General features: G+C 61.7%; 56 protein-coding genes and 1 pseudogene (1 of these 57 only partly in view). 27 read left to right on the top strand and 30 right to left on the bottom strand.

Translation table 11 applies throughout. The features are described from left to right. The 4 genes in view from KM295_RS10860 to KM295_RS10845 are tightly spaced (at most 37 nt apart) and all read left to right on the top strand, a layout consistent with a single transcriptional unit that may run on beyond the window. Positions 1–515: the 3' portion of a branched-chain amino acid ABC transporter permease gene (locus tag KM295_RS10860; RefSeq protein WP_256029975.1), read on the top strand. It extends 364 nt beyond the left edge of the window; 515 of the gene's 879 nt are visible here — the last part of the coding sequence; its start codon lies beyond the left edge, outside the window; it ends in the stop codon at positions 513–515. A 37-nt stretch (positions 516–552) separates the two neighbouring features. Continuing rightward, the gene (locus KM295_RS10855; RefSeq protein ID WP_256029974.1) at positions 553–1548 is read left to right on the top strand and encodes a branched-chain amino acid ABC transporter permease; all 996 of its coding nucleotides are present in this window, start codon (positions 553–555) and stop codon (positions 1546–1548) included. Beyond that, the gene (locus KM295_RS10850) at positions 1538–2347 is read left to right on the top strand and encodes an ABC transporter ATP-binding protein (RefSeq protein ID WP_256029973.1); all 810 of its coding nucleotides are present in this window, start codon (positions 1538–1540) and stop codon (positions 2345–2347) included. Before KM295_RS10855 ends, KM295_RS10850 begins: the two co-directional genes overlap by 11 nt. After that, positions 2347–3108 (top strand): ABC transporter ATP-binding protein, encoded by a 762-nt coding sequence (locus KM295_RS10845; RefSeq protein WP_256029972.1) that lies wholly within the window; start codon positions 2347–2349, stop codon positions 3106–3108. The genes KM295_RS10850 and KM295_RS10845 overlap by 1 nt, the downstream gene beginning before the upstream one ends. Before the next feature lie 16 nt (positions 3109–3124). Here KM295_RS10845 and KM295_RS10840 read toward each other — a convergent pair whose 3' ends face one another. After that, positions 3125–4441, bottom strand: coding sequence for a nickel pincer cofactor-dependent isomerase, group 22 (locus tag KM295_RS10840; protein ID WP_256029971.1), 1317 nt, complete (start codon positions 4439–4441; stop codon positions 3125–3127). Between the two features lie 178 nt (positions 4442–4619). On the opposite strand from KM295_RS10840, the gene KM295_RS10835 reads away from it, so the two are divergent. The 3 genes from KM295_RS10835 to KM295_RS10825 all read left to right on the top strand — a co-directional run bounded on the left by KM295_RS10835 (position 4620) and on the right by KM295_RS10825 (position 9213). Next, positions 4620–6809 carry an elongation factor EF-2 gene (locus tag KM295_RS10835; RefSeq protein ID WP_256029970.1) on the top strand — a complete coding sequence of 730 codons (2190 nt, stop codon included), beginning with the start codon at positions 4620–4622 and terminating at the stop codon, positions 6807–6809. Between the two features lie 63 nt (positions 6810–6872). Beyond that, a complete protein-coding gene (locus KM295_RS10830) occupies positions 6873–7622 on the top strand; it encodes an Lrp/AsnC family transcriptional regulator (RefSeq protein ID WP_256029969.1) in 750 nt (249 codons plus the stop codon). A 211-nt stretch (positions 7623–7833) separates the two neighbouring features. Beyond that, positions 7834–9213, top strand: a complete 1380-nt coding sequence (locus KM295_RS10825) for an APC family permease (RefSeq protein ID WP_256029968.1) — start codon at positions 7834–7836, stop codon at positions 9211–9213. 22 nt (positions 9214–9235) lie between these two features. Here the strand turns inward: KM295_RS10825 and KM295_RS10820 are convergent, their stop codons facing one another. Together KM295_RS10820 and KM295_RS10815 are read right to left on the bottom strand one after the other, a co-directional pair. Beyond that, the gene (locus KM295_RS10820) at positions 9236–9943 is read right to left on the bottom strand and encodes a universal stress protein (protein ID WP_256029967.1); all 708 of its coding nucleotides are present in this window, start codon (positions 9941–9943) and stop codon (positions 9236–9238) included. A 122-nt stretch (positions 9944–10065) separates the two neighbouring features. Then, on the bottom strand, positions 10066–10350 hold the full coding sequence (locus KM295_RS10815) for a DUF8081 domain-containing protein (RefSeq protein ID WP_256029966.1): 285 nt from the start codon (positions 10348–10350) through the stop codon (positions 10066–10068). A 59-nt stretch (positions 10351–10409) separates the two neighbouring features. Between KM295_RS10815 and KM295_RS10810 the strand changes: the two genes are divergently transcribed. Beyond that, on the top strand, positions 10410–10877 hold the full coding sequence (locus KM295_RS10810; protein WP_256029965.1) for a bifunctional nuclease family protein: 468 nt from the start codon (positions 10410–10412) through the stop codon (positions 10875–10877). Here the strand turns inward: KM295_RS10810 and KM295_RS10805 are convergent, their stop codons facing one another. After that, on the bottom strand, positions 10878–11045 hold the full coding sequence (locus KM295_RS10805) for a DUF7556 family protein (RefSeq protein WP_256029964.1): 168 nt from the start codon (positions 11043–11045) through the stop codon (positions 10878–10880). A gap of 135 nt (positions 11046–11180) precedes the next feature. Then, positions 11181–11705, bottom strand: coding sequence for a DUF7097 family protein (locus tag KM295_RS10800; RefSeq protein ID WP_256029963.1), 525 nt, complete (start codon positions 11703–11705; stop codon positions 11181–11183). A 643-nt stretch (positions 11706–12348) separates the two neighbouring features. Between KM295_RS10800 and KM295_RS10795 the strand changes: the two genes are divergently transcribed. After that, the gene (locus KM295_RS10795) at positions 12349–13587 is read left to right on the top strand and encodes a Zn-dependent hydrolase (RefSeq protein ID WP_256029962.1); all 1239 of its coding nucleotides are present in this window, start codon (positions 12349–12351) and stop codon (positions 13585–13587) included. Positions 13588–14047: 460 nt separating this feature from the next. Then, a complete protein-coding gene (locus KM295_RS10790) occupies positions 14048–14197 on the top strand; it encodes a hypothetical protein (protein ID WP_256029961.1) in 150 nt (49 codons plus the stop codon). A 201-nt stretch (positions 14198–14398) separates the two neighbouring features. Here the strand turns inward: KM295_RS10790 and KM295_RS10785 are convergent, their stop codons facing one another. Genes KM295_RS10785 through KM295_RS10770 form a run of 4 tightly spaced genes read right to left on the bottom strand, consistent with a single transcriptional unit; the run spans position 14399 to position 18499 of the window. Next, positions 14399–15472 carry an ABC transporter ATP-binding protein gene (locus KM295_RS10785; RefSeq protein ID WP_256029960.1) on the bottom strand — a complete coding sequence of 358 codons (1074 nt, stop codon included), beginning with the start codon at positions 15470–15472 and terminating at the stop codon, positions 14399–14401. A gap of 19 nt (positions 15473–15491) precedes the next feature. Then, the gene (locus KM295_RS10780) at positions 15492–16580 is read right to left on the bottom strand and encodes an ABC transporter ATP-binding protein (RefSeq protein WP_256029959.1); all 1089 of its coding nucleotides are present in this window, start codon (positions 16578–16580) and stop codon (positions 15492–15494) included. Beyond that, positions 16573–17460: an ABC transporter permease gene (locus tag KM295_RS10775; RefSeq protein ID WP_256029958.1), complete on the bottom strand. Its 888-nt coding sequence runs from the start codon at positions 17458–17460 to the stop codon at positions 16573–16575. Before KM295_RS10775 ends, KM295_RS10780 begins: the two co-directional genes overlap by 8 nt. Positions 17461–17485: 25 nt before the next feature. Further along, positions 17486–18499, bottom strand: a complete 1014-nt coding sequence (locus KM295_RS10770; protein WP_256029957.1) for an ABC transporter permease — start codon at positions 18497–18499, stop codon at positions 17486–17488. Positions 18500–18868: 369 nt separating this feature from the next. Here KM295_RS10770 and KM295_RS10765 point away from each other — a divergent pair, with 369 nt between their 5' ends. Further along, positions 18869–20287, top strand: coding sequence for a dihydroorotase (locus KM295_RS10765; RefSeq protein WP_256029956.1), 1419 nt, complete (start codon positions 18869–18871; stop codon positions 20285–20287). Between the two features lie 7 nt (positions 20288–20294). Here KM295_RS10765 and KM295_RS10760 read toward each other — a convergent pair whose 3' ends face one another. From KM295_RS10760 to KM295_RS10745, 4 genes are all read right to left on the bottom strand, one after another. Next, a complete protein-coding gene (locus KM295_RS10760) occupies positions 20295–22364 on the bottom strand; it encodes a hydantoinase/oxoprolinase family protein (RefSeq protein WP_256029955.1) in 2070 nt (689 codons plus the stop codon). Beyond that, positions 22361–24175 (bottom strand): hydantoinase B/oxoprolinase family protein, encoded by a 1815-nt coding sequence (locus KM295_RS10755; protein ID WP_256029954.1) that lies wholly within the window; start codon positions 24173–24175, stop codon positions 22361–22363. Before KM295_RS10755 ends, KM295_RS10760 begins: the two co-directional genes overlap by 4 nt. Positions 24176–24398: 223 nt before the next feature. Then, the gene (locus tag KM295_RS10750) at positions 24399–25142 is read right to left on the bottom strand and encodes an SDR family oxidoreductase (protein ID WP_256029953.1); all 744 of its coding nucleotides are present in this window, start codon (positions 25140–25142) and stop codon (positions 24399–24401) included. A gap of 252 nt (positions 25143–25394) precedes the next feature. Then, entirely contained in the window at positions 25395–27131 is a 1737-nt protein-coding gene (locus tag KM295_RS10745) for an ABC transporter substrate-binding protein (RefSeq protein ID WP_256029952.1), read from the bottom strand. A 290-nt stretch (positions 27132–27421) separates the two neighbouring features. On the opposite strand from KM295_RS10745, the gene KM295_RS10740 reads away from it, so the two are divergent. From KM295_RS10740 to KM295_RS10730, 3 genes are all read left to right on the top strand, one after another. Then, positions 27422–29023, top strand: coding sequence for a TCP-1/cpn60 chaperonin family protein (locus KM295_RS10740; RefSeq protein ID WP_256029951.1), 1602 nt, complete (start codon positions 27422–27424; stop codon positions 29021–29023). 7 nt (positions 29024–29030) lie between these two features. Continuing rightward, complete coding sequence (locus KM295_RS10735; RefSeq protein WP_256029950.1) at positions 29031–30335, top strand: MFS transporter; 1305 nt, start codon at positions 29031–29033, stop codon at positions 30333–30335. 61 nt (positions 30336–30396) lie between these two features. Then, complete coding sequence (locus tag KM295_RS10730) at positions 30397–31170, top strand: SDR family NAD(P)-dependent oxidoreductase (RefSeq protein WP_256029949.1); 774 nt, start codon at positions 30397–30399, stop codon at positions 31168–31170. Positions 31171–31260: 90 nt separating this feature from the next. On the opposite strand, the gene KM295_RS10725 is transcribed toward KM295_RS10730, so the two are convergent. The 7 genes from KM295_RS10725 to KM295_RS10695 are packed head-to-tail and all read right to left on the bottom strand — an operon-like array spanning position 31261 to position 36608. Next, complete coding sequence (locus KM295_RS10725; RefSeq protein WP_256029948.1) at positions 31261–31971, bottom strand: urease accessory protein UreF; 711 nt, start codon at positions 31969–31971, stop codon at positions 31261–31263. Beyond that, positions 31964–32584: an urease accessory protein UreE gene (locus KM295_RS10720; RefSeq protein ID WP_256029947.1), complete on the bottom strand. Its 621-nt coding sequence runs from the start codon at positions 32582–32584 to the stop codon at positions 31964–31966. The genes KM295_RS10725 and KM295_RS10720 overlap by 8 nt, the downstream gene beginning before the upstream one ends. After that, complete coding sequence (gene ureD, locus KM295_RS10715; RefSeq protein ID WP_256029946.1) at positions 32584–33492, bottom strand: urease accessory protein UreD; 909 nt, start codon at positions 33490–33492, stop codon at positions 32584–32586. The genes KM295_RS10720 and ureD overlap by 1 nt, the downstream gene beginning before the upstream one ends. Next, on the bottom strand, positions 33492–34115 hold the full coding sequence (gene ureG / locus KM295_RS10710) for an urease accessory protein UreG (RefSeq protein ID WP_256029945.1): 624 nt from the start codon (positions 34113–34115) through the stop codon (positions 33492–33494). Before ureG ends, ureD begins: the two co-directional genes overlap by 1 nt. Continuing rightward, complete coding sequence (locus KM295_RS10705) at positions 34112–34492, bottom strand: urease subunit gamma (RefSeq protein WP_256029944.1); 381 nt, start codon at positions 34490–34492, stop codon at positions 34112–34114. The genes ureG and KM295_RS10705 overlap by 4 nt, the downstream gene beginning before the upstream one ends. Further along, positions 34489–36195 carry an urease subunit alpha gene (gene ureC / locus KM295_RS10700; RefSeq protein ID WP_256029943.1) on the bottom strand — a complete coding sequence of 569 codons (1707 nt, stop codon included), beginning with the start codon at positions 36193–36195 and terminating at the stop codon, positions 34489–34491. Before ureC ends, KM295_RS10705 begins: the two co-directional genes overlap by 4 nt. Beyond that, the gene (locus KM295_RS10695) at positions 36192–36608 is read right to left on the bottom strand and encodes an urease subunit beta (RefSeq protein ID WP_256029942.1); all 417 of its coding nucleotides are present in this window, start codon (positions 36606–36608) and stop codon (positions 36192–36194) included. Before KM295_RS10695 ends, ureC begins: the two co-directional genes overlap by 4 nt. Positions 36609–37116: 508 nt before the next feature. On the opposite strand from KM295_RS10695, the gene KM295_RS10690 reads away from it, so the two are divergent. From KM295_RS10690 to KM295_RS10675, 4 genes are all read left to right on the top strand, one after another. Next, the gene (locus KM295_RS10690) at positions 37117–37467 is read left to right on the top strand and encodes a DUF192 domain-containing protein (protein WP_256029941.1); all 351 of its coding nucleotides are present in this window, start codon (positions 37117–37119) and stop codon (positions 37465–37467) included. A 66-nt stretch (positions 37468–37533) separates the two neighbouring features. Beyond that, complete coding sequence (locus KM295_RS10685) at positions 37534–38091, top strand: GMP synthase subunit A (RefSeq protein WP_256029940.1); 558 nt, start codon at positions 37534–37536, stop codon at positions 38089–38091. 11 nt (positions 38092–38102) lie between these two features. Then, positions 38103–38804, top strand: a complete 702-nt coding sequence (locus tag KM295_RS10680) for an AzlC family ABC transporter permease (RefSeq protein ID WP_256029939.1) — start codon at positions 38103–38105, stop codon at positions 38802–38804. After that, positions 38801–39148, top strand: coding sequence for an AzlD domain-containing protein (locus tag KM295_RS10675; RefSeq protein WP_256029938.1), 348 nt, complete (start codon positions 38801–38803; stop codon positions 39146–39148). Before KM295_RS10680 ends, KM295_RS10675 begins: the two co-directional genes overlap by 4 nt. A 9-nt stretch (positions 39149–39157) precedes the next feature. Here the strand turns inward: KM295_RS10675 and KM295_RS10670 are convergent, their stop codons facing one another. Continuing rightward, the gene (locus KM295_RS10670; RefSeq protein ID WP_256029937.1) at positions 39158–39757 is read right to left on the bottom strand and encodes a hypothetical protein; all 600 of its coding nucleotides are present in this window, start codon (positions 39755–39757) and stop codon (positions 39158–39160) included. Positions 39758–39968: 211 nt separating this feature from the next. Here KM295_RS10670 and KM295_RS10665 point away from each other — a divergent pair, with 211 nt between their 5' ends. Continuing rightward, on the top strand, positions 39969–42587 hold the full coding sequence (locus KM295_RS10665) for a valine--tRNA ligase (RefSeq protein WP_256029936.1): 2619 nt from the start codon (positions 39969–39971) through the stop codon (positions 42585–42587). Positions 42588–42600: 13 nt separating this feature from the next. On the opposite strand, the gene KM295_RS10660 is transcribed toward KM295_RS10665, so the two are convergent. The 3 genes from KM295_RS10660 to tnpA all read right to left on the bottom strand — a co-directional run bounded on the left by KM295_RS10660 (position 42601) and on the right by tnpA (position 44434). Then, positions 42601–42804: a hypothetical protein gene (locus KM295_RS10660; protein ID WP_256029935.1), complete on the bottom strand. Its 204-nt coding sequence runs from the start codon at positions 42802–42804 to the stop codon at positions 42601–42603. Between the two features lie 47 nt (positions 42805–42851). Beyond that, positions 42852–43901: a hypothetical protein gene (locus KM295_RS10655; RefSeq protein WP_256029934.1), complete on the bottom strand. Its 1050-nt coding sequence runs from the start codon at positions 43899–43901 to the stop codon at positions 42852–42854. A 134-nt stretch (positions 43902–44035) separates the two neighbouring features. Then, complete coding sequence (gene tnpA, locus KM295_RS10650) at positions 44036–44434, bottom strand: IS200/IS605 family transposase (protein WP_256029933.1); 399 nt, start codon at positions 44432–44434, stop codon at positions 44036–44038. 53 nt (positions 44435–44487) lie between these two features. Between tnpA and KM295_RS10645 the strand changes: the two genes are divergently transcribed. Beyond that, a complete protein-coding gene (locus tag KM295_RS10645; protein ID WP_256029932.1) occupies positions 44488–44643 on the top strand; it encodes a DUF2080 family transposase-associated protein in 156 nt (51 codons plus the stop codon). Further along, a pseudogene (locus KM295_RS10640) lies at positions 44640–45911 on the top strand (RNA-guided endonuclease InsQ/TnpB family protein); the annotation flags it as partial. The gene KM295_RS10645 and the pseudogene KM295_RS10640, both read left to right, overlap by 4 nt. Positions 45912–46176: 265 nt before the next feature. Here KM295_RS10640 and azf read toward each other — a convergent pair. Beyond that, complete coding sequence (gene azf, locus KM295_RS10635; RefSeq protein WP_256029930.1) at positions 46177–46935, bottom strand: NAD-dependent glucose-6-phosphate dehydrogenase Azf; 759 nt, start codon at positions 46933–46935, stop codon at positions 46177–46179. Between the two features lie 173 nt (positions 46936–47108). Here azf and KM295_RS10630 point away from each other — a divergent pair, with 173 nt between their 5' ends. After that, positions 47109–48263: a CBS domain-containing protein gene (locus tag KM295_RS10630; protein WP_256029929.1), complete on the top strand. Its 1155-nt coding sequence runs from the start codon at positions 47109–47111 to the stop codon at positions 48261–48263. Between the two features lie 23 nt (positions 48264–48286). Here the strand turns inward: KM295_RS10630 and KM295_RS10625 are convergent, their stop codons facing one another. Then, positions 48287–48931: a helix-hairpin-helix domain-containing protein gene (locus KM295_RS10625; protein ID WP_256029928.1), complete on the bottom strand. Its 645-nt coding sequence runs from the start codon at positions 48929–48931 to the stop codon at positions 48287–48289. Positions 48932–49011: 80 nt separating this feature from the next. Between KM295_RS10625 and KM295_RS10620 the strand changes: the two genes are divergently transcribed. Continuing rightward, complete coding sequence (locus KM295_RS10620) at positions 49012–49257, top strand: hypothetical protein (protein ID WP_256029927.1); 246 nt, start codon at positions 49012–49014, stop codon at positions 49255–49257. A gap of 9 nt (positions 49258–49266) precedes the next feature. On the opposite strand, the gene KM295_RS10615 is transcribed toward KM295_RS10620, so the two are convergent. Both KM295_RS10615 and KM295_RS10610 read right to left on the bottom strand, forming a co-directional pair. Beyond that, the gene (locus tag KM295_RS10615) at positions 49267–49695 is read right to left on the bottom strand and encodes a universal stress protein (protein ID WP_256029926.1); all 429 of its coding nucleotides are present in this window, start codon (positions 49693–49695) and stop codon (positions 49267–49269) included. A 93-nt stretch (positions 49696–49788) separates the two neighbouring features. After that, the gene (locus KM295_RS10610) at positions 49789–50325 is read right to left on the bottom strand and encodes a hypothetical protein (RefSeq protein WP_256029925.1); all 537 of its coding nucleotides are present in this window, start codon (positions 50323–50325) and stop codon (positions 49789–49791) included. A gap of 150 nt (positions 50326–50475) precedes the next feature. Here KM295_RS10610 and msrA point away from each other — a divergent pair, with 150 nt between their 5' ends. The 3 genes from msrA (at position 50476) to KM295_RS10595 (ending at position 53224) form a co-directional block, all read left to right on the top strand. Beyond that, the gene (gene msrA, locus KM295_RS10605; protein ID WP_256029924.1) at positions 50476–51012 is read left to right on the top strand and encodes a peptide-methionine (S)-S-oxide reductase MsrA; all 537 of its coding nucleotides are present in this window, start codon (positions 50476–50478) and stop codon (positions 51010–51012) included. A gap of 213 nt (positions 51013–51225) precedes the next feature. Then, complete coding sequence (locus KM295_RS10600) at positions 51226–52542, top strand: RNA-guided endonuclease InsQ/TnpB family protein (RefSeq protein WP_256029923.1); 1317 nt, start codon at positions 51226–51228, stop codon at positions 52540–52542. A gap of 184 nt (positions 52543–52726) precedes the next feature. Then, positions 52727–53224, top strand: a complete 498-nt coding sequence (locus KM295_RS10595) for a hypothetical protein (protein ID WP_256029922.1) — start codon at positions 52727–52729, stop codon at positions 53222–53224. A gap of 543 nt (positions 53225–53767) precedes the next feature. On the opposite strand, the gene KM295_RS10585 is transcribed toward KM295_RS10595, so the two are convergent. Together KM295_RS10585 and KM295_RS10580 are read right to left on the bottom strand one after the other, a co-directional pair. Further along, positions 53768–53953, bottom strand: a complete 186-nt coding sequence (locus KM295_RS10585) for a hypothetical protein (protein ID WP_256029921.1) — start codon at positions 53951–53953, stop codon at positions 53768–53770. A gap of 147 nt (positions 53954–54100) precedes the next feature. Further along, positions 54101–54745 (bottom strand): helix-turn-helix domain-containing protein, encoded by a 645-nt coding sequence (locus tag KM295_RS10580; RefSeq protein WP_418904785.1) that lies wholly within the window; start codon positions 54743–54745, stop codon positions 54101–54103. Between the two features lie 84 nt (positions 54746–54829). Here KM295_RS10580 and KM295_RS10575 point away from each other — a divergent pair. Next, a partial coding sequence (locus tag KM295_RS10575; protein ID WP_256029919.1) for a Y-family DNA polymerase occupies positions 54830–55595 on the top strand: 766 nt, incomplete at its 3' end.

The raw sequence follows: 55595 nt of genomic DNA, 5'->3' as shown, positions 1-55595 counted from the left end.
ACTACGCCGGCGACTGGCAGCGGGCCCAGGAGATCCTGCCCGGCGTCGAGATGACGGGCCAGCAGATCACGCTCGTCGTCGTCGCGTTCACCCTGATGTTCGCCGTCCACCTGCTTTTGTCCCGGACGCGGCTCGGAAAGTCCATGCGCGCGATGTCCGACAACCGTCGGCTGGCGCGCGCCTCCGGCATCTACGCCGAGCGGACGCTCATGTGGACGTGGATAATCGGGGCCGCCCTCGCCGCCGCGGCGGGAATCTTGCTCGGGATGAACTCGAGTCTCGCGCCGTACCGCGGGTTCATGATCCTTCTGGCGATCTTCGCGGCCGTGATCCTCGGCGGGATCGGCAGCCCCTACGGCGCGATGGTCGGTGGGCTCATCATCGGGATCGCCTACGAGGCCACGCCGTATATCCCCGGCCTGGACGCCGGATACAAGTTCGCTACGACGTTCGTAATCATGATCGGAATACTGTTGATCAAACCACAGGGTATCTTCGGCGGTGCAGTAGAATGACGTGCCGAGTTCGTCTCCGTCCCCGGGGTGATCGCCCGTGATCGGAGCGCCGCTACAGATCGCGAACGTCGAGGGCTATCTGTTGACCGTCCTGATCTGGGTCGGCATCTACGGCCTGATGGCGCTCGGGTTGAATATCCAGTGGGGCCAGACCGGACTGTTCAACATCGGTGTGATCGGGTTCGTCGCCGTCGGCGGATACACGAGCGCGACCCTGACCATCCCCCCGTCGAGTTCGTACTTCGGCGGGTTCGGGTTCCCCTTCCCGGTCGGTTTGGTCGGCGGGATGCTCGCGGCCGGGTTCGTCGCGTTCCTGATCGCGATCCCGGTGCTCCGGTTGCGCGAGGACTATCTGGCCATCGCCACGATCGGGTTCCAGGAGATCATCCGACTCGTGTACCTCAACGAGGAGTGGTACGCCGGCGGTCCGCGCGGCCTCCGGGTAGAGGCCCCCTACAGGGATCTCTGGGAGTCGGCGCTGCCGGGCGTGAACTTCAATTGGATGTGGATAATCATGCTGGTGCTCCTGCTCGTGATCTTCTATGTGGTGTTAGAACGGCTCAACAACTCCCCGTTCGGCCGGGTGTTAAAGAGCATCCGCGAGGACGAGGACGTCGCGCTGGCGGCCGGGAAGTACGTCTACGGGTACAAGATGCGCTCGTTCGTCTTCGGCTGTATGATCATGGGCGCCGCCGGAAGCATCCAGGCCCACTACATCGGGTACATCAACCCCGACTTCTTCTGGCCGCTCATCACCTTCTACGTGTGGATCGCGCTCCTCCTCGGCGGATCGGGGAACAACAAGGGGGCGATCCTCGGCGCTGGGATATTGATGCTGTTCCTCGAGGGGACGAACCTCCTGAAGGCCGACCTCGCTTTGGTCAGTTCGACCCAACTCGACGCGATGCGGTTCGCGCTCGTCGGACTCTTGCTGGTCGGGCTGATGCAGTATCGACCCGAGGGCGTACTCGGCGAGCGGAGGTCGCTCTTCGAAGGCGGAGGAGACTCAGGAGGGTCGGCCGATGCAGACTGAGCAGACCGAGTCGGAGGCCTCCGAGGGAGTGACCGAGCCGATACTCGCCGTCGAGGAGGTCACGAAAACCTTCGGCGAGCTACTGGCCGTCGACAACTGTTCGTTCGAGATCGAAGACGGGTCCATCACCGGTCTCATCGGACCGAACGGGGCCGGCAAATCGACGATGTTCAACGTGATAAGCGGGTTCTACCAGCCCGATTCGGGCACAGTCCGCTTCAACGACGAGGACATCACCGGACTGCCGCCGAACGAGATCGCACACAAGGGACTGGTTCGGACGTTCCAGATCACCCGCGATCTGACGGAGATGACGGTCATGGAGAACATGATGTTGACACCGAAAAACCAGACCGGCGAGTCGATGTTCCGTGCGGTCTTCGATCGCGGCACGATCGATCGGGAAAACGACGCGATCGCCGAGCGGGCGGACGAGCTGTTGGAGCTGTTCCAGCTCGATCACCTCCGCGACGAGTTCTCCGGAAACCTCTCGGGGGGCCAGCGAAAGCTCCTCGAGATGGCGCGAATGCTGATGCTCGAGCCGGACGTGATGTTGCTTGACGAGCCCATGGCGGGGGTCAACCCCACGCTCGAAAACGACATCGTCGAACGGATCGAGGCACTCAATCGGGAGGAGGACGTCACGTTCATGATAGTCGAACACGACATGGGCCTCGTGATGGATCTGTGTGATCGGATCGTCGTGATGAACGAAGGGACCGATCTCGCCGCCGGACCGCCGTCGACCATCCAGAACGACGAGCGTGTTCTCGAGGCGTACCTCGGGGGTGGCTCGTAATGTCCGCCAACGCCGGCGCTGAAACCGAAGCTGAAGCCGAAGTCAGCGGCGAACCGCCCGTCCTCGAGGTGTCAAACCTCACGACAGGCTACGGCGACGTCCAGGTCGTCGACGATTTCAGCGCGGAAGTCCACCGCAACGAGATCGTGACGCTCATCGGGCCCAACGGGGCCGGCAAATCGACCGTGATCAAGTCCATCTTCGGGTTCGTCAAACCCTGGAGCGGGAACATCCTCTTCAACGGCAACGACCTCGCCGGCGAGGAGCCCGAGGACATCGTCCGGGAGGGGATCAGCTGGGTCCCCCAGCGGCAGAACATCTTCGGGACGATGACCGTCCGGGAAAACCTCGAGATGGGCGGATTCATCCGGGACAGCGGCATCAACGAACGGATCGAGGAGATATACGATATCTTCCCGGCGCTGGGCCGAAGCGACGGCTCGAAGGCCGCGACGCTCAGCGGCGGCCAACGGCAGATGCTCGCGATGGGTCGGGCGCTGATGCTCGATCCGGAGCTTCTGTTGATCGACGAACCCAGCGCGGGTCTCGCGCCCGAGCTGGTCGATACCGCCTTCGACAACATCGAGAAGGTCCGCGATCGGGAGACCGCCGTACTGATGGTCGAGCAGAACGCCACGAAGGCGCTCCAACGCTCCGATCGCGGATACGTGCTCGATCAGGGTCAAGACCGATTCGAAGGAACCGGCGAAGAACTCCTCGATAACGAGGAAGTCGCGAAACTGTATCTCGGCGCGACCTGATCGGCGGCCGGCGGACTCACTCCGCCCCGAGCCCGAGCGGGGAAAGCGTCTCCCCCTCGAACTCGAGGGATCGGAGTTCGCCGACCGAAACCGACGGGGCGTCACGTAGTTCGTCGGCGACCGGCTCCGAGACGAGGGCCCGGTCGACCTCCATCGTGTTCTCGATGCGGGCGACCCGGAGATCGCCTGGATCCCGGACGCCCGTCGCGGCGACCACGAGCTGGAGGGCGAGTTCGTCGGAGGGCGCGATAAGCGGGATGTCGGCCCGTGCGGGCTCCCCGCCGGTCAGCGCGTTGATGTACATATCAGTCAACTCGAGTTCGTCGATCACCGCCTGGCTAACCATGTCCGCAATCCCCATACCGACCCCGTTTCCGTGCGAGGCGTCGGTGATCGAGCGCACGTAGATCCGATCGTAGGACGGCGTGTCGGGTTCCTCCTCGCCGAACATTCGGAACCGGCCGACGACGTTCGTGTCCATCCCGGTTCCGCTGATGTTCTTTCCGATCTCGTCGATGATCAACACGTCGAGGTCCTCGGCCGGCAACATCGGGAGGTACTGCTTTGCGCGCTCCTGTAGTTCGGGCTCGCGCTCGAAGATCCGATCGACGGGGACCGCCTCGACGTGTGCGGCGTGATCGTGTGCGTTCTCGATCATGCCCACGCCGCCGATCACGGGGGCGTTCTCGAAGATGATGTCGGCCCGCTCGAGGATCGCCTCCTCGTAGCTTCTGTCCAGTGCGGATTTGTGCATGGTCTCGGCGCCCCGCTGTTTGCCGAGCCCCACGACGGCGATCTTACAGAGCCCGCTCTCGATCTCCCCGTTGAAGTCGGTGTGTGGTTTGATCCGGTTGGCGAGGATGACGGCGTCGGCCGCGAGCGCGTCGGTCGAGACGTACACCGTTCGGCCGTCGGTCGTCGTGCCGACCGGCTCGACCGCCATCGACGACCGGACCTCACAGCCCATCGATTCCGGCGTGACGTCGAGCGATTCCAGCATCTCGCGTTGGCCCTCGGCGGTCGCGCCGCCGTGGCTCCCCATCGCCGGGAAGACGAACGGCTCGAACCCGCGGTCGTCGAGGTACTCGACGATCGCCGCGAGCATCGTCGGCATGTCCTGTACGCCCCGGCTGCCGGCCGTGATCCCGATCTCCGCGCCGGGATCGAGACCCCCGAGGTCGATGTTCTCCGCCAGGGTCTCTTCGGTCGCTTGGGGGAGGTCCTCGATCTCCGGGTGGTCGTAGTCGACCTCGATCGGCGCGAATTCGGGGTACTGATCGACCGACACGTCGTTTATCTGTCGTAACGCGTCCGCGTCCGCCGGCTCAAGCATGGGAGACACCGCTGTGATCGGCCGTGTTCGGGATCGGTTCCGCGCTGTGTCGGGTCGCTCGGAGCATGTGTAGAGTATGCGTGTCTGCCGGATATATAACGTTATGTACGTTCGGCGAAACCGCGGATCGGGGCGAAACACTACCCTTTTCACGCTGCTGTCGAAATTAGGCAGTATAATGGGCCGACGCAAGAAGATCGTACAGGAGTGTGAACGGCTGATGGACGCTCCGGAGAACATCCGGAACATCGCCATCGCCGCACACGTCGATCACGGAAAGACGACACTGACGGACAACCTGCTGGCCGGGGCCGGCATGATCGCCGAGGAGAGCGCCGGACAACAGCTCGCGATGGACACCGAGGAGGACGAACAGGAACGCGGGATCACCATCGACGCGGCCAACGTGTCGATGACCCACGAGTACGAGGACCGGAACCACCTCATCAATCTCATCGACACGCCCGGCCACGTCGACTTCGGCGGCGACGTGACGCGGGCGATGCGTGCCGTCGACGGCGCGTTGGTGGTCGTCGACGCCGTCGAGGGCGCGATGCCCCAGACCGAGACCGTTCTCCGGCAGGCGCTCCGCGAGGGCGTCAAGCCGGCGCTTTTCATCAACAAGGTCGACCGTCTCATCTCCGAACTGCAGGAGGGCCCCCAGGAGATGCAAGAGCGGCTGATGGGTGTCATCGGCGACGTCAACGAGCTCATCCGCGGGATGACCGAGGAGATGGACGACATCGACGAGGACTGGACGGTCTCCGTCGAGGAGGGCACCGTCGGCTTCGGTTCCGCGCTGTACAAATGGGGCGTCTCGATGCCGTCGATGCAGCGGACCGGTATGGACTTCGGCGACATCATCGACCTAGAGCGGGCCGACAAGCGGCAGGAACTCCACGAGCGGACGCCGCTTTCGGACGTCGTCCTCGATATGGTCTGTGAGCACTTCCCGAACCCGATCGACGCCCAGCCCCACCGGATCCCCCGGATCTGGCGCGGCGACGCCGACTCGGATCTGGCGGGGACCATGCGGATGGTCGACGAGGACGGCGAACTCGTCCTCATGGTTACGGATATCGGCGTCGATCCCCACGCCGGCGAAATCGCGGCCGGACGGGTCTTCTCGGGTACTATCGAGAAGGGCCAGGAGCTGTACGTCTCCGGGACCGCCGGCAAGAACCGCGTCCAGAGCGTCGGTATCTACATGGGCGGCGAGCGCGAGGAGGTCGATCACGTCCCCGCGGGCAACATCGCCGCCGTCACCGGCCTCCGGGACGCCATCGCCGGCTCGACGGTCTCGTCCGTCGAGATGACGCCCTTCGAGTCCATCGAACACATCTCCGAGCCGGTCATCACGAAAAGCGTCGAGGCAAAGAGCATGGACGATCTGCCGAAGCTCATCGAGACGCTTCAACAGGTGGCAAAGGAGGATCCGACGATCCAAATCGAGATCAACGAGGACACCGGCGAACACCTCATCTCCGGACAGGGCGAGCTCCACCTCGAGGTCATCACCCAGCGCATCGAGCGCAACCAGGGGATCCCGGTCAACACCGGCGAACCGATCGTCGTCTACCGGGAGGCACCCCAGAGCGGGTCCCGGGAGGTCGAAGGTCGGTCCCCGAACAACCACAACCGGTTCTACATCACCGTCGAACCGCTCGGAGACGACGTCGTCGAATCGATCAAACTCGGCGATGCTTCGATGGACATGCCCGAACTCGAGCGCCGCGAGGCGCTACAGGAGGCCGGCATGGACAAAGACACCGCCCAGAACGTCGAGCACATCCACCGGACCAACATCCTCATCGACGACACGAAGGGGATTCAGCACCTCAACGAGACGATGGAGCTCGTCATCGAGGGCCTCGAGGAAGCCCTCGAGGACGGACCCCTCGCGGCCGAACCCGTCGAGGGCGCCTTGGTCCGGCTGCACGACGCCCGGCTACACGAGGACGCGATCCACCGCGGGCCGGCACAGGTCATCCCGGCGGTCCGTCGGGCGGTCCACAACGCGCTGATGGACGCCGAGATCAAGCTGCTCGAGCCGATCCAGGAGGTCCGGATCGACGTTCCCAACGAGCACATGGGCGCCGCTTCCGGCGAGATCCAGGGTCGCCGTGGCCGCGTCGACGACATGTACCAGGAGGGCGATCTGATGGTCGTCGAGGGGATCGCACCCGTCGACGAGATGATCGGCTTCTCCTCGGACATCCGCTCGGCCACGGAGGGACGGGCGTCGTGGAACACCGAAAACGCCGGCTTCCGCGTGATGGCCGACAACCTCCAGCCGGAGATCATAGAGGAGATCCGCGAGCGGAAGGGCATGAAACTCGAGTTGCCCGAGATGGTCGATTACTTCTAACCGGTTCTCCCTCGTCGGCGTTCGACGCCAAACTGATAAGACGCGCGTGACCGGAGAGACGGCATGGCCCATCGTCTCGACGAGATCGATAGGCGGATCATCCATGCACTGATGGACGACGCCCGGAACACCTCGGCGCCGATGATCGCCGATGACCTGAACGTCTCGGCCGGGACGGTTCGAAACCGGATCGATCGGCTCGAGGAGGAAGGCGTCATCCAGGGATACGCCGCGACGATCGACTTCGAGCGGGCGGACGGACGGTTGACCTCGCTGTATATGTGTACGGTTCCAGCAGCGGATCGGGAGCGACTCGCGCTCGCGGCACGGTCGATCCCCGGAGTCATAAACGTCCGGATCCTGATGGCCGGACGGCGGGATCTCCACGTCGTCGCCGTCGGCGAGGATACGGAGGATCTGCGGTCGATCGCTCGGTCGCTATCCGAACTGGACATCCGGATCGAGGACGAGGAACTTCTCCAGACCGAGATCCGGAGCCCCTACGCCCCTTTCGGACCGGACGGGTCCGAACGAGCCTCGGGGGCGACGGATGTCGTCACGCTCGCCGACGGAGCCGAAGTGATCGAGGTCGGAGTCGCCGAAAACGCACCGATCGTCGGCTACTCGGTTCCGGACGCCAGACGCGACGGACTGCTTCCCGAAACGTCGGTCGTCGTCTCGATAGAGCGGGATGGCGGGATAATCCAGCCCGACGAGGAAACGACAATCGAGGGCGAAGACGTGGTGACGCTTCTCCCCCGCGATTCGTCGCGGAGCGATGTCATAGAGGCCTTTATCGGCCGAGAGCAGTAATCCACCCGTGATGAGTGCGAACCTGCGGCCGCGGCGGGGGCGGATATCGAGCAGGGACGAACCGATCGTCGGTCCGCTGGACTGAGAGCGGGCGAACCGAATCGACGCGTACGCCCGGGAGAAACGGAGTGATATTCTGAATGCTTATTTTTTGCCACCCCAAATTACTGATTGCGAAATTTATTCATTATACATGTACTATATACCGGTGATGGTCGGACAGGACCTCGATCGGAGTCTCGGGCTCTACCCGGTGATGATGATAAGTATGGGCGCGATGATCGGAAGCGGGATTTTCGTTCTACCGGCGCTTGGGTACAAAAAGGCGGGGCTGACAGTGATTCTCGCTTATCTTTTGGCCGCGATCGTCGTCTTGCCCGCGGCGCTCTCGAAGGCGGAGATGGCGACGGCGATGCCCGAATCCGGCGGTACGTACCTCTATATAGATCGAGCGCTGGGACCGCTCTTCGGGACGATCGCCGGAATCGGCGCCTGGTTTTCGCTCACATTTAAGAGTTCCTTCGCGCTCGTCGGCCTCGGGGCGTACCTGTTGCTTTTGATCCCGATCTCACAGGGGACGATCACGTTCGTCGCGCTCGGGCTCGGGACGTTGGTCGTCGGGTTGAACGTTTCGGGGACGAAGCTCAGCGGTCAGATACAGGCAGTCATCGTTTCGATCGTACTGGTCGGACTCTTCGCCTACACGCTCGATGCCACCCGTACGATCGAGACCGGACAGTTCACACCGTTTTTCACCGGCGAAGAGATCGATATCGTCACCGCGGCCGCGTTCGTGTTCGTTTCGTACGCGGGCGTTACAAAGATCGCAAGCATCGCCGAGGAAGTAAAAAACCCCGGCCGGAACCTCCCGCGTGCGATGATCGGTTCGCTCGTGGTCATGGCCGTCATCTATATCGCCGTCGTGGGTGCCGTCATCGGACTGAGCGATCCCGAAACGCTCACCCACGGCGGCCCGGAGGGCACCGCATCACTCACGCCGATGGCCGACGGGGCCGAAGCGCTGTTCGGCGGTTTCGGCGTCGCTATCGTTTCGATACTCGCGATCGTCGCGCTCACCAGCATGGGTAACGCCGGCGTGATGTCCTCGTCACGGTTCCCGCTCGCGATGAGTCGTGACGATCTCCTCCCGCCGGTGCTCGGGCGGATCGACGATCGCTTCACGACGCCCCGGAACTCGATCCTGCTCACCGGCGTCGTTCTACTCGGGTTGATCGTGTTCGTCCCCGTGATCGAGCTGGCAAAGCTCGCCAGCGCGTTCCAGATACTCGTTTTTTCGATCATCAACCTCGCGTTGATCGCCTTCCGCGAGGCGGGGGACTCCTCCTACGATCCGGAGTTCGTGGCCCCGGGCTACCCGTACGTTCAGATCTTCGGCTTCCTCGCCGGCGTCGGATTGCTCACACAGATGGGGACAGTTCCGATGGTCGGCGCCGTCGGGATCATCACGGGCAGCGCGGCGATCTACCTGCTCTATGGGCGCCCCAGAACCGACAGGACCGGCGCGATCGGGACGATCCGTTCCCGGGGCGACGAACGCGCCGAGGACGCGCCACCGACAGAGACCGACTGAGAGGGTGGCGTCGATCGCGCCTCTAGTAGTCCCGCCGGACGACGATGACTGGGTCGCCGGTCTCGGCGCGGATACGGTCCGGGAGCGTTCCGAAGATCCGGTCGGCGAGACGGGACTCCGCCTCGTACATCACCACCGCATCGTAATCGGAGGCGGCCCGGAGAATCTCGTCGTCGTGGCTGCCGCCATCGCTCAAACGCGTCTCGATCCGTTCGGAATCAAATCCCGAGGAGACGATCCCCTCGCGCGTTTTCTCGAGGATCGTCCGACCCCGTTCGTGGTCTTCGCCGCCCTCGACGACGTGAAATAGCGTAATCCCGCTCGCTGCATCTTCACAGAGGACATCGACGAATCGGGGGAGCCGATCGAACTCCGCGATGTCCGGAAGCGGGACCAGAATCCGGTCGATGCGCTCGGTCGGGGCCGGAGTCAACTCCGCGGTACAGTCCTGTTCTCTCATTACTCGATCGATGGTTCCGGCTCGGTCCTTGCCGAACACCAATCGGGTCTGAACCGACGCTCCGGCATCGACGAACGGCTGCCGGAGTGTCTCGAGTTGTTCTGTCGCTTCCGCTTCGAACTGCTCGCGGGCCGTCGAAGCCGGCGTCTGCTCGGGAACTTCGTAGTGGCCGAGCAGTACGATATCCAGCGATGCCAGCTTCTCGACGAGAACCGGCGAGATCGTTTCTGGATCCGGAAGTGCGAACGAAACCAGGAGTCGCTCGGTCATATATACCATTTAGACCCGGTGTAAAAAAGCGTGAGCCCCGTAGCAAACTCTCTCGGGTAAATTCCGTGAGTTCGTCGTTATGTGTGCGGTTCACAACATCAAGCAGTCTCTAACACCGTGAGTCAGACGTCGAAGACGCCGACCTGCTCGCCCGGGAGCTCCGTTTCGTTGCCCCGTATCCGGCTCGAGCGGGCCAGCAGGTATCCATCGGCGGGGCTCTCGTCCTCCGGGTGGGCGTCCTGGACCCACAGGGTGTACCCCTGTGGGCTCGCGCTCCGGGCCCACTCGCGGGCCAGCGCTTTCGACTCGAAGGTGCGGTGTCGCCCTTCGGCGACGATCCACGCGCCGACCGCCCGGCTGACCCGGCGCGCGGAGGGTTTCGCGGCGACCACGTATCCCTCGTCCATACCGACTCCAGAACCGTCGAGGCGAAAAGCTTTGGTTCTGCTCGGCCGTTCTACGATCGATGCCACACGAGGCGACCGTCCACGGCCTCGGGATCAGCGTCGAGGAGGAACGCATCGAGGGAACACCCGACGAGGGGACGCCTACCGACGGGACTCCGGTCGTCGTTTTGCGCGCCGACGACCGGGCCGTACCGATCTTCATCAGCGCCGATCAGGCGAAATCGATCTCTCACGCCATGGAGGGCGAACCCTTCGAGCGCCCGCTCACCCACGATCTCCTCGTCGAGATGCTCACCGAGTTCGGCGGCGCGGTCGATCGAGTCCGGATCGACGGGCTCGCGAATAACACCTTCCTGGCGAAGATCGACGCCGAACAGTACGTCGCCGGGGAGCGCTCGAAGATAACGTTCGACGCCCGTCCGAGCGACGCGATCGCGATCGCCCTCCGGGTCGAGTGCCCCATCCTCCTCGAAGATGCCGTCCTCGAGATGGCCGGGCGGTCACCCGACGCCTTCGAACTCCGGTAGCTACCGGTGGGTCTCGACCGACGCCGCCGCGTCGCGTTCGATCGCGACCCAGGCGTCGTCGGTCGTCACGTCGGCGATGATGAACGCCGACTCCCCGTCACAGTAATCGTAGGCCCCCTGGACCCGTTCCGATCCGTCCCACGTCCCGCCGCGAGGATCGTCGCCCATACGTAACTGTAGGATCGCGTGCGTAAATACTCTTTCGAATCTGTGTTCTATTTGGTCAATTATGGAATCAAACGTTTGGATATATCCTTGTTTGGGTTGGATACGTCGGTCTATATAGATATAATTATCCAAACGTCACTCTTCGTACCGCTCCTTTGCCGACTCGAACCCGAACTCGGCCCGCTCCTTCGATCGCCGCCCCTCCGCGGTCGCGATCGCCTCCGGGTCCGGCGAGGCGTCGTCGTCGATCCGGGCCCACGAGTCGTGTACCTTCGCGTGACACCACCGACAAAGCGAGACCGTGATCTCGTGGGACAGTTCCTTCCGGCCGTCGTCGGCGTACTCGAGGTGGTGTTCCTCTAACAGCGGGCGCGTCTCCTCGGTCGCGAGCCGTCGCTCCTCGAGCCCACACCGGCGGCACTCCCGCGAGTGTCCCCGATCGCGGAAGTGCGGACAGTCGGCCCACGTCCACTCGCCTTCGGGATCGGCCGCCGGACACCGGAGCCCGTCCTCGCGGCGTTCCCGGGCGAACTCGGGGTCGTGGGATCCGTGTTCGGCCGCATACCGGCACCGACCGTCGTCGGTGAGGTGATCGCACCGCTCGACGACGGCGTAGGGGTCCTCGACGCCGACCGACGTTCCACGTGGCGTCTTCTCCATGCCCGACGTTGGTGTTCGGGGCCCCTCATCCTGTCGGCTGTCGCCCCGGTCGGTCACCCCGACCCGACAAATATCAGATAAAAAGGATTTACCGTGAATGGTATTATTATAGAAATAAATAAGTACGAGCATAAAAGAGCAATAAATCGTTCCCGACGGATTATCGGGATATCGGGCCCGACACGCGGCGGTTGTTCGGAGGCACGACGATCCGTCGCCGTCGTACGTTTTTGTTCGATCCGATCTGATCGTCTGAGCCAGTCGAACGCCGTGGAACCGGGATTTCGAGCGTCGCCATCGTTGTCGGCCGGTCCATCTTCGGCGGCGGTCCCGACGGTCGTGCGGTTCGTCTCGCTTTCCCGTCGAAACGCCTGTCTACGCTCTGTGAACGGGCCTTTGGCGGTCGGACGTTCGGACGGAGTCGTCCCCCGGGAGGCGATACCGCGATCTGTATCGGCGTTCGCGCCTGCTGTGTAAATATATCGTTTATATGTACTATATACAAAATTGACATAACTGTCTCAGGCGGGACCAACCCACCTTCCTTTCGGCCCGGACGGCAGTCCACACCGAGCCCGGCCTTTGGGGTCTGTCGCTCCACGGCGGGGCCGTTGTTTATTAGCTCTCGGTCTGAACCGCCGGTATGAACGTCGAACTGGACCGGGATCGGTTCGTGGAGACGATGCGGTATCAGGCACAGATCGGTGCGACCGAAGACGGCGGCCTTCACCGCCTGACGCTCTCGGATGCGGACAGGGAGATACGCGATTGGTTCGCCGAACAGATGGAGGCCGAGGGACTCGGTATCACGATCGACGAGTTCGGCAACATGTTCGGATACCGCGAGGGGACCGATCCGGACGCGGGGACCGTCCTCGTGGGTTCACACCTCGATTCACAGCCCTACGGGGGCATCTACGACGGACAGCTCGGGACGGTCGCGGCTCTCGAGCTCGTTCGGACGCTGAACGAGGCGGACATCGAGACGAAACACCCAATCGAGATCGTCAACTGGACCAACGAGGAGGGATCGCGATTCCAGCCCGCGATGCAGGGTTCCGGGGTGTGGGCGGGCGAACACGAACTCGCCGAGGAGTACGCCAGGACCGACGCGGACGGGAACGTCTTCGAGGACGAACTCGAACGGATCGGCTACAAGGGCGACACGCCGGCGGAGCCACAGAGAGAGTACGAAGCCGGCCTCGAACTCCACATCGAGCAGGGGCCGTACCTCGAGGAGAACGGCAAGGACGTCGGCGTCGTGACCGGCGTCGTCGGCTTCACGTGGGGCGAGATCACGTTCCGCGGGGAGGCCGATCACTCCGGCCCGACGCCGATGCACCACCGCCGGGACGCGCTGGTCGCCGCGGCGGACGTCATCACCCAGATCCGCCGGCTCCCGGACGCGCTCGGCGAGCGCACCGTCGGGACGACCGGCCACATCGACGCCGGGCCCAACTCGATCAACATTATCCCCGAGACGGTCTCGTTCACCTGGGATCTGCGCGACCCCGAGACCGCGGTCATCGACGAAGCCCGCGAACGCGTCCTCGCGGAGGCCGAGCGGGCGGCAACGCGGGAAGGGATCGAGTGGGAGTACACCGACCGCCACCGGACGGACCCGGTCCAGTTTTCCGAACAGTGTATCGACGCCGTCCGGGACGCGGCCGACAGCCTCGGCTACGACAGCATGGAGATGGTCAGCGGCGCGGGCCACGACGCCGTCCACGTGGCGAAAGAGATGGACACGTCGATGGTGTTTGCGGTTTCGGAAGGCGGCAAAAGCCACAACGAATCGGAGTTCACGAGCTGGGACGACTGCTATGCGGCCGCGAACACGCTGACGAACGCCGCGGTGAGCCTCGCGACTGCCGATCGGTGACGGACGTCCTCCGAGTTGCTCTCCCGACGTCTCTCGCATCGAACGGCTCCGGGAGTCGAGGCTGTCCGGGTTGACTGGCCGTCTCCGGTCCGATGTCGCCACGGCGGGGGCGGTTCGCTATACCATCGTAATCGACACGTCTGCGAGCGCTGTTTTATCGAGCGGTACGATTTTATTTAAGAATCGACTATCAGATCAGAATAAATGATGATACATGTACTTACAATACGTATTTAAGATTATATATGCAATTCTTGCGACATAGTGCGTCGTTGTGCTATTATCGAGTGGGAAAATACACAAACAGTGGTAACACTGTTTGATTAAATCTGCTGGCGCGGCTGATCGGACGATACCAACGGTTGCCGCTTCCGAGGTTTGAATCCCGATCGGCTGCCACATATGCTGTTATAATCCATTTAGAAATACATTTATATACTTTCGAACGCTTTTGCTGGATATGTTCGAAGTACTGCTGCATACAGGCACAGAACATTCAAACCTCACGCTGACCGTCCTTTCGAGTCTCCTCGCTTTGGTTGTAGGCGTCGGTATCGGAACCTACAGCGGGACGTTCCGCAAGCTGGTGCGTACTGTTACTGACGAATAGAACGGGTACTCAGGCCGTTTTTCGTGCTACGAAGGCAGGATACATCCTAATATTGCGGCCCGATGCTCTCCGAGATTCATCGAAACGTTCGCCGCGGCGACGGGTGCAGAGAGCGATCAAAACGACCACTGTAACGTGGATCCCGCTTTTGAGACGATCCGACCGCAGTACTTCCCGGATGGACTTCCGACTACAGGCGTGTCAGTCCCCGAAATCGTTTCTGAAGGAATACTCCTCGTTAAGCAAACACCGAGAGTAGTGGCCCTCCTCAATCTCGTAGAACTCCGGATCCGTTCTGCTGCACTCATCGAACGCCTTTGGACACCGCGTTCGGAAGGCACACCCGGACGGTACGTTTTCGGGATCCGGTATCTCGCCTTCGAGATCGATCCGATCCGGTTTGAGGTCGTCGTCCTCGCTCTTTATTATAGGTATCGAGGAGAGTAACGCGCGGGTATATGGGTGCTGGGGATCGGAGAAAATCGCGTCGACATCGCCGACTTCGACCAGTTTACCCAGATACATGATCCCGATCCAATCGGCAACGTCCTTTATGACCGAGAGGTTATGTGTGATGTGGAAGTACGTGATGTTCTCCTCTTCCTGTAGATCTTTCAGTAGTGTCAGGACTCTCGCCTGAACGCTGGCGTCTAGCGCACTGGTCGGTTCGTCCAGAATGATCAGTTCGGGATCGACGGACAGCGCCCGTGCGATACTGACCCGCTGTTTCTGCCCTCCCGACAGTTCGTTCGGGTACTTGTATTTGTATTCCAGCGGTAGCCCGACCGCCTCCAGAAGGGTATCGACCCGCTCGGTCCTCTCTTTTTTTGTCCCGATCGAGTGAATATTCAGCGGCTTCGCGATTATCTTTCTGATCTTTTTGCGGGGATTGAGACTCGATCCCGGATCCTGATACACTATCTGTACCTTCTGCCGGAACTTCCGGAGTTCGTCTGCGGGTAGATCCAGGACGTCGGTCCCGTCGATCCTGATCTCACCACTGGTTGGTTCTTCTATTCGGGAGAGGCACTTGCCGGTCGTTGACTTCCCGCACCCCGATTCCCCGACGAGCCCGAAGGTACTTCCCTCCGGGATGGCGAAGCTTATCCCGTCCACCGCTTTTATTTTCTTCTTGTCGAATATACCACCTGCACTATAGTGCTTTTTCAGGTGTCTGACCCGCACTAGAGGATCCTTCCGCAGCAGATATTCGTGCGGGTCGCCAGACGGGTGTTTCTCGTGTGCTACGTCCGCGTGAGTGATCTCGTTAACCATTTTTGTGTTCCTTGTGCGTTTAATCCGCTCGTTTCTGTTCCGTTCTCCAGGGTGGTGGACCGATGTACGGCTCGTCGGTATCGTCGGCCGAACGGCCGCCTGTGTCCTGTTTGTATAGATGGCATGCGACGGATTGACCCTGATCGAGGGTCCGCTCGCCCGGATGGACTCCCCTGCATGCCGCTTCCGAAAACTCACACCGATCCGCGAATCTGCACTCCGCCTCGACGTCGACATAACTCGGTATAGATCCCTCCGACCCTTCCCCGATTCCCGTCGAGAGCGACGGAACGCTCTCCAGAAGTGTCCTCGTGTACGGATGCATGGGAGTATCGAATATCACGTCGGTCGGGGATCGTTCTACGACCTGGCCGGCGTACATCACGGTCACCCTGTCGCTCACTTCGTGTGCCACACCCAGGTCGTGTGTGATGTATATCACGCTAGTGTCCCGGTTATCGACGATATCTTTCAGTATCTCCAGTATCTTCTTTTCAGTCGTCACGTCGAGTGCCGTTCCCGGTTCGTCGGCGATGAGAAGATCGGGATCGGCGAGCAACGCCATCCCGATCAGGATTCGCTGTCTCATACCGCCGGAGAGTTCGCTCGGATAGCTCGATAGGACACGTTCAGGCGATGAAATCTGGACTTCGTTCAGTACTTCTCTTGCACGTTCCCTCGCCTTCTTCCGTTCCGCACCGTTCCTCGTGAGCTTGTGCTTTAGATAATCGATGGGGCTCTTCTCACCCCCTCCGAACAGGAGTATATCGGTCATCTGCTCCCCTATCGTGAAGACGGGATTCAGGGAACTCATCGGATCTTGCATAATTATGCTTATGTTTTCTCCCCGGAGCGTGCTCCGCTCGTCGACGCTTGGAGAATACACGACCTCGTCTTTGAATTTCATTTCGCCGCTCGTTCGAGCGGCCGGAACCAGATCCAAGATGAGCTCGGTTGTCAGACTCTTTCCACAGCCGGTCTCTCCGACCAGTGCCATCGCCTCCCCTTCATGAATGGTCAGATCGATACCATCGAGTACGTTAGCGGTCCCCTCGTACGTCTTGAAGCTTGCTTTCAGGTCGTTGATCTCGAGGATTGGATTACTCATTTACATCTACCTCCACGTCGAACACGTCACGCAATCCGTCACCCAACAGATTGAACCCGTACACCGTGTATGCGATCGCGAGGCCGGGGAGCGTCGAGACCCACCACGACGTGAGTACGAAGTCTCTACCCTGGGCAACCATCACGCCCCAATCCGGCGTCGGGGGTTGGGTTCCCAGACCGAGAAAGCCCAGACCGGCTGCCAGCAGAATAATGAACCCTGCATCGATGGTGGCCTTGACGAGTACCGGCGTGATGATGTTTGGGAGAATCTCTTTGACTGCCGTATTGTACCAGGGTGACCCCAGCGCGCGATCGGCCTCTACGAACTCCTCCTCTTTGATCGAGTTCACCTCCCCTTGCACCAGTCGACAGTACAGCGTCCACCAATACACGGAGACCGCAACCATCGATATGTACAGGTTCGGCTCGAGTAACCCCGCGACCACCATCGCCAGCACCAGCGCCGGGATCGACATGAAGGTGTCCGCCGTCCTCATTATGATAACCTTCGTGATCCCACCCTTCATTCCGGCTACCAGTCCCAGTGTCCCGCCTACCGAAATAGAGAGTGTGAGCGCGATGGTCATCATCTGCAACGAGATTCGTGCGCCGTAGAGGACTCTCGAGAAGATGTCCCGTCCGCTATCGTCGGTCCCCATGAGGTGCTCCGTGCTGGGTTCGGCGAGCCGGTTATCGTTGTCGACCGAGCCTACTCCCCCCTCGGCGTGCTGTGGATACGGGGCTATGTATGGCGCGAATATCGCGGCGAAAATCACGGACACCACGATGAGCGTCCCGACCACGGTTAGCGTGTTTGCCGTGAACCTCGACCAAAGCCGTTTGAGATTGTCTATCTGTTCTTCTCGTTCGCTTGACATTTCTGAGTTCAGTATCCCGGACATATTACGCCTCCAACCGTATCCTCGGGTCCAGATACCCGTACAGCATATCGACGATAGCGCTCGAAATGAGGTACGTAACTCCCAGTACCAACACGACGCCGACGATCGCGTTGTAATCGAGACGGACGATAGACGCCAGCGTGTATCTCCCGATCCCGTCGATGTTGAAGATCAACTCGACGAACGTTGCCCCCGAAAGCATCCCGCCGATCCTGAATCCCAGGACGGTCAACGTGCTACTGAACGCGTTCTTCAACATGTATTTATACGCGATCATCCATTCGGGTATCCCCTGAGATCGCCCGGTCATTATGTAATCTGCCCGTGAGATTTCGATCATCTCCGAACGGACTAATCTTGTCACCTGCGAGAACGTGGAGAATCCCAGGGCTGTCGCAGGGAGGATGAGATGCCAGACCGCGTCAGTAAACTTATCAAAGTTTCCTGCGATCAAACTGTCGATGGTGTAAAACCCGGTCACATGTGCGGGAGCAGCACCCGAGATTCTCCCCGTCAGTGGGAACAACCCGAGCCAGGAGACCAAGACCACCTGAAAGGTGATGGCGAGCCAGAACCTCGGAAACGCGATGCCCGACAGCGCCACGAACCGAGAGAAGTGATCCGGGAGCCGATCCTTGTTCAACCCCGCGACGATCCCGAACGGGATCCCGAGCAGTACCGCCACGGTAAAGCCCAACGCGATCAGTTCCAGCGTCGCGGGGAGTTTCTCTATGATATCGACGGCGACATCGTTGCCGGTTCGCGTTGATTCCCCCAGTGATCCGTTGAAGATGTCCTGAACGAAACCGATATACTGCATATGGAGCGGCTCATCCAGCCGTAGCTCCTCACGATACTCCTGGTACACCTCCTCCGACGCCCCCGGGCCGATAGCTGTCCGGGCTGGATCCGACGGGATGAAACGTACCAGTGTGAAAATCAGGATGCTCAACCCAACGAGTGTCAGGACGACCTGCGGGATTCGCAAGAGTACGAATTTTTTATACGAGGCCATTATCTAATACGTTCCTCCATTTGTACGTGCAACCCGTTCTCATTCGTACAGTAAGTCGTTTGAGTACATTGTTATATAAATCGAACGGATGCCACAATACCGGACCGATACTTCGCGGTATATTACCTCTCTTTTCTGTCGGGTCTGGCTTCGGGGACCGTGACCGGTGGAGTTCGTAGATCAGTCCCGAGTCGCAGTTCTATCTCTCTCCCGTTTTGTCGTCCGCTTTCTCCGTGAAAACGTGGAAACACGCATCCGTATACCGTTCCGGTTCGGTTCTGAAATTGATAATTTGGATATATTTGGGTCTTGTTCTGGAATATGACCACTTACAATAAATTTAAGTACAAATATGTAGACGGTTCAACCGTGTCATCGAACGTAGTAGATACGATAATCGCCGGCGGTACGCTCGTCCATCCTGACCGAACGGTACGTTCCTCGATCGCGATCGACGACGGGACGATCGTATCGATCGGGAACGAGGGATCGTTGCCCGATACGGAGAGACGGATCGATGCGACCGACAAACTCGTGATGCCCGGTATGGTCGACCCACACGTTCACGCACACGATGAAACCCGGGCGCTCGACTCGTACGAAACAGCCACCAAAGCCGCCGCACTCGGTGGTATCACGACCTTCATTAATTTCGCCTGGGAGGGTTGGGAAGGCGAGGATAGCCCATACGACCCCGATACGACAATACTCACCGGGATCGAACGACAACGAACCGCCGGAGAGGAGGAGGCGGTCATCGATTTCGGCGTCCACGCAGTACTCGTCAACGAGACGCAATCAAACCTAGACCACATCGAAGACGCCGTACATACCGGTGTCTCGTCATTCAAAGTGTTCACCGCCTACGAGATCGGCCTCTCGAACGGGTTTATCGATCAGGTGTTGGGACGCATCGGCGAACTCGGCGCGGTCGGGGTCTTTCACACCGAGGATCAGTCGGTCTGTGATCAGCTGACGGAGAAACTACGGAGGGAAAACCGGGGTGCTCCCGAGGACTATCCGGATTCCCGACCCGACTACACGGAGGCGATGGCTGCCGACGACATCGCGCGCATGGCTCAAGAGGCGGGCGCTCAGTATTACGGCGTCCACACGACCAGCCGAATGGCGGCCGACGTACTCGAACGGTACCAGGAGGACGGAAGCGAAATACGTGCGGAAACCTGTACTCACTACACGGTACATGACGACTCCATCTACGGATCGCTGGGGAACCTCCCGCTGATGGCTCCTCCGATACGCAGTCCCGACGACGTCGAGGCCATGTTCGAACACCTCCGAGGGGGAGCATTAAGCGTCGTCTCGACCGATCACAGTTCGTATAAAAAAGAGAGCAAGCAGGTCGATAACTGGTGGGACTGTGATACCTTCGGCGTCAATTCGCTCCAGAGGAGCCTCCCCGTGTTTCACGATGAGGCCGTCGTCGAACGCGGGTTCTCCTATCCCGACCTCGTCCGCGTCATGTCGACGAACCCCGCCCGGACGTTCGGGCTGTCGAACAAGGGCTCTCTCGATCCGGGTACGGACGCGGATATCATCGTTTTCGACCCCTCACGCACCCACACGATCTCCGCCGCTGACAACGCCGCTGTGTCCGACTTTTCGATCTACGAGGGTGCCGACGTGACCGGTTGGGTCGAAAAGACGTTCGTTCGAGGGCGACTCGTCGCCGACGACGGTGAGATCGTCGCCGATCCCGGACACGGTGAGTTCATAGAGCGCGAACTCCCCGAGTGGGAGAACTCCCAACAGCCCCTTCGTGGATAACGACGAGCTAGCGGTTCAGGATCCGGTAGTTCCCACGGTCAGTGATCTCGAGACGGCTGTCTTGCGGCAAGACGATGGTCGTGTTCTTCGCCTCGATGACGGCCGCTCCCTCGATCGAACGACCGACGGCGAGTGACGGACCGTGGTAACGCGGAACGTCGATCCGTTCGGTGCCGAAGTACGCCGGACTTCGGCCACGGAGGGCGTCACTCTCCGGCGCTGTCGTATCTCTGGCAGGCGCACCCGTCTGCTGGTCGTCGGTTCGGGCGCTCGCCTCGACCCGCCAGTGGATGAACCTGATATCCTGATCCTCCATCCGGTATCCGTAGGTCGCTTCGTGGCTCTCGTGAAACCGGTCGACCAGCTTCTCCACGTCGGCCGGATCGAACGGTGGTGAGGGGATGGCAACCTCTACCTCCCAGGCTTGCTGTGTGTATCTGGCCTCGGTGTAGTACGTGAGTTCACGGTCCCTTTCGTCCGCCCCGACACTATCGAGGAACCGGCGTGATTTGTCCGTCAACGAGCCGAGCGTCTCGTTTACCGCATCGAGGTCGAACGTGTCGCTTTTCGTCTGCTGGGTCGCCGAGAAGTCGTGTCGGATATCGGAGTACGACCCCCCGATCGCGCTGATAACGCCGGCCTCCCGCGGTAGTATGATCTCCTCGACACCCAGTTCGCGAGCCAAGGGAACGACGTGCAACCCGAGAGCGCCGCCGCCACCACAGACGACGTACTCTCGGGGATCGATCCCCCGTTCGATCGTGACCTCCCGCATACCGGTGACCATGTCCTGGTTCGCGGTGGCGTAGATCGTGTGGGCGGCCTCTATCGTCGATACGCCGAGTTCGTCGGCGATCCGTTCGTCGATCGCCTCTTCGGCCGCCTCGAAGTCGATCGACATCTCGCCGCCGAGCTGTTGGTCCTTCGACAGGTAACCCAAGACCAGCGCAGCATCGGTGATCGTCGGTCGCTCCCCGCCCTGCCCGTAACAGACCGGGCCGGGCGAGGAGCCCGCACTCTCGGGACCGACGTGGAGGAGTCCCCCCTCGTCGACCCACGCGATGCTTCCGCCGCCGGATCCGATACTTCTGACGTCCACTTTTTCGATGCCGAGGATGCTGTCGGCCACCTCGGCGTCCCTCGTCCGCGAAACGTTACCCCCCCGGATAAGGCTCATATCGAGGCTCGTCCCGCCCATATCGAGGGCGATCACGTTCGGCGTCTCCGTTTCCAACTCCAGCCGTGTGGTCTGCAGTCCCGCCGACGGAAGCATCGTCGGTCCGGAGTCGACGGACCAGATCGGTAACTCGACGACATCGTCGAACTGCATCACGCCACCGTTTGCGGTGATGAGAAGCGGCTCTTTCGTGTACCCGTTCTCTTCGAGCCGGTCGCGGAGCCGGGACAGGTAACTCGCGATCGGCTCCTTGAGCGACGCATCGATCGCCGTCGCCGACGTCCGGCGATACTCGCGGATGATCGGGTTCACGCGGTGGCTGAGCGAGTAGTTCAGTCCGGGCGCGTGTTCGTCGATGAGCGACGCGATACGCCGTTCGTGGGCCGGATTCACGTGTGCCCAGAGAAGCGAGACCGCGACGGCGTTACAGTCTCGCTCGACCGCCCGATCGATGGCATCGATCACGCTTTCCTCGTTTAGTGGGGTGACGACCTCGCCCTCGGCGTTCACCCGTTCCCCGACGCCGTAGGTGAGCGATCGCGGGATGTACGGATCCGGGTAGTCGACGTGTACCTCGAAGGCGTTCTCCCGGCCGCCATTACGGAACATCAGCGTGTCACGGAAGCCGTCCGTACAGAGCAAGGCTGTCTTTGCCGTCTCGCCTTCGAGGATAGCGTTCGTCGCGATAGTCGTCCCGTGGACGATTTGCCCTGTCCGATCCAGGAGCGTCCCACGAGTGATCCCCTCGGTATCGGCCGCCTTGTCCAGGGCGTTTATTACGCCGTCCGTCAGATCCCCGTGAGTGCTCGGGACTTTCACCGATAGCGATCCCCCCTCTGAATCCCGAAGGAAGAGATCCGTGAACGTCCCGCCGATGTCGATGCTGAGGTGATAACTCATCGTTCCTCCGTGCGTTCTTCCCGCAGTGTCCGTGTTTTCTCCTCGTCGAGAGAGATCCCACTCTCGGCCGGTTCGATGACGACGCCATAGCTATCCCTGGCGGCTTTCGGGGAGACGAGTCCCGCCTCGACGTCCCGTTTCACCGCCTCCGGATCCCGCTCGGTCGGATCCCCGTATCCACCGCCACCGCACATCGTGCTGACGAGCGTCTCGCCGGCTTCGAAGACGGGATACCCCATGCCCGGCAGTTCCTTGAGTTCGCCGTCCTGCGTTCGTTTGTGTACCTCGGTCGTCGTCCCGTCGTCGCCGCCGACGATCCCTTGGGGAGGATACGCCGTCTGCATGTTGCAGTACGCCGCCGTCATCTCGTCTTCGCGGGGACCCAGTTCGATTCTGACGCCCGGTCCCCCGCGCCACCGACCGGCCCCGCCCGTGTCAGTGGCGAGTTCGTACTGGTGTACGAGTATCGGATAGTTCTGCTCGGCGTTTTCGATGCTCTCTAACGTCACGACGCCGTTGTTGTTGGACTGCCCGTAGGTGATCCACCCGTCGTGGCCGTAACAGGAAGCCCCCCCGCCGGCGTTGAAGATGAGCTGATTGATGTAGAACTCGTCGTCCCGTCGAAAGTCGGTGCCCGAGACGACCGAACAGTGGGGCTGAGTGCCGCCGGTCCCTTCGCTTACGCCGTACGGTTCGCCCAGATCCCCGAACACGGCCTGCATCGCGTTGAACAGGGCATCACACACGTTCGTCGTCGCCACGGACGTCCCGACGGGCGGCTCCGGCTCCCCGACGATCTTTCCCTCGTCCATCTCGATCGAGACACGTTTTATCGCGCCGTGATTCTGGGGTAGGTCAGAGTCGATATTATAGAAGATCCCGCCGTACACTCCTGCGATGGTGGTCGCCTCCGAGAGGTTGAAGCCGGCGGGGATGTTCTCGCCGTTGTCGGTCAGATCGACCGAAATCCGGCCCTCGTCCGGATGTGTCTTCACTTTGACCGTGACCGGAATACCCTCCGGGGCGGCGTCGTTGAACGGCACGGGATCGTGGCGTGTCGTGTGCTGTATCTCGGCCTCGGGGAGCTTCTCCAGTTCGGCTTCCATCATCCGTTCGCCGTAGTCGATCCACTCTTCGGTGAACTGTCGCACTAACTCGACCCCGTACTCGGCACAGATCTCCTGAATCATCTCTTCGCCTTTCCTGACGGCTGCAACCTGTGCCCGATAGTCCCCGTACCACTGCCAGTCCCCGGCCCGAATGTTAAGCTTCAGCGTTCGGATGAGGTCCTCTTTGTCCTCGTAGTCCTCCTGAATGCGGACCGCCGGGAGGTGGGGTCCCTCCTCGTAGATGTCCTTCGCGTCGGCCACGTACGTCGTGGGCTGGGGGGCACCGACGTCTGCCTGGTGTGCCCGGTTGAGTACCCAAAACAGCGGCTCACCCTCGTAGAACACCGGGACGTGGAGCGTGTAATCCGCGTGGTGGGTGTTCCCGGCATACGTCGAGTTCGTCAGAAAACAGTCGCCGGCCGAGATGTCGTCGAATTTGTCCAGCGTGTATTCCGGAATCAGGTGGACGTTTGCCGCGTGAACTGGCAGACCTTTGTCGTACATGAACTGCCGGCTGTCGTATAGTGTAAACGCCGAGGTGAAATCCCGAGCGCTGTTTATGACCCCCGATCTGGCCGAACTCATCAGTGACTGTGACATCACCGTGATCGCTTCTTCGAACTTCTTCGACAACACGGTCATCTGAAACGGCTCGAGATCCCCGTCCCCGATGCTAACGTTCGGGCTGGTCCCATCTGCCATGCTACGTACTGACATCTCCTATTATATATCCATTTTGATACTGAATAAAGGAGTATATGTGATCAAAATACTCTGTACACTGAACGAACATGATTTTTATGTGGGGGACGGAACCTCACATGTCTGAGTGCCCCGCTGCCAATCAGGCCTGCGGATCGGCTCCCCAGATAGCTCGACCGAGTCGGGCGTCACACGATCGAATACCGATCTTTCCGTTGCCGGGTTACGTATTCGATAATGAATCCCGCATCGTAACCGCGAGTTCGGAAATCGTTGTCGGGGCCTCCTGTTTCGCGGCGAAAGCGATCGTCTCGGCGACGTCTTTCGGATCGAGCGCTTCCCCAGCGTCGTATTTTTCCGTGTTCGACGCTCGGAACGACGAGCCGAAGTCGGTGCGAGTCGTGCCGGGATTTATTAACGTCACCGCCACGCCGTCTTCACCGGCTTGTCCGGCGATACTGAGCGCGAACCCTCGGGTCCACCACTTCGAAGCGGCATATATCGGATAATCGGGCCGGGGATACCGGCCGGACGTGCTGCCGACGAAGAGCAGGGCTCCTTCGGAATCCAGAAGGTGTGGCATGGTCTCGCGTGTAACGAAGAACATCCCGTCGACGTTGACCGACATCACGGACCGGTACTCCTCCGTCGAAACCTGTGTGATCGGTCCCCCACAACCGATACCCGCGTTGTTCACGACGATATCGAGTCCCCCGAACGCATCGACGATACTCGATACCCCGCGAGCGACTTGGGTTTCATCGGTCACGTCCATCTCTACGGCTAATGCCTCGATGTCCGCTTCGTTTTCGAGTGTCTCGGCCAGCTCTTTGAGAACGTCCTCCCGCCGGGAAGCCACCGCGACGTCCGCTCCCCTGGCAGCGAATTCCTCCGCCGTTTTCCTTCCAATTCCCGAACTCGCGCCGGTAATGAGTGCTCGTCTCCCTCGCAGGTCTTTTTCGACCATCGTATGTTGTATGAATATGCTATTATATAGGTTCTTACGTGGACGAATATGAACTCATCCGGGTTAAATATTTAATATAACGATTGCAGGTCCGGGCCCCCGTTTTTATTCTACGACTAACGAATCGGGGACCGATGTCGTGTAACGGTGATCAAATAAGACGTCTGTTCGTTGGTGCACCGAAAACAAGACCGCTCCGGGCTTACGAACGTAGCCGGAGCGAGCGATCCTTACCGACGTGTGCCAGCCGATTCACTCGGGGTTCCACGACCACTCGTAGGGATACCACCGCTGGCCCGTCGTCGCTCTGTAATTGAACCCGTCTATTTCCTCTCGCATCATCACGAAGTGCCTCGGATTGGACACCCACATCAGCGGCTTCGCGTCATTAATGATCCGCTGTGCTTCGTTGTAGGGTTCACGGGCCTCCTCTAACGATTCCGACGCCCGTGCGTCCTCCATCAGTTCGTCGACTTCCTCGTCTTCCCACCAGTGGACGGTGTAGAAATTCGAGCCGAGGACCGACGAGTGGTGCGACAGGTACGTGTAGGGATCCACGGTCACCGGCGCGCCGCCGCCGCCCCGCCAGTTGGCACCGTACCCGGAGATCGCGTCCTCGGGGGACGCCGTGGAGTCGGAGATCTCGCCGAACGTCACGTTCCGGATCGAAGACTCGATGTCGATCTGTGCGAGGTTTTCCTGCCAGAGGAGCGGGACCCGATCCACCGGTCCGGTATCGCGGTACTTCGCGAACTGCATTCCCCCCGCTTCGTTGACCTCATCGAGCGTGTAATCCGCCTGATCGAGCAGATCCTGCGCGGCCTCGGGGTCGGCGGCACCCTCCGGCTCGATATCATCGTTGTGACCCGCCATCGGTCTCGGGACCGGACCCGCTCCCGGTCTCGACCCCGGGATTATGAGATCCTGTGCGGCCTCGTAGTCCACCGCCTCCGAGATCGCGTTCCGGACGTTGACGTCGTCGTACGGGGCTTTGGTGGTGTTGAACGTCATGATCCAGACCTGGATCGTGTCGATCTCGTTGATCACCGTATCGTCCCGCTGCTCGAGTTGGTCGTAGGTTTCCTGAGCCAGGTTGTGTCCGGTGTAGTGGGCCTCGTTTTGATCCCACATCTGGATTATCGTCGAGTTCTCCTCGATGTTCTGCCCCTGGATGTTCTCGATCGGGTTCTCGACGTGATCCCAGCCCCCGTGGTAGTCCTCGAACCGCTCCCACCGGACGCGGGCGCTGTTGTCCCACTCCGTCATCACGTACGGGCCACAGCCCGCAGTGTTGCTTTGCATCCACTCGTGACCCCAGTCCCCGTCCTGTTCGTTCTCCTGGACCAGTTGTGAATCGACGATCGAAAAGTTCGCGAGTGCGCCAAGGAAGTGTACCCACGGCTCCTCGAGTTCTATCCTGACGGTATAATCGTCGGGAGCGCTCAACCCTTCGGGGGTTACGAACCCTCTGAACGTCGAGAACGCGGGACCTTCCATGTTATACGCCCGCTCGAACGAGTAGATAACGTCCTCCGCGGTGAGTTCGTTCCCCGAGTGGAACATGACTCCTTCCTTGAGCGTGAACTCGAACGTCCGGTTGTCGATGACTTCCCACTCCGTCGCCAGCCGCGGGACGAGTTCGTGATCCGGGGCGGGGGACTCCGCGACGAGGAAATCGTAGCTCGCCTGATACACGTTACCGGTCGAGTCGATAGACGGGGCGGAAAAGCCGGGGTCTAGCGTTACCGTGATGATCTGTTGGCTACTTCCCAGCTCGGGCCGGTTGACATAGTCCGGTTGGGAACTCCCGCCACCGCCACCGCCGCCGTTGCCGTTGCCGTTGCCGCCGTTACCGTTGCCGCCGTTGCCGTTGCCGCCGTTACCGTTACCGCCGTTACCGGAGCATCCGGCTAACCCGCCTCCGATAACGACGCCACCGGTTGTTTTTAGGATATCTCTACGCCCGACACGCTGGTCTTCTGAGACCATACCTATGATGTGATATCGTGTATCATAAAGCTACTGGTGATATTTCTGGATATTCGTTATTGTATATTGGATTGTACTGAATGCCTTTGTGATCTTTACATTGTTTCTTGAATACTGTATATCACTATCTCCCCGGCTAGCCCTCGGTGAACGGGTTGCTCCGGACTTCAGAACGGAGATCAGTCGTTCTGCGTGGACTGGATGGTCATATGTAATTTTTATTTGGATATAACAGGACTTACAATCACTAAATCAAAACATTCATTAGGATTTGTATAGAGAAATGGCCTATGGGAAGTAAACCAGAGAGGGTAGACGGGGCCGATCTGACCTCTCCCTTCGCGGTCTGTAAAGCCATCTCCGATGTTGTCGGGTCCACGCTCGGGCCCAAGGGATTGTACAAAATGGTCGTCAGGAGTTCCGGAACGCCCGTCGTTTCGAAGGATAGCGAGACGATACTGGACGAGATGGATATCGAACACCCCGCCTACGATATCATCCGAAGCTACATCTCGGACAACAGTTCGGTGTATACGACCCTGGAGCTCCTCTTGCTGGGAGAACTGGTCGAGAACGCCCTCGAACTGGTCGACGAGGGGATCCACCCGACGCTCATCGCCGACGCGTACGATATGGCTGCCCGGGAGGCCACGGCTTCGATGGCGGCCGCATCGACGAACAGAGCGAGGGACCGACAGTCCCTCGAGGAACTGATCGCCACGCATCTGGAATCGAAGACTATCTTCGACGACAGCAGCTCCCTGGCCAACACCGTGTTAGATGCACTCTGTGACGATCTGGGGAATCGAGAAATCGATGTCGACGACGTCGAAATATACACTGTAAGCCGGAAACAGGTCACCGATTCGGTCACTATCCCCGGAGTATGCGTCAAAAAACGCCGACCGGTGAACCACACGCGAGTGTCGCTTCCGCTGCGCGACGTGAACGTCCTGTTGACGAGTGATTCGCTGCAGCTGAACGAGTCAAACCACGATATCGAGAGGAACGTACGGAACGGGACAGGGTTCACCGACGGGGAGGCGAACAAGAAAGACGAGTTCGTCCGGATGCTGGCCGCCACCGGTTGTGACGTCGTCTTCTCGGCGAGTCGGGACAACGCGGACCACGAGATCCAACAGCGCCTCTCGGAAAGAGATATCGCGGTGTTCCACCAGATCGACAACGACGTAATGGAGAAGCTGGCTCGAGTGACCGGCGCCACCGAGGTGTTGCATCTTCAGGACGTCTCCGGGACCGACCTCGGCCACGCCGAACGGATCCGAAAGAGGGGAATCGGGGACGAGACGTACGCCTTCGTCGAAAACGACGAGCGGTCCTCGGCCAGAACCGTCCTGTTGCAGGCCGGGACCGAACAGGCACTAGACACGTACGAGACCGCGGTTGAGGAGTGTTTACACGTCGTCGATGGTTTCCTCGAAGACGGGAAGGTCGTTCCCGGTGGTGGCGCTTCGGAACTACACGCCTCTATGGCGCTGCGGGAGCGGGCAAACGGCATCGAGGACCGAAAACAACTCGCCGTCCAGGCATATGCGGACGCACTGGAATCCATCCCCGAAACCCTCGCTGTGAACGCGGGGATGGATCCGGTCGATACGGTCGTCGAACTGCGTAACAAACACGACGCGGGGATGACCGGGTTCGGCGTCAACGGCGCCGACAGCGACGTCGTCGATATGTACTCGAACGGCCGCGTTGAACCGCTTTCGCCCAAGGCTTCGTCGATTCGGCTGGCCACGGAAACCGCCATCCTGTTGTTACGGATCGACGGTATCCTCCTTACCGACGACGGGGAGCCGTCGACGGATGCGGTTTCCCCCGAAGGTCCGGCCCAGCACTCGATTCAGCCCGAAAGCGCGACCCAGGACTAGAGCTATCGTGTCCACGGTTGCGCGGCTGTTCTTCGGTAACGACGCCGATATCCTCGCCGAAACGCGTTTCCAACTCCTGCTCGCGGCGGAGCTGGTCATCGTTCTCGGGACGAGTCTCGTGTCGCCGATTCTCGATACGCTCGCCACAGTGTACGCGGTTTCCCCCGCAGTTATCGGTCTCATGGTCACCGCCATTACTGCCCCGGCGATAGTGCTGATCCCGATCGGAGGGAGCCTGGCCGATTGGTACGGTCGGCGCCCGGTGTTGATCGTCGGGCTACTGCTGTTCGGCGGTGGCGGGAGCGCACTAGCCTTCACAACGGACTTTCGGGTCGTGCTTGCGCTCCGGACTATACAGGGGGCGGGCTTTGCGTTCACGCTACCGACGCTCATTACCACCATTCGTGACCTCTATGGCGGACAGCGGGAATCGACCGGACAGGGGCTCCGGAACGCGACGGGGGGCGTCTCGAACGCGCTGTTTCCGATCCTCGCTGGCGGCCTGGTCGTGGTCGCCTGGCAGCTCCCGTTTCTGCTGTACGGGCTCGCCTTGCCAGTCGCCGTCACCCTGTACGTGTGGTTCGACGAACCGGCCGATCTGCACACGAACGACGCTCGGATGGACGGTAACGGAGGGGAGCCGTCGACGGGTGGGGACGGCGGACGGCTACGCTACACGAAACAGGTGTTGAAGGCTGCCCTCCGGCGTCGGGTCGCCGCGATCCTCGTCGCCCGGGCGTTTTATTCCGTCGCGATGTTCGCTTTCCTCACCTACATCTCCCTCGTCGTTGCGAACATCTTCGACGGATCCCCCGGTCTCACGGCGCTTTTGATCTCCGTTTGGGCCGGCATCTACTCGATCGTCTCGACACAGGCCGGTCGGGTGACCGGCCGGTGGGGGTATACCGGCCCGCTGATCGTGCTACACGCGGGACTGGGGATCGGGTTGATCCTGACCGTGGTCGGCCCGTCGATATACGTCGCCGGCCTCGGGGTCGTCTGTATCGCAGTCGGAGTCGGCACCGGTGGGGCACTCTACCGGAGTCTGGTCACCGGGTTTGCATCCAAACGGTTGCGGGCGGGGCTCGTCAGCATCAGTGAGGTTCTCGGACGGGTCGGGGCGAGCGTCACTCCGGTCGTTTTGGGCCTGGGCATCTCCGTTCTCGAGCCCGACCTCGGTATCGCGCTCGCGCTCCAGTACGTCCTCGGTGGGACCGGACTGGTGACCATGGTCGTCGGTATCGGCTGTGCCGTCGTCTATTGGCTGGACTCGCCCTCGAACGAGCGACCGACCGCCAGTTCGCAGATGTAAGAAAGATGAGCGACAAAGAAAAGAAAGATTAATTTTCTGCGAGATAGACTGGTCAAATGTCATGGGAAATGACCGATTACAGGGTGATGTTGCTGTCGTTACTGGAGCGGGACGAAACATCGGTGAAGCGATCGCAAAGCTGTTCGCCGAGGAGGGCGCCTCCGTCGTCGTCGCGGATATCGACGAGGAGCGGGCCGACTCCACGCGGGACGAAATACTGGAGGCGGGAAACGATGCGATATCGGTTACCACCGACGTTTCCGACGAAGAACAGGTGCGAGCGATGGTCGATCGCGCCGAGGACGCGTTCGGCCCTATCAGCATACTGGTGAACAACGCGGCGATAAAGGAGGTCTGTGACTTCCTGGAGATGTCGACCGAGATCTACGACAAGACGATGGATGTCAATCTGCGCGGAATGTTCCTCTGCACCCGGGAGTGTGGCAAGTCGATGAGGGACGCCGATTCTGGCCGGATCATAAACATGTGCTCTACGTCGGGGCACAACCCGGAGCCAAACTCGGTCGCCTACGGAACTTCGAAGGGCGGTGTGATCAACTTCACCAGATCCGCCGCCGCGGCGCTTGCGGAGTACGACGTCCGGGTCAACGCGCTCACGCCGACCAGAACGGGGAAACGGACGCTACCGGGTGACGGATCCGGGGAGGCGCCGGTAATGGAGGACGATCTGACGGACGACGAGATCCGCGATCAGATCCTCCTCGACCGTATCGCGACGCCTCGCGATCAGGCGAACGCTGCCCTGTTCTTGGTCTCCGAGGAAGGCGGATTCGTCAACGGAACCGAACTCAAGGTAACCGGCGGCAAGCATTGATCAGTCCCGGGGGGTGATCCACGGTTCGCCGCCATCGAGTCGCCTTCGCGCCGTTCTGTGCCGCCGATATCCGATCCCAGCACGACAGTCTCAACTCACGAACAGCCGTCGGTCGGCCCGCTCGTGGTCGGCCGCCAGCACGTCCACCAGCGGCGTGAACTGCGACAGTTCCTCCAGCGAGCGGTCGGCGCTGTCGTCGACGACGTCGGTTATCACCGGCTGGAGCGAATCGAGGACGCGCTGGGCCTCGGTGTGGCCCAACGACAGCAACCGCTGGGCCGCGCCGAGCAGTCCCGTCACGAAGCTGTGACAGCACAGCAGACAGGCCTCACGTTCGTCGATGCCGGCCAGCGCCGTCGAGGCGCCGAGCACCACCGGATAGTTCCCCGGGGCGTCGCCGGAATCGACCCGTTCGGCGTAGCGATCGAACAGGTCCGCCTCGCGTAACGTCCGCTGGAGCGACAACAGCCGATCGCCGGATCGCTCGGCGCTGTCACGGAACTCCGCGGCCAGCGTCACCGCGGTCAGCCGTCGGTCCGCCGCACAGACGGTCTCGCAGTCCCCGGCCAGCGCCGCCGCGTGGGCCGCCCGCAGTGCCACTAGCTCGGCGGATCCGACCTGCCGCCGGAGGTACGTCTCCAGCAGGGCTTCCAGATCCGTCCCGTCCGTGACGCGGTCGTCCTGGACGAACTGCTCGAGAGCGTAGGACGCGGTATAGGCCCCGACCGGCAGGAACGAGTCGGCCAGCCGGAACGCCGAGAGGGTCGCCCCGTCGGCCGTCGGCGGATTACCGTCAGCCATCGTGTCCCCCGTCTACGCTCCGGACGCCGCCGGGTGGGTCGCCGTGGCTGTGGGAGTGCCCCTCGTCCGTGTGTGTGTGTCCGTGGTCGTGGTCATGTCCGGAGCCGTGGTCATGCTCGTGGTCGTGATCGCCATGGCCGCCGTGGCCGCCGTCGTCGAACGTCGTCGGCGGGACGGCCTCGAAGCGCGTCTCGACGCCCGCCGGCAGGTGATCGGCGATGGCCTCGAGCATCCGTTCGCGGGTGTCCGGGACCGGAAACAGCGCGTTGCCGTCCCGCAGGGCGAGGTCCCAGTGGCGGTTCCCCAGCGCATGGCCTAGCTCTACCCCTTCGAGCGCCGATACGTCGGCTCCGCCGAACTCCAAGACCAGGGCGTCGACGGCGTCGAGTTCGACCACGACGAGGTCGCCGCCGTCCGTTTCGAGTACGTCGCCGTCCCCGAGGTCGTCGGCGACGACGATGCCGATATCGGTCCCGTCGGTCGTCTCGGTGCGGACGCGTGAGCGCCGACGCTCCGTATCAGAGAGGACAACGCGGTGTGCGTCCGCCTCGGCGAGCAGTGCCGCGATTTCGGCATCCCTCCGGCGGCCGAGGCGGGTCTTCGCCACTAACATTAGTACTTCCTCCCGGACGGCGCGGCGGCCGCCAGCAACTCTTGGCGTGCGCGATCCCACGCGGTCCGTAGCGCGGCTTGTACCGTCTCGGCCCGCTCGCCTAGTGCCCGTACCACGACACCGGCGTCGTTCGGCAACGCCGTCGCGCCCGTCCGCGCCTCGCGGTCGGCGACCGCCGCATGGAGCATGTCGCTCAACCCCGCCGTCTCCCGGTCCGGGGCGACGACGAACGCCGTCCCGTAGACGGTGAATTCTCCGAGAACGCCCGGAGCCGTCGGATCGCGCTCTTCGGGCACGAGGTGGGTGGTGTCCTCGAACAGCGGCCCGTCCGGTCCGCGTGCCCGGACCCGCGAGCGGTATCGCTCGAAGGCGAACCGCTCGCCGCGGGCCAGCCGCCCCGGGACCACCACGTCCGCGAGGATAGCCGTCGAATCCGGTTCCAACTCGAGCGTCAGGTCCTGTGCATACCGGGCGTCCGCGTACAGGATAGTCGGCTCAGGCACGTAGTCGAGGTGGCCGCCGCGCTCGACGGACAGCGTCGTCTCGGCGGACGCGTAGTTGCGGTTCATCGACTGGATTTTCGTCGAGCTCTGCGTCGAGACGTGGGCGACGGCGTCCTTTCCGACCGCGATGTTCACCTCGTGGCGGTCCCCCTGTGCGACGCCGCCGGTCGGGGACTGGATGAATACTGTCGTTCCGTCGGGGTGCGGATCGTGATCCAGCGTCCCGGAGACATGGAACGGCACCGTCGTGTAATCGTGGACAAGCGCCGTCCCGGCGTCCGTCCGTCCGAACCGCAGATCCAGTACGCCGTCCTTCCCCGGGGCACCGACGGCGGCCTGCGGGATCGGTTCGGCGGCGTACTCCGCGAACGACGGGTGTGGCGCGTCCGTGCCGTCGGCGGCCATCAGGCGAACAACACCCCTTCCCGGACGTGTGACAACACCGTCTCGATACCGTCTTTAGCCTTGCAGTCGGTGAAGACGAACGGCCCCTCACGGACCGCCCCGGCGTCCCGCTCTATCACGTCGAGGTCGGCCCCCACGTGCGGCGCGAGGTCCGTCTTGTTGATCACCAGAAGATCGCAGTCGACGACGCCCGGGCCGCGTTTGCGCGGGATGTCCTCGCCCTCGGCGACGCTTATGACGTACAGCGAGTAGTCGGCCAGTTCGGGATTGAACGTCGCCGCGAGGTTGTCGCCGCCGCTCTCGATCAGGACCAAATCGAGGTCGGGATGTTCGTCGAGGAAGGCGTCTATCTGCTGGAGGTTCATCGAGGGGTCCTCGCGGATGCCGGTGTGGGGACACGCCCCCGTTTCGACCCCGGCGACGAGATCCTCCGGGACGACGCCGGCGAACCGCTCGCGCAGGCGCTCTGCGTCCTCCTGTGTGAGGATGTCGTTGGCGATGACGCCGACGTCCAGTCCGGCGTCCCGGAGACGCGGGACGAGTTCGGCCAAAAGCGTCGTCTTCCCGGATCCGACCGGCCCGCCGATCCCGACCGTCGCCACGTCCCGATGTGTCAGGCTCATTCGCTTTCCTCTCCCTCGCTTTCGGCTTCGTTTCGGTTTTCCCTCCCGCCCCCGTCGGCGCCGCCGACGCTGTCCGACCGGATCGGGTCGTGGACCGTCACCAGCTTCGTTCCGTCGGGGAAGACCGGTTCGACCTGTATCATCTCGACCATCTCGGGGACGCCGTCCATCACGTCATCGCGGCCCAAAAGCTGTGAAGCCCCCGCCCGTATCTCGGCGACGGACTGGCCCTCCCGGGCCCGTTCGATACACCAGTCGCTGATGTAGGCGACGGCTTCGGGATGGTTCAGCAGGACGCCGCGCTCCTTGCGGCGCCGTGCGACCTCCGCGGCGGTAAATACCGTGAGCCGTTCCTCCTCTTTCGGTGTCAGTTTCATATCATGTACCGTTGTGCGAGCGGCAGTTCCGTGGACGGTTCGCAGGTGACGTGTTCGCCGTCGACGGTCACTTCGAACGTCTCGGGGTCGACGTCGATGTCGTCCGGACAGTACTCGTTGTACACCATGTCGTCCTTGCCGGGGGTACGGGTCCCCTCGACGGGGATGACCCGCGATTCTAGCCCGTATTCCTCCCCGACGCCGCGTTCCGCCGCCGCCGGCGAGACGAACGAAAGCGAAAGGCCCTGTTTGGCCTTGCCGACGGCGCCGGCCCGCTCGCGCTGGCGGATGGGTTCGCAGGTCATCAGCGATCCGTTCGCTTCTCCCATCTCCGAGTGGACCGGGAACCCGCCTTTGAACGTCATCGCGGGTTTGATGCCGAAGAACGCGGGGTCCCACAGGCAGACGTCCGCTATCTTGCCGGGTTCCAGCGTCCCGACGTACCCGTCGATCCCCGCCGAGATCGCGGGGTTGATGGTGTACTTTGCGATGTAGCGTTTGATACGGAAGTTGTCCGCGCCGGTCCCCTCGTCCTCGGGGAGCGGGCCGCGCTGGGACTTCATCTTCGAGGCGGTCTGCCAGGTGCGGCTGATGACTTCGGCCATCCGCCCCATCGCCTGGGAATCCGATGTCATCATCGAGATGGCCCCCATGTCGTGGAGGACATCCTCGGCGGCGATCGTCTCCGCCCGAACCCGGGATTCGGCGAAAGCGACGTCCTCGGGCACGTCCGGGTTGAGGTGGTGACACACCATCACCATATCGAGGTGCTCGTCGAACGTGTTGTCGGTGTAGGGCATCGACGGGTTCGTCGAGGAGGGCAGCATGTTCGGCTCCCCGACCATCTCCATGATGTCCGGCGCGTGGCCGCCGCCCGCGCCCTCGATGTGAAACAGGTGCATCGTCCGACCATCGACGGCGTCGAAGGTGTTCTCGACGAACCCGGCCTCGTTGAGCGTGTCCGTGTGCATACACACCTGGACGTCCTCCTCCTCGGCCACTTCCAGCGCGGTGTCGATGGCCCGCGGCATCGACCCCCAGTCCTCATGGAGTTTCAGCGTGCAGGCGCCCGCTTCGATCTGCTCGCGGAGCGGTTCGGGGTCGGACGCGTTGCCCTTCGCGTAGAAGCCGACGTTGACCGGCCACGCCTCGGCCGCTTGCAGGTGGCGTTTGACGTTCTCCGGGCCGGTCGTACACGTCGTCGCCCCGCCGCCGTAGCCGCCGCCCAGCATCGTCGTGATGCCGGACGCGAGCGCGTGCTCGTGTAACTGTGCGGAGTTCCAGTGGACGTGGATGTCCAGCCCGCCGGCGGTCGCGATCTTCCCCTCGGCGGGGTATACGTCCGTCGACGGGCCCACGACCATATCGACGCCGTCCATCGTGTCCGGGTTGCCGGCCTTGCCGATGCCGGTTATTTCGCCGTTCCGGATGCCGATGTCGCCGGCGACGATGCCCAACACAGGATCGATGACCGTCGCGTTGGTGAGGACCCAATCGAGCGCGCCCTCCGTTTGGGTGACGCCGGGTGCCATCCCCAGCCCGTCCCGCAGGGTCTTCCCGCCGCCGAAGACGGCCTCGTCGCCGTGGGTCCGGTAGTCCGTCTCGATCTCGGCGAACAGTTCGGTGTCGCCGAGCCGGACCTTGTCGCCCTCCGTGGGGCCGTACAGCTCCGTGTAGGCCTCGCGGTCGATCTCGCGGGTCATTCCTCGGTCCCCGCCGCCCCGTCGCCGTCACCGCCGACGCCGGCATCCGCGAACCCGGCCGCGCGCAGTCGCTCGAGCGCCTCGTCGGGGGAGCCGTCGACGCTCCCGTCGACCATGCCGTTCATCCCGTGGGCGACCCGCTTGCCGCCGATATCGACCAGTTCGACGGTCTGTCGGTCGCCGGGTTCGAACCGGACTGCCGTCCCCGCCGGGATGTTCAGCCGCTTCCCGTAGGCCGCCTTACGATCGAACGAGAGGGCGGCGTTGGCCTCGAAAAAATGGAAGTGTGAGCCGACCTGAACCGGCCGGTCACCGGTGTTGCCGACGGTGACCTCCGCCGTTTCGCGGCCTTCGTTGAGCGCCACTGTCCCCTCGCCCGGGACGATCTCTCCTGGGTGGATGCCGTCGCTCATCGCGTCGGTACACCTCCACGATCGACCGAACTATTGTCTCTTTTCTCCATCGATATCACATATATTGCGGCTATCGTTTTAAATTGGTGCTGGAGTAACAATATTTGCACAGTTACTGTACGTATCGCCTTCTATCTGTTTCGAAACAGGCCGAAAAAAATATAAAATATGTTATATTTAAAAGGAAAAGTAGGAAAAATGACTTGTATACGAGACAGCGATACCGAAACCGGATCGAGTGAACTGAGGACGGTTTCTCCAACCCGATAACGCGTAGATAGCATACTGTAAATTATAAAAGGATTTCAACCGATAAGATAACCGCCTCGGTCGAACCTCCGACGGATGTGGACCGCCTTTCGATTTCTTTTTGATACTAAATATAAAATTATTGTCTTGTACTTTAAAATGATATATCAGTGTGACTGTGTCTGATCTATCGGAGTGTGTGTTTCCGGTTCGAACGCACGGGGCGACGTTTTTTGTTCGGCCGCGCCGGAGGACGACCGTGCGCGTCGTTCACGAAACTGACGGGGCCGAACGGGTGTTGGCGACGGACGTCGAGGTGGCCGACGGAATCGTCTCACAGGGGCTGGGCTTGATGTTCCGGCGATCGGTGCCGGAGGGGTACGCGCTCGTTTTTCCCTTTTCAGGGGTCTCGACCCGGCGTCTCCATATGGTGTTCGTCCCGTTCGATATCGACGCCCTGTGGCTCGTCGACGGGCGCGTGAGGGCGACGAAGCGGCTGTCGGCGTGGACCGGCCGCGGCCACGCCGAGGCCGACACCGTCGTCGAACTCCCTGCTGGGGCGGCTGACGACGTCTCGGTCGGCGACCGCGTCCGGATCGAGGGGCTGTGACCGAGGGCTTTCCGGCCGCCGTCCGTTTCAGACCCTTTTTACGCCCCGGTCCGGTACAGACCGATAATGACCCGGATCGTCGTGGTTGACAACCACGGACAGTTCACCCATCTCGAACAGCGCGCGCTGCGCGATCTCGACATCGAGACGGAGATAATCGACAACGAAACGCCGCCGGCGGCGATCGAGGCCGACGGGATCGTCCTCTCTGGCGGCCCCGACATGGACCGGATCGGCTCGGCGCCCGAGTACCTCGATCTCGACGTCCCGGTCCTCGGCATCTGTCTCGGCATGCAGCTCATCGCCGCCGAACTGGGTGGCCGCGTCGACTCGGGCGACTACGGCGGCTACGCCGACGTCACCGTCGATATCGAAGACGAGACGGACCCGCTCGTCGGCTCGCTTTTCCCCGAGACGCGGGTGTGGGCCAGCCACGCCGACGAGGTCAAAACGCTCCCCGAAGGCTTTACCCGGACGGGGAAAAGCGACGTCTGTGAGATCGAGGCGATGAGCGACCCCGATCGGGACCTCTACGGCGTCCAGTGGCACCCCGAAGTCGCCCACACCGAGGAGGGGGAGGCGGTCTTCGAGAACTTCCTCGAGATCTGCGAGCGGCGCGGGTGAGACGGGTCCGAATGAAAGGGCTACTCGATGGATTCCCGGACGATGAGAACCGTTCGTCTTTTCTGGCCGGGGTCAGGGACTCGATCCCCGTCGCGACGGGGATCGCCCCGTTCTCCGTACTCGTCGGTATAACGGCCGTCGAATTCGGCTTTACCACCGCCGAAATCACGATCATGTCGGCGATCACCTACGCGGGAGCCTCACAGCTCGCCGCCATCTTTCTCATGGCGGACGACGGCCACCTGCTCCTCGTCGTGCTGACTGCCGTCCTGATAAACGTGCGTTTTTCGATGTACAGCGCCTATCTGGCGCCGAAGTTCCAGTCGCTCTCCCGCATGCGGAAGGCCGCATACTCGTTTCTCATCGTCGATACCATCTACGCGCTTTCGATCCCGTACTTCCGCAGCCGCGACGGTCCCAGTTCACACTGGTATTATTTCGGCGGCGGGATCGTCATCTGGGTGTTCTGGACCCTCGGAACTCTCGCCGGGGCGGGGCTGGGTGTCGGGGTGCCGGACGTGTTCCCCGTCGAGTTGGTCCTCCCGCTTGTGTTCATCGCCCTGCTGTTTCCGGTCCTCGAGGACCGGCCGAGCGTGGCGACCGCGGTCGTCGCGGGCGGCGTAGCCGTCGCGGCGGCCCCGCTCGATTACAACCTCGGCCTGCTTTTGGGCGTCTGTTGTGGGCTCGTCGTGGGGGTGTTCTTCAACCGATGAACGCCATCGAAACCATGCCGGCGGTCTGGCTCTGGATACACATCGTCGCGATCGCCATCGCCACGTACGCGCTCCGGATATCGTTCATCAGCCTGTTCAGCTACTACGAGATGCCCGATGGGATCGAAAAGCACCTGAACCTCGTTCCGCCGGCCGTCCTGGCGGCTTTGGCCGTGCCGCCGATCTTCTATCGGGACGGCGGCTTCTATCTGTCCCCGCTCAACCCGTTTCTCATCGCCGGACTCGCCGCGGCTATCGTCGCCTGGCGGACGGAGAGTCTCATCGGAACGCTCGTCACGGGGTTTCTCATCTACTTCGTGGTCGTCTCCGTTCCGGTGTTTTGATCCGAACGGTCACTCCGGATCTCCGAGGTCGATCGTCGTCCGGTCCCGAGCAACGAACCTCCCATCGAGGTATCCGTCCCCCGATAGGATGAGTTCGTAGGCGGCGAGGACCGGGGTGGAGCCGCTGTCGCCTTCCCCATCGCTGTAGACGAACACTTCGAATCCCGTCCCGACAGTCGTCCCGTCGTCGTATTCAGCCTCGACTACCGTCCAGTCGCTATCGCGGTACGTATCGAACGTATCCTCGTGGCCGAGTTCGGGCGGATGCAAATAGATGTTGGCACCCCTGTCCCCGGCAGGCTCGAATCGGAAACGGTAGCTATCGAGGGTAACGTTGCCCGGCTGTTCGATCCCGATCCGGAGCCGGTGAAACCCCGGCGCGTCCGGTATCCTGTCGACGCTTTTCCATGGAGTGTCCGGCCGCCCGTCGAAATAGACTCCGAGGAGTTCCCCGTCTTCGTCTTCCTCTTCGTACACGAAACGGACGGAATGGCCCTCCCTGGATTCGGTCGGTTCGGTAAGCTCCGTTTCCCCCGCGAGTGCTGTACATCCGGCGAGGGTACCACCGACGATCCCCATACTCGCCGCCACGTATCGTCGTCGATCCATCGATACTCCGGATAGACACAAAATCCAGGTAAGTCTTCGGTACGCCCAACGACTCACTGACCCTGCGACGTAAGCGAAGCTTTTTATCGGGAACGACCGACCGAAGAGGTATGAGCGCGACCCGGTCTGTAGTACGCGGGCTGTAACCGCGCGCCTTCTCCGTCGCGCGCACGTGTTCGCCCCCTACCGACCGGTCTACGCGAGAAAAACCATGAGTGACGTTCCAGACAGCTACGACCCAGAGGAGGCCGAACAGAGATGGCGCGAGGAGTGGCTCGACTCCGAGGTCTACAGCTACGACGACGACCCCGAGCGCCCCGACTACATCATCGATACGCCGCCACCGTACCCGACCGGCAACCTCCATATCGGCAACGCCCTGGGGTGGTGTTACATGGACTACGCCGCCCGGTATCACCGGCTCAAGGGCGACGACGTCCTCTTCCCGCAGGGATGGGACTGTCACGGCCTGCCGACCGAGGTGAAAGTCGAGGAGAACCGCGACATCCACCGGACGGACGTCTCCCGAGAGCAGTTCCGCGAGTGGTGTGTCGAACACACCGAGTCCCAGATCGGCGCGATGAAGGAGACGATGCTCACGCTTGGGTTCTCTCAGGACTGGAACCACGAGTTCCGGACGATGAACGACGACTACTGGGAGGAGACCCAGCGGTCGTTCGTCGAGATGGCCGAATCGGACTACGTCTATCAGGACGAACACCCGGTCAACTGGTGTCCCCGCTGTGAGACCGCTATCGCCGACGCCGAGGTCGAAAACGAGGACCGCGAGGGGACGCTGTACTACATCACCTTCGAGGGCGTCGGCAACGACGATATCGAGATCGCGACGACCCGCCCGGAGTTGCTTCCGGCCTGCGTCTCGATGGCCGTCGATCCCGACGACGAACGCTACGAGGACCGTATCGGCGACACGTTCGAGGTGCCGCTTTTCGGCCAGGAAGTCGAACTCATCGCCGACGAGGAGGTCGACGGCGAGTTCGGGACTGGGGCGGTGATGATCTGTACGTTCGGCGACAAACAGGACGCCGACTGGTGGGCCGAGTACGACCTCGAACTCCGGGCGGTCGTCACCGAGGACGGCCACCTCGACGAACTGGCCGGCGAGTTCGAGGGCCTCCCGATCGAGGAGGCCAAAACCGAGATCGCCGACGCCCTTGAGAGGCAGGGGTACCTCGAGGACGCCGAACCGACCGAGCAGTCGGTCGGCTGCTGTTGGCGGTGTGACACGCCGATCGAGATCCTCTCGAAGGAACAGTGGTTCGTGAAGGTCGATCAGGAGGAGATACTCGACACGGCCCAAAAGATCGAGTGGTTCCCCGATCACATGTACACCCGCCTGGAGGAGTGGACCGAAGGGATGGAGTGGGACTGGGTGATCTCCCGCCAGCGCGTCTTCGCGACGCCGATCCCCGCCTGGGAGTGTGCCGACTGTGGCCACGTCGAGACCGCCACGGGTGCGGAGGTCCCCGTCGACCCGACGACCGAGGATCCGGCGGTCGGGAGCTGTCCCGAATGCGGCGGCGAGAACTGGGCCGGCGAAACCGACGTGATGGACACTTGGATGGATTCGTCGATCTCGCCGCTGTACGTCGCCGGCTGGCCCGAGGAAGCCTTCGAGCCGGTTCAACTGCGCGAGCAGGGCCACGACATCATCCGGACGTGGGCCTTCTATACGATCCTCCGGACCGCCGCGGTCACCGGCGAGATCCCCTGGGAGGACGCTCTGATAAACGGGATGGTGTTCGGCGACGACGGCAACAAGATGTCCAAATCCCGCGGCAACTTCGTCCAGCCCGAGGAGGTCGTCGAGGAACACTCCGCGGACGCCTTCCGGCAGGCGATGGCGCTGGGCGGCCAGCCCGGTACCGACATCCAGTTCCAGTGGAAGGAGGTCACTTCGGCCTCGCGGTTCCAGACGAAGCTGTGGAACATCGTGAAGTTTTCCGCGGGCCACCTCGAGGGATCGACCCCCGAGACCGCCGACGCGGCCTACCGTGACGTCGACGCGTGGATCCTCGAGGAGTGTGCCGGGGTCGCCGAATCCGTCGCCGACGACATGGACGAGTATCGCTTCGACAGCGCCCTCCGGGCGGTCCGGGACTTCGTCTGGCACGACCTGGCCGACGACTACCTCGAGTTGATCAAGGGTCGGCTCTACGAGGGTCGACCCGGCGAGCGCCGCGCCGCCGAGAATGCGCTGTATACCGCGTTGAGCGCTTCTCTCCGGATGCTCTCGCCGTTCGCCCCCTTCATCACAGAGGAGGCCTGGAGCCACCTCCCGACGGAGGGCAGTGTCCACGGCGCGTCCTGGCCCGACCCGCCGGCGGTCGACGGGGAGGCGGCCGCCCGCGGGGCGACGATCGCGGATATCGCCGCGACCGTCCGGGGCTGGAAGTCCGACGAGGGGAAACCGCTCAACGCCGAACTCGACCGGGTCGAGGTCTACCTCGAGGAAGCGGTGCCGCTGGATACCTACGATCTCGCGGATACGGTCAACGCACCGGTCTACATCGAGGAGGGGACCCCGAACGTCGAGTTGGTCCCGGTCGGCGTCGATATCGACCACAGCGAGCTCGGCCCCGTCTTCCGCGAGAAGGCCGGCGCGGTCGTCGACCGACTGGAGTCGGCCGACCCGGTCGAACTACAGGCCGAACTCGACACCGCCGGCCACGCCGAGTTCGAGATCGACGGCGACGTCGTCACTGTCGAAGCCGACATGTTCGAACTCGAAGCGGAACAGCGATCCGAGGGCGGCGAGGAGGTCGTCGTCTTAGAGGCCGGCGACGCGACCGTCCTCGTCTTCGAGTGACTCGCTCCGCCCGTCACCGCGTGGGGGTCGCTGTCGCTTCCTCGGGGACGGCGTAGGGCTGTCCACAGCCGTGAACCTCGAGCGTACACCCGGGACAGGCGGTGTGTTTCTTCCGGCGGTGGGGAACCGACTGGCGCTGTCGCTCGGGATCGGCCTCCAGTCGTCCCCTGAGGTCGTCGGGGAGGGCTCCGAACGACGGGCTTCTCTCACTGTCCAAGATCGCCCGGTTATGCCGATCGTTCGAGCCACCTGCCCCCGACGGCGTCACCCTTCGAGCGTGACGACACCCTCCGTCGAGTCGAAACGGACGCGCCGGTCCGTATCGACCGTGAGACTCACACGTGCGCGGTCGACAGCGGTGTCGGGGCGCTCGATCTCGAGAAGCGAGAGCCACGTCGTGACGTCGTCGGTCCCCTCGGTGGGATCGGTGTAATACCCGTAGAGATCGACACCGTCGGCCGTATCCTCCATACGGCCCCACCGATGCTCAACCGATCCGGAGCCGTACCCGGTCTCGACGACGACCAACAGACGTTCCTCGAAATCGACCGATTCGATCCGCTCGCGCGTACCGGCCTCGACCGCGTCGAGATCGAGCAGTTCGTCACGGGCGGTTCCGTCAGTGGCCAGCCCGACCCAGTACTCTTCGTCGGCGTCATGGGTTAGCCGCCGCTCTCGGAGCACTCCGCGTGCGTTCGTCAGTACCTCGAAGCCGAGCGAGGGTTCCGTCGGCATGTGTTCGCCGAGGTACTCCTCGTTCCAGTCCTCGACGTCGTCCGGTTTCTGGATCTCGTACGGCGGGGTGTCTACCCGATCCGCGTCGGCGGCCCCGTCGTCGGTCCCATCGGGGTCCGTGAAAAAGATCACTATCTTCCCGCCGGTGTACCGTATGTCGACGTAGCCATCGACCTGTCCCGCGGTCGGTTCGACGTCGAATTCGAGCGTTCTGGAGGTTTCGACGCCATCGACCGCCACGTCGAAGGTTCGGGGTTCACCGGGGCGGGCTACCGCCGGAACCCGTTCGGTGGTGCTCGCTTCGACGCGCTCCTCGCCTTCGGTGAGAACGTCGCCGTCACTGTCCCGAACGACCAACTCGAACGTGTGGGCGGTGTCCGTCTCGTTGTGAAGCCGTCCGTCGACAGAGAGGTCGTCTGCGTCCGTTCCCCCGCCGTCAGTCCCGTCATCGGCGTCGCTACCGCCATCGGAGCCGTCGGACGGCGATTGGTCCTCCGAACCGGCCGTATCCTCGCCACAGCCAGCGAGAACTGGAGCGAACCCGAGGCCGATACCGGCGAGGATCTCGCGTCGGTTCATGATGCTGCCCGGAACTACCGGCGGAACAGATAAACAGGTTCGCAAAAGTCAAACGTCCGTTTGGTATTCCTCTACAGGCTGAGCAGGCCGAGTGCCTCGGGGCTTGACCCCGAGGGTGAAGGCCGTAAGCCCAGCTAAACGTGTTCCGTTCGCTCGATATACTGCTCGATCGTGTCTGTCGAAACATCACCCGCCGTCCCAGCGTAGTACGATTCCTCCCGAAATCCGCCACCCCACAGGTACTCCTCCAAGAACGGTTCGTGCTGTTCCCACATTTTCCGTGCCGTGATGCTCTTGACCGTTCGCACAATCTCGCTCGGCGCGTGCTTCGGATGGGCTGACAAGAACAAGTGTACGTGGTCGGGCGAGATATGCAACGACAGTATCTCGTAGCCGTATTCGCTGCACACGTCGCGGAAACTCACTTCCAGCGATTCCTTGATGTGTTCGAGTATCGCGTGACGGTACTTCGGACACCACACGAGGTGGTAGTTGACGTTGTACACCGTGTGGTTCGACCGCTTCTCGCCCATATTGGGAATACACCACCGCCACAATCAAGTATATCCAAAATATATACTCGGGTATGGCGAATCGCTTTGAAATTGACGGTGAGGAAGTCCTAGATGGCGAGGTCAAAGCGTTCGGGAATAGTGCCCACGTCACCGTTCCTAAACGCTGGCGTGGGGCCGATGTGAAAGTCGTCCGAATCTCAGAACCCGCCGAACAAGACGGAGAATGACCAACGCGCAGGCCCTCATCAAAACTCTAGACTTCCAACTCAACATCCAGAGTGACAACGGGGGTCTGCTGTACGACGCTACGCTTGAGTCTCGACAGGCGTACAACGAATCCATCCGCCTCGCGAAAGAAGGCGTGGACTGGGACGCCATTCCCGACCGTGTGGCCGACGACTCCGACCTCGTGAAGAACACGACTCAGCGCGTCGTTGCGAAGGCACTCGGTGCGATGGAGAACTACTACGAATATAACGATTTCGGCCAGCCGAGTCACACTAAGGACGGGTCGTACCCGCTCCGAGCGAACTACGAGGAAGGGTACAATCTGTCGTTCACCGACGACGGCGACGTGGCGTTCCGTATCAGCGCGAAGCCGTACAAACACGTCAAGGGCGTCCTCGAAGGGAGTGACGCTCATCTCGGTATTCTCAAGACCGCACTCGAAAGTAACGAGTGGAAGATTGGGACGGCAGAAGCCCTGTTCCACAACGACAACGCCGAGTTGCACGTCAACGTCACCAACACCGAGCAGACCGTTCGAGACAAGCAGGACTCGCGGACGATTGTCGGTGTGGACGTGAACGAGGATAACGTGGCGTTGACCGCACTCTCAACGGATGGTGTCGAAGATACGTTGGTCATCGACTTCCCCGAAATCAAGTTCGAGCGCCACCGCTACTTCACGATGCGGAAGCGCGTGCAGAACGCGGGGAAAAACAGTATCCACGACACGCTGGAAGGGCGTGAGGAACAGTTCGTCCGCGACAGACTCCACAAGGTGAGCCGTCACATCGTGGAGTGGAGCCAGCAGTTCGAGAAGCCGTGCATCGTCTTTGAAGACCTCAAAGAGATGCGCGATAGTATCGACTACGGTACGCGGATGAACCGACGTTTGCACCACCTCCCGTTCCGCGCCCTCCAGTTCTATACTTCGTACAAGGCGTCGTTCGAGGGCATCCCGACTGCGTGGATTAACCCCGAATACACGAGCCAGCGGTGTCCAATCTGCGGGCATACGGAACGGGCGAACCGCAACAAAAAGCGGTTCAAATGCCGGTCGTGTTCCCATCAAGACCACAGCGACCGAGGTGCAAGCGTCAATATCGCCGTGAAAGGCATGAAGAAACTCAATTGGAATGTGCCTGCTCTCAACAGCCTTTCCGTTGTTCGGAAGGTGCGACGGCAGGCATCGGGGGCCGTGGACGCCCCGACCGTGACCCACCCGACTGCCCAAGGCTATCAGGCCGATGGTCGGGTGGGAGTGTCCGACTATTCCACGGGAAGCCTCGGGGTCGTACGGAAATCTTTGATTTCCGTGATGACGAGACGCTCTGCGTCTCGAACCACTTGACCCCGAGGCGGTTCACCGTCGCGTTCTCGCGAAATCGTTGCCACCGAACGGCGGCTATACTAAAGGAACTGCAGATATTATAACTCTCGAAATCTACGGGGTGACACCGTCGGTAACCTCTTTGCTCCGGGAGACGTGCGGTGTTGGGGGAAGCTATCGGTTTCCCTCCGGGGCCCGAGAACTCCTAGTCGATCCTCTCGTCGCCGTCCCACTCGGCGGAGTTGTCCTGTGGCTCGTAGCCCAGCACCTCCTTGGCGCGCTCCAAGGAGTAGAACTTCCGGTCGTTGTCGGAGATGCCGTAGACGATCTCGTAGTCGTAGTCGGCCTCGAGCGCACACGCGTGGATCCGGGCACAATCACGATACGAGAGCCACATCGCCTGACCGCGCTCGTAGTCGATCGGCGGGTGACCACGGGTGAGGTTGCCGATCCGGATGTTACAGACGTCGATGCCGTACTCGTCGTGGTAGTACCGGCCGATGACCTCGCCGGTCGCCTTCGAGATCCCGTAGTGGTTGCCGGGGCGGGGGAGTTCGGTGCCGTCCAGCCGGAAGTCGTCGTCTGCCCGATAGAGGTCGGGTTTCCGGTCGGTCTCGAAGTGGCCGACGGCGTGGTTCGAGGACGCGAAGACGAACTTCTCGACGCCGGCCTCGACGGCGGCCTCGTAGAGTATCTTCGTCCCGTGGATGTTGTTGTCCAGTACCGACTCCCAGGGAGCGTCCCGGCGGGGATCGCCAGCCAGGTGGACGACCGTACCGACGCCCTCGCAGGCCTCGGCGACGAGTTCCTCGTCGGTGACGTCGCCGACCAGCGAGGGGTGTTCCGGCTCGAACGGCGGCGGGTTGTGAAACAGGTACCGCCAGTCGTACTCGTCGACCAGTCCCTCGCGGATGGCCGTCCCGACGGACCCTTTGGCCCCGGTGAGCAGTACGGTCTCGTCCATTAGCGGAGGAAACGCGGCAGTCGGGTAAGAAACGTGCGGTTCCGACCGGCTCGGGCCCTCCGTCTCCGGCCCGTCCCAGCCCGTCCCGGCCCGAGACACGGTGGTCCCGGGACGTCCCCGCGGAACGTCGGCGTCGGGTAACCTTCTTTGCCGTCCTGATCGATCCCTCCCACATGTTCAAGGCGTACCGCGTCGGCTCCGTCGCCGGGATCCCGATCAGAATCGACGTGACGTTGCTTTTGATCCTCCCCGTGTTGGTCTATCTCATCGGCAGCGGGATGGGCGAGGCCGCCGCGGCGCTCAACAGCGGGCTCGGTGCGGGCCTCGACGTCGGGGCGCTGACGGCCGGGTCGATCCCGTGGCTGATCGGCGCCGCCTCGGCCGTCGGGCTGTTCGGCTGTGTCCTGTTACACGAACTCGGCCACGCGGCCGTCGCCCGACGCTACGGCTACGGGATCGAATCGATCACGCTGTGGCTGCTCGGTGGCATCGCCAGGCCAAAAGAGCAACCGAACCGCTGGCACCACGAGTTCTGGATCGCGATCGGCGGGCCGGTCGTCAGCGTCGCCCTCGGGATCGTCTTTCTTCTCGCTTTCGTGGCTCTTTCGGCCGATCCGGTCCGGTTCGTCGTCGGCTATCTCGCCGCCCTGAACCTCGTTCTCGCCGGGTTCAACATGCTTCCGGCGTTCCCGCTCGACGGCGGCCGCGTGCTCCGGGCGCTTTTGGGCCGCACGCGCACCCACGCCGAGGCGACGCGGCTGTCGGTTCGCGTCGGCAAGTCCTTCGCGATCCTCTTTGGGCTGTTCGGTCTCTTCGTGTTCAATCCGTTTCTGATCGCCGTCGCCTTCTTCGTCTACATGGCCGCGACCGCCGAGGGCCGACAGACGATGCTGCAGGCGGCCTTCGAGGGCGTCGTCGTCGGGGACGTGATGACGCCGGCCGCCGACGTCCGGACGCTGTCGCCGGAGACGACGCTGGATACCGTCCTCGAACGGATGTTCTCCGAGCGCCACACGGGGTATCCGGTCGTCGACGGCGGCCGTCCGGTCGGCGTCGTCACGCTCGATGACATCCGGAACGTCGCCCCCGAGAACCGCCCCTCGACGACCGTCGCGGACGTGATGAGTACCGACCTCCGTACTGTCGGCGTCGGAACGGAGGCGATGGAAGCGATGCAACGGCTCGCCCACGAGGACATCGGTCGGGTTTTGGTCACCGACGGGACCGACTCGCTCGTCGGGCTCGTCACCCGTTCGGATCTCGTTACCGCGATGAACATCCTCCGGGAGCGACGCGACGCCGACCTCGAGCCGTCCCGTCTCGGCTGATCGCCCCATCCGGCGCTCCGGCGCTACTTCCAGTGTTTGAACAGGAGGCGTCTGATGTCGTCTTTCGTCCGGACGGCTTCCGTGGCCCCGTCCGGGAGATCGACCTCGTAGGGCTCCTCGCCGTCCGATTCGCGCCACCGCCCGTCGTGGGCATCGAGCAGGCTCATCGCCTGCTGGAGCGTGTCTTCGGGTGATTCCTCTCGGTCGTCCGGGTTGTCCGGTTCCTCCGGGTCGTCCGACAACTCTGTATCATCCGTCCCCTCGGAGTCGGGCTCTCTCCTCTCCGCTTTGCCTGTCCCGGCTTCGCCAGCCTCGCCGGCCTCGGTCGCCGCCACCACGATGTCGACCGCCTGCTCGTCGCCGATCCCCTTGATCTCGGTGAGCGCCTCGGGATCCGCCGCCGCGACGTCCCCGACGGACCGGAACCCGGCGATAGCGAGCGACTTCGCGGTCGCCTCGCCGACGCCGTTGATCGCCGTGAGTCCCTCGATGTCGGCCGCCGAGCGATCGCCGTCGTCTTCAGCCGGCGGGGTGTAGGTATCCAGCAGATACTGGATCGCGTCCTCTGTTCTGAGGGTACCGTACTCGCCGACGTAGGCGGCCTCCAGTTCCTCGCGTATCGCTTCCAGTTCCGCCTTCTGGGCCTTGGAGATCGAAAGCTCGGGCATACCTGTCGATGGGTGCGCCAGCCGACAATAAGCTACCGCCGCGGGTGAGGGCTTATCCGACCGGCGCGCTACCCTCCGACATGAACGACGGCCCGGTCGCGTCCGATCCGTCCGAGGAGTCTCCACCTGCCGGGATCATCCGGATCCGGCGGGCGCTCGTCGGCCTCAGCCTCGTCTGGCTGACCGCGGTCTCGGGTATCGGCTCGGTGCTGGCCGCCACCTACGGGCTGGCTGGATCTCCCATGTATCTCCTGGCGAGCGCGGTTGCGGCGGCGCTGGCGCTCGCCGCCGGCCTCGGCGCGCTCCGGACGTTCGGCTACCGGTGACGCCGCCGCTCAGTCGCCGTCAACCCGGACCGTCAACACCGGTACGTCGGCGGTGCGGACGACCCGTTCGGTTACGCTGCCGAGCAGGTACTTGTCGAGCCCGCTCCGGCTGTGGGTCCCCATGACGACGAGATCGACGTCCGCCCCGTCCGCGTACTTCAGGATCTCCCGGTTGGGGATCCCGTCCTCGATAGCCGCCCGGACCGTCACGTCGGCGGCGTCGGCGCGATCGCGGATCGATGCGATCGCGTTCTCGCCGATCTCCCGGAGCTGGGCGCTGACGCGCTCGTCGGTCATTTCGGGGGCGTAGGGGGCGTCCTCGACGACAAAGAGGGCGTGGAGTTCGGCTCCCGTCTCGGCGGCCAGCCCGATCGCTTGCTCGACGGCGCGGTCGGTGCCCTCGCTTCCGTCCGTCGGCAGCAGGATACGCTCGTACATGTCCGAACGTTCGATCCGCGACACAAGGAGCTATCCCCGGTTCTCGTCCGGGCCGATACCGAACACAGAGGGGCGATCGGTCGGGTTCCGCAGCTAGTTCACGTCCGGTGCCTTCTCGCGTCCGTTCGATCGTCTCCCCTGCTCGTCCTGCTGGGCCGTGTCGGTACTCGGGAACTCTTCGAGATCCTCGTTCGGCTCGTACAGCGCACAGTAGTCCCGCGAACGAACGATCCCTTCGACGATCGCACACGCTCCGTCTCCCATCCCGGTCTCGGCCGGTTTCCCCGGGATGAAGTACGTACAGTTCGCACAGAGTGCGTATCCCTGTGGGTAACACTGATATCCCGCTTCCTGGCGCGTGTTGATATCGTTCGGATCCCGCTCTACCCCGTCGACACTCGTCGCGGTTTTGAGCGAGTCCGGAACTTCGACGTCGTTTTCCTCGACACACCAGTCGTCCGGGCGGCCGGTTTCGGCTGCCGCCTCGCTCTGTCCCCCGCCGGACTGTAAACAGCCAACCAGCGCCCCGATCGACGCGGTGCTCGCCAGCTGCAGGAACCGCCGCCGTTTCGGTGTCTCTCCGCCGTCCGGGCTCTCCGGATCGCCCGCCGATCTGTCTCCGTCCGACATATGTGTCTTCACCTTCTGTCCACACTGATGTAATGTTTGCTGTATAATGCTTGAACCGTCTCGGGGGTGGCGGGGCCGAATACGAGGCGTCTCGACGGGAATCCCTCGATACGCGTCGGGTTAATACGGCTGTGGCCCGAACGGTCGGTGATGACAGCGACCAAGACGGCGACGTTCGGCGGCGGCTGTTTCTGGTGTATCGAGGCGGCACTCGAGGAACTCGAGGGGGTCGAGTCGGTCACGTCCGGCTATGCGGGCGGGCACGTGGAGGACCCGACCTACGAGGCGGTCTGTTCCGGCGAGACGGGTCACGCCGAGGTCGTCCGGGTGGCCTACGATCCCGACGTCGTCGAGTACGGGGACCTACTCGAGGCTTTCTTTACCATCCACGATCCGACGCAACTGAACCGACAGGGACCGGACGTCGGCTCGCAGTACCGTTCGATCGTGCTGTATCACGACGACGACCAGCGCCGGCAGGCCCGAGCCTACATCGAGGCCCTCGACGAGGAGTACGACGACGACGTCGTCACCGAACTCGAACCGCTCGAGACGTTCTACGAGGCCGAGGAGTACCACCAGAACTACTTCGAAAAGAACCCCCAAGACGCCTACTGTTCGATGCACGCCCAGCCGAAAGTCGAGAAGATACGGGAGACGTTTGCGGAAAAAATGGCGTCTGAATAAGAACCAACCGATAGGGAAAATTCCTCAGCGTCTATTCGAACCGAGGAAGCGTATTATAGGCTGAACAGGCGCAATACCACGGCCTTCAGGCCGTGGATACGCGCCGTCACTCAGTGATCCATTCCCCTGCTTCGACAGGTCTGGATATTCCACCGTTCTCAATCCGAACCTTTACAATAGAAACAGCTATAAGTGATTATACAGGCGTTCAGAATGTTGGAAGTCCACCGCACCCATCAAGCGAAAATCCGCAACCACAGTCAGGTAGCGGAATCGCTTGACCGGCACGGGTGGGCAGCCAGCAAACTCTGGAACGTCGCTAATTACCACTCCCGCGAAGTGTGGGAGAATACGGGCGAGATTCCTGACCACCGAGACCTCAAAGACGAGTTGAAGGCTCACAACACGTACAAGGGACTGCACAGTCAGTCCAGTCAGCGCGTTCTTGAGGAACTCGCTGAAGCCTTCAACTCGTGGTACTCCAGTGATGATGACAGAGACAATCCGCCCGGCTACCGCAAAAAAAACTACTACGACCAACAGGGTCGCCGCGTCCACGAAGAACACCCTCGTTCAACAGTAACGTGGAAGCAGAACGGCATTAAACACGACAGGGAGAATAATCGCGTCCGGCTCTCGAAAGGCGCGAACCACAAGGAACACCCCAAAGCCTGGGAGTACATCCTCGTCGAGTACCAAACTCGTCCCGGTGTCACAGTTGAGAACCTGCAACAAGTTCGCGCCGTCTACGACAAGGCGAAGGGACGATGGGAACTGCACCTCGTCTGCAAAGACGAAATCGAAACTCCCGACGCACCCGGCAACGAGACAGCGGGGATTGATCTCGGTATCTGCAACTTCGCCGCTGTCGCGTACAGCACCGAGGAAGCCGACCTGTACCCCGGCAACCGCCTCAAGCAGGATGGCTACTACTTCCCGAAAGAGATCGCTAAATGCGACGACTCGAGTAGTGAACGAGCCACTCGGTTGCACGCGAAGTGGTCGGAGCGCCGCACCCACTTCTTGCACTCGGTAGCGAGACACATCGTTGAACAGTGCGTCGAGAAGGGTGTTGGGCGAATCAATATCGGAGACTTGGAAGGCGTCCGCGAGGACGAAGACGGCGACTCGAAGAATTGGGGTCGGCACGGCAACCTTGACTTGCACGGGTGGGCGTTCGACCGCTTCACGTCGATCCTCGAATACAAGGCGAAGGTCGAGGGCATCGAGGTCGTAGAAGTGTCGGAGCGTGACACGAGCAAGACGTGTTGCGTGTGCGGGAGAGAAGACGACAGCCAGCGCGTCGAGCGTGGCCTGTACGTCTGCGAGACGTGTGATGCGGCGTTCAACGCAGACGTGAACGGGGCGGAGAACATCCGTCTCGACGTCAACGACAAAAGTAACTCCGAGTCTGCGTCCAATTTGGACGAGGATAGGAGTACCGGCTGGTTGGCACAGCCAGGAGTCTACCTTCATGACCTCTCCCGAGGATTCCAACCTCGGACAGAGGTGGTGGACTGCAAACCCTAATATCCCAATCCAGCGGTGCGGTACCGTGGGATTCACCCGCGTTCACGCGGGTGAGGATGTCAATCAAACACCCGCTGGTGACAGAACGTACCCACTTCAACGTGTAAAGCTGAGTTATCCCTTGTTAGCCAAGGCCAGCCCATATCAGACTGGCCGGCCTTTGTGTTATCATGAGGTTCTGAATATGAAGGAAACAGCTCCCTCTGAGATTAGGATCGGCCAAGACGAGGATTCAATATCCGCCGCCACCCTCCTCGAAAAGTTGGAGAAAACACCTCGATCCGACGAGCCCGGAGAGACTGTTTCGGACATCACCACAGAGGTCGAAGCCTCGCTATTCGGCTCAGAACAGTTCTCCTACGAGAGAGCACAAGTCCTTTCTTCGCTCGAAGAGGTGCTCGTCTCGTTGATCGTACTACAAAACAGGGATCCTAACGGCAAGCAGTTGTTAGACACCCTTGCTGAAGATTTGGATATAACTCTCAGTCCCGGCACGGTCTACCCACGACTGGTGGCTCTTTGTGAGGATGACCTGCTCAAGCGGCGCGAACTCGTCAAAACAATAGAGTATAGGTTCGATGACTCGGATAAAGCGCGTTCAAACGTTGCGGCAGCAGCCAGACAGCACCTCGCACTCGGGTTGCTGTTCCGAACCGTCGTTGAACAGGGCGACTTCGTGTGACTACTCAGACTCAACGGTAGAGACGGAACCACGGGTACGAGGGAGACATTAACAACATCCAGTAAAACCGTTTCCCGAGTTGCTCAAATCAACGTCCGAAGCTGAATCGAGTAGGTTATTTTTGCTCTTTCCACAGTCGACTGGTACAGTATATTAATGAGTTCGGATTCCGGATCTACAGGCGGAACAGGCTGAGTGCCTCGGGGTCGTACCGAAATCAAAGATTTCACTTGTCCAAGTCGTCGGTCGGTCACACGAGCGATCCTGTTCGGATGGAAGGGCAGTGGTGAACCGAACATATCGGAACAAGTCCACGAAATTCACCGTACCAGGTTCGCGGACGCGGGGCGTCGCCGAGCGTTCGCTTGATCGTCGGAGAGACCCTCTTCCAGAAAGTGCACCCCAAGCGTTGTCTTTTCAGTCCCGGGTTCACCAGAAACGAGACACATTCGCCCTTTGACCAGCCCACCTTGCAAGAGTTCATAGAGCCCTTCTATCCCGGTCGAGAGCTGCGGGATCGCTTGACCAGTGAAGGCCATACGGTCAGTCTGCCCGTTCGTTCTTTGTGATCTCCGTGACGACCACGTCCCAATCGGGATACTCAGCTCCATTTCGACACTCGAATCCGCCTCTCACGTCGATTCCATTATCGTAGGCCCTGACAAGGAGTGCCTGTAGTTCGGCGCTCAACGCCGCTTTCGACGTGATTGACGGCTTTTTCGAAGTCATCGTTCCGCCTCGTCTCTGCATGTATACTCGACCGCTCCGTCGGCAACTTCAGCTATCTTTGTGTCCATATATCGTATACGGGCTTGAACCGGATGAGGAAGGGTACTGATTATACAGAGGGTTTATAAAATCTGTTCGGAGAGGTAATCACGAGGAGCTGATCAGTGTCGCGCTGATGAGACGTCGATGGCCGCGTCGGAGTCGAGAGGACAGCGATTGTTGGGTGATACCGAGCTCCTCTGCGATTTCTTTAAGCGACGCTTCGCGGGGGGAGTCGAAGTAACCGCGTTCGTAAGCCAACAACAGCGCCTCGCGCTGGGTCTCGGTTAGTTCGTAGCTTTCCCCATGGATCGGGAGCATCGCGTGAACAGCAGTGATCGTTATCGGGATCTCCTGGTCCTGACAGTACTCTCGAAACTCCGCGATCGCTTCCTGACTTTCGCCGCGCACCTCGAATCGCCACTCGTCTTTCGTCCCGATTCCGGAGAGGACAGCCACATTAGCCTTGGCGAGAGCGACGAGAATACCAACGTACGCCTGGTCCCACTCGACGCGCATGAGGTACTCGTCTTCGAAACTATCGACCACTCGGATGTTCGATGTGCCAGCGTGTGGTTCGAACTCGGCTTCGATCGCTTCGGTTTCCGCGCCCCGCACCCAAAAGTACGGGATGATATGCGTTTCGTGGGGAATCAATCGCTCTAACTCCACGGTTACGCCCGGTAGGTTTTCGAAAATACTGCCCAACGGGAACTCCGCTGTCGGACTCGTGAATTCCATAACGGTTGCCATGCAGAACTCTTCGTCCGGCAGGTGAATAACTGATAGGCCTTCTTCGGAACCGCCTTTTTATAACCAGGAAGCCTACCACTAACCATGCGGGAGGGTGCAGCGACAGTCACGGATTTTGCTCCCTCTGAGACCGATCCGTCGATCATCCTGCACGTTGACTGCGATTGTTTCTATGCTGCCTGTGAGCGGCTTCGCCGACCCCACCTCGCCGACGAACCGGTCGTCATCGGCATGGGGTATGAGCAAGCCGATCCGCACGGTGCCGTCGCGACAGCCAGTTACGAGGCCCGCGAGTACGGCGTCGAATCCGCCATGGCGATCAGCGATGCGCTCGAACGGCTCCCACGACGCGTTGATGCCGACGCCGACGATCCAGCGGCTCCCGATCCGGCTGACACCGGGTACTATCTCCCTGTCGAGATGGATCACTACCAGGCAGTTGGCGGCGACGTCCACGCCCTCCTCGAGGAATATGCCAACCCGCTCGAACCCGTCAGTATCGACGAAGCCTATCTCGACGTCACCGACGCGACCACCTGGGCAGACGTCGACGCCTTCGCACGGAGGCTCAAAACCGAGATCAAAACCACTGTTGGGATCCCTGTCAGCATCGGCGTCGCTCCAACCAAAAGCGCCGCCAAGGTCGCCTCCGATCACGAGAAACCCGACGGCCTCGTCGTTGTCCGTCCTGGAGACGTCGAAGAGTTTTTCGCCCCGCTTGACATCGAATCGGTTCACGGTATCGGACCAGTCACCGCCGGCAAGCTGCGAGAGCGTGGCATCGACACCGCCGGCGAACTCGCGACCGCCGACCCGGAGACGCTCGTGAACGCTGTGGGATCCAAAGGCC

Origin of the sequence: Natronomonas aquatica, assembly GCF_024449025.1 — an archaeon.
GTDB classification, from domain to species: Archaea; Halobacteriota; Halobacteria; order Halobacteriales; family Haloarculaceae; genus Natronomonas; species Natronomonas aquatica.
This window is presented reverse-complemented; position numbering and strand designations above follow the sequence as displayed.

Bases quoted from the DNA above. Each gene is read 5' to 3' on its own strand.
- KM295_RS10800 (WP_256029963.1), bottom strand. From the start codon at position 11,705: ATGGAGAAGACGCCACGTGGAACGTCGGTCGGCGTCGAGGACCCCTAC.
- KM295_RS10820 (WP_256029967.1), bottom strand. From the start codon at position 9,943: ATGACCGAGCGACTCCTGGTTTCGTTCGCACTTCCGGATCCAGAAACG.
- KM295_RS10810 (WP_256029965.1), top strand. From the start codon at position 10,410: ATGCCACACGAGGCGACCGTCCACGGCCTCGGGATCAGCGTCGAGGAG.
- KM295_RS10720 (WP_256029947.1), bottom strand. From the start codon at position 32,584: ATGTTAGTGGCGAAGACCCGCCTCGGCCGCCGGAGGGATGCCGAAATC.
- KM295_RS10815 (WP_256029966.1), bottom strand. From the start codon at position 10,350: ATGGACGAGGGATACGTGGTCGCCGCGAAACCCTCCGCGCGCCGGGTC.
- KM295_RS10840 (WP_256029971.1), bottom strand. From the start codon at position 4,441: ATGCTTGAGCCGGCGGACGCGGACGCGTTACGACAGATAAACGACGTG.
- KM295_RS10630 (WP_256029929.1), top strand. From the start codon at position 47,109: ATGTTCAAGGCGTACCGCGTCGGCTCCGTCGCCGGGATCCCGATCAGA.
- KM295_RS10725 (WP_256029948.1), bottom strand. From the start codon at position 31,971: ATGGCTGACGGTAATCCGCCGACGGCCGACGGGGCGACCCTCTCGGCG.
- KM295_RS10740 (WP_256029951.1), top strand. From the start codon at position 27,422: ATGGGAAGTAAACCAGAGAGGGTAGACGGGGCCGATCTGACCTCTCCC.
- KM295_RS10730 (WP_256029949.1), top strand. From the start codon at position 30,397: ATGGGAAATGACCGATTACAGGGTGATGTTGCTGTCGTTACTGGAGCG.
- KM295_RS10620 (WP_256029927.1), top strand. From the start codon at position 49,012: ATGAACGACGGCCCGGTCGCGTCCGATCCGTCCGAGGAGTCTCCACCT.
- ureC (WP_256029943.1), bottom strand. From the start codon at position 36,195: ATGACCCGCGAGATCGACCGCGAGGCCTACACGGAGCTGTACGGCCCC.
- tnpA (WP_256029933.1), bottom strand. From the start codon at position 44,434: ATGGGCGAGAAGCGGTCGAACCACACGGTGTACAACGTCAACTACCAC.
- KM295_RS10770 (WP_256029957.1), bottom strand. From the start codon at position 18,499: ATGGCCTCGTATAAAAAATTCGTACTCTTGCGAATCCCGCAGGTCGTC.
- KM295_RS10595 (WP_256029922.1), top strand. From the start codon at position 52,727: ATGAAGGAAACAGCTCCCTCTGAGATTAGGATCGGCCAAGACGAGGAT.
- KM295_RS10780 (WP_256029959.1), bottom strand. From the start codon at position 16,580: ATGAGTAATCCAATCCTCGAGATCAACGACCTGAAAGCAAGCTTCAAG.
- KM295_RS10850 (WP_256029973.1), top strand. From the start codon at position 1,538: ATGCAGACTGAGCAGACCGAGTCGGAGGCCTCCGAGGGAGTGACCGAG.
- KM295_RS10580 (WP_418904785.1), bottom strand. From the start codon at position 54,745: ATGGCAACCGTTATGGAATTCACGAGTCCGACAGCGGAGTTCCCGTTG.
- KM295_RS10675 (WP_256029938.1), top strand. From the start codon at position 38,801: ATGAACGCCATCGAAACCATGCCGGCGGTCTGGCTCTGGATACACATC.
- KM295_RS10600 (WP_256029923.1), top strand. From the start codon at position 51,226: ATGTTGGAAGTCCACCGCACCCATCAAGCGAAAATCCGCAACCACAGT.
- KM295_RS10845 (WP_256029972.1), top strand. From the start codon at position 2,347: ATGTCCGCCAACGCCGGCGCTGAAACCGAAGCTGAAGCCGAAGTCAGC.
- KM295_RS10645 (WP_256029932.1), top strand. From the start codon at position 44,488: ATGGCGAATCGCTTTGAAATTGACGGTGAGGAAGTCCTAGATGGCGAG.
- KM295_RS10775 (WP_256029958.1), bottom strand. From the start codon at position 17,460: ATGTCAAGCGAACGAGAAGAACAGATAGACAATCTCAAACGGCTTTGG.
- KM295_RS10760 (WP_256029955.1), bottom strand. From the start codon at position 22,364: ATGAGTTATCACCTCAGCATCGACATCGGCGGGACGTTCACGGATCTC.
- KM295_RS10750 (WP_256029953.1), bottom strand. From the start codon at position 25,142: ATGGTCGAAAAAGACCTGCGAGGGAGACGAGCACTCATTACCGGCGCG.
- KM295_RS10705 (WP_256029944.1), bottom strand. From the start codon at position 34,492: ATGAAACTGACACCGAAAGAGGAGGAACGGCTCACGGTATTTACCGCC.
- KM295_RS10615 (WP_256029926.1), bottom strand. From the start codon at position 49,695: ATGTACGAGCGTATCCTGCTGCCGACGGACGGAAGCGAGGGCACCGAC.
- ureG (WP_256029945.1), bottom strand. From the start codon at position 34,115: ATGAGCCTGACACATCGGGACGTGGCGACGGTCGGGATCGGCGGGCCG.
- msrA (WP_256029924.1), top strand. From the start codon at position 50,476: ATGACAGCGACCAAGACGGCGACGTTCGGCGGCGGCTGTTTCTGGTGT.
- KM295_RS10805 (WP_256029964.1), bottom strand. From the start codon at position 11,045: ATGGGCGACGATCCTCGCGGCGGGACGTGGGACGGATCGGAACGGGTC.
- KM295_RS10680 (WP_256029939.1), top strand. From the start codon at position 38,103: ATGAAAGGGCTACTCGATGGATTCCCGGACGATGAGAACCGTTCGTCT.
- KM295_RS10825 (WP_256029968.1), top strand. From the start codon at position 7,834: ATGGTCGGACAGGACCTCGATCGGAGTCTCGGGCTCTACCCGGTGATG.
- KM295_RS10665 (WP_256029936.1), top strand. From the start codon at position 39,969: ATGAGTGACGTTCCAGACAGCTACGACCCAGAGGAGGCCGAACAGAGA.
- KM295_RS10685 (WP_256029940.1), top strand. From the start codon at position 37,534: ATGACCCGGATCGTCGTGGTTGACAACCACGGACAGTTCACCCATCTC.
- KM295_RS10745 (WP_256029952.1), bottom strand. From the start codon at position 27,131: ATGGTCTCAGAAGACCAGCGTGTCGGGCGTAGAGATATCCTAAAAACA.
- KM295_RS10785 (WP_256029960.1), bottom strand. From the start codon at position 15,472: ATGGTTAACGAGATCACTCACGCGGACGTAGCACACGAGAAACACCCG.
- KM295_RS10625 (WP_256029928.1), bottom strand. From the start codon at position 48,931: ATGCCCGAGCTTTCGATCTCCAAGGCCCAGAAGGCGGAACTGGAAGCG.
- azf (WP_256029930.1), bottom strand. From the start codon at position 46,935: ATGGACGAGACCGTACTGCTCACCGGGGCCAAAGGGTCCGTCGGGACG.
- KM295_RS10655 (WP_256029934.1), bottom strand. From the start codon at position 43,901: ATGAACCGACGCGAGATCCTCGCCGGTATCGGCCTCGGGTTCGCTCCA.
- KM295_RS10790 (WP_256029961.1), top strand. From the start codon at position 14,048: ATGTTCGAAGTACTGCTGCATACAGGCACAGAACATTCAAACCTCACG.
- KM295_RS10830 (WP_256029969.1), top strand. From the start codon at position 6,873: ATGGCCCATCGTCTCGACGAGATCGATAGGCGGATCATCCATGCACTG.
- KM295_RS10670 (WP_256029937.1), bottom strand. From the start codon at position 39,757: ATGGATCGACGACGATACGTGGCGGCGAGTATGGGGATCGTCGGTGGT.
- KM295_RS10835 (WP_256029970.1), top strand. From the start codon at position 4,620: ATGGGCCGACGCAAGAAGATCGTACAGGAGTGTGAACGGCTGATGGAC.
- KM295_RS10585 (WP_256029921.1), bottom strand. From the start codon at position 53,953: ATGACTTCGAAAAAGCCGTCAATCACGTCGAAAGCGGCGTTGAGCGCC.
- KM295_RS10610 (WP_256029925.1), bottom strand. From the start codon at position 50,325: ATGTCGGACGGAGACAGATCGGCGGGCGATCCGGAGAGCCCGGACGGC.
- KM295_RS10755 (WP_256029954.1), bottom strand. From the start codon at position 24,175: ATGGCAGATGGGACCAGCCCGAACGTTAGCATCGGGGACGGGGATCTC.
- ureD (WP_256029946.1), bottom strand. From the start codon at position 33,492: ATGGCCGCCGACGGCACGGACGCGCCACACCCGTCGTTCGCGGAGTAC.
- KM295_RS10695 (WP_256029942.1), bottom strand. From the start codon at position 36,608: ATGAGCGACGGCATCCACCCAGGAGAGATCGTCCCGGGCGAGGGGACA.
- KM295_RS10795 (WP_256029962.1), top strand. From the start codon at position 12,349: ATGAACGTCGAACTGGACCGGGATCGGTTCGTGGAGACGATGCGGTAT.